Source organism: Streptomyces sp. NPDC091272, assembly GCF_044757485.1.
Lineage (GTDB): Bacteria > Actinomycetota > Actinomycetes > Streptomycetales > Streptomycetaceae > Streptomyces.
Genome location: NZ_JBIVVC010000006.1, coordinates 226,790 through 282,489, shown reverse-complemented (window position 1 = coordinate 282,489; position 55,700 = coordinate 226,790). Strand labels below are relative to the sequence as shown.

The 55,700-nt window shown below is 71.6% G+C and carries 51 protein-coding genes and 1 pseudogene (2 of these 52 running past the window's edge); 19 read left to right on the top strand and 33 right to left on the bottom strand.

What is annotated here, in order from left to right; translation table 11 throughout:
• Positions 1–745: the 3' portion of a YihY/virulence factor BrkB family protein gene (locus ACIQM4_RS19325; protein ID WP_401592840.1), read on the top strand. It extends 395 nt beyond the left edge of the window; only the last 745 of its 1,140 coding nucleotides appear in the window; the start codon falls outside the window, past its left edge; it ends in the stop codon at positions 743–745.
• A gap of 69 nt (positions 746–814) precedes the next feature.
• Here the strand turns inward: ACIQM4_RS19325 and ACIQM4_RS19320 are convergent, their stop codons facing one another.
• The 5 genes from ACIQM4_RS19320 to ACIQM4_RS19300 all read right to left on the bottom strand — a co-directional run bounded on the left by ACIQM4_RS19320 (position 815) and on the right by ACIQM4_RS19300 (position 8,980).
• Entirely contained in the window at positions 815–2,164 is a 1,350-nt protein-coding gene (locus tag ACIQM4_RS19320) for a nitrate/nitrite transporter (protein WP_401592838.1), read from the bottom strand.
• A gap of 12 nt (positions 2,165–2,176) precedes the next feature.
• A complete protein-coding gene (gene nirD / locus ACIQM4_RS19315) occupies positions 2,177–2,524 on the bottom strand; it encodes a nitrite reductase small subunit NirD (protein WP_401593185.1) in 348 nt (115 codons plus the stop codon).
• A 173-nt stretch (positions 2,525–2,697) separates the two neighbouring features.
• Entirely contained in the window at positions 2,698–5,295 is a 2,598-nt protein-coding gene (gene nirB, locus ACIQM4_RS19310) for a nitrite reductase large subunit NirB (RefSeq protein ID WP_401592836.1), read from the bottom strand.
• Entirely contained in the window at positions 5,292–6,608 is a 1,317-nt protein-coding gene (locus ACIQM4_RS19305) for an NAD(P)/FAD-dependent oxidoreductase (protein ID WP_401592834.1), read from the bottom strand. Before ACIQM4_RS19305 ends, nirB begins: the two co-directional genes overlap by 4 nt.
• A gap of 26 nt (positions 6,609–6,634) precedes the next feature.
• Positions 6,635–8,980 (bottom strand): molybdopterin oxidoreductase family protein, encoded by a 2,346-nt coding sequence (locus ACIQM4_RS19300; protein ID WP_401592832.1) that lies wholly within the window; start codon positions 8,978–8,980, stop codon positions 6,635–6,637.
• 183 nt (positions 8,981–9,163) lie between these two features.
• On the opposite strand from ACIQM4_RS19300, the gene ACIQM4_RS19295 reads away from it, so the two are divergent.
• Both ACIQM4_RS19295 and ACIQM4_RS19290 read left to right on the top strand, forming a co-directional pair.
• Positions 9,164–10,324, top strand: coding sequence for a uroporphyrinogen-III synthase (locus tag ACIQM4_RS19295; protein WP_401592830.1), 1,161 nt, complete (start codon positions 9,164–9,166; stop codon positions 10,322–10,324).
• Between the two features lie 17 nt (positions 10,325–10,341).
• Positions 10,342–11,097, top strand: a complete 756-nt coding sequence (locus tag ACIQM4_RS19290) for a sirohydrochlorin chelatase (protein WP_401592828.1) — start codon at positions 10,342–10,344, stop codon at positions 11,095–11,097.
• Positions 11,098–11,104: 7 nt separating this feature from the next.
• Here the strand turns inward: ACIQM4_RS19290 and ACIQM4_RS19285 are convergent, their stop codons facing one another.
• A complete protein-coding gene (locus ACIQM4_RS19285; RefSeq protein ID WP_401592826.1) occupies positions 11,105–11,860 on the bottom strand; it encodes a metallophosphoesterase in 756 nt (251 codons plus the stop codon).
• Between the two features lie 181 nt (positions 11,861–12,041).
• Between ACIQM4_RS19285 and ACIQM4_RS19280 the strand changes: the two genes are divergently transcribed.
• Together ACIQM4_RS19280 and ACIQM4_RS19275 are read left to right on the top strand one after the other, a co-directional pair.
• A complete protein-coding gene (locus tag ACIQM4_RS19280; RefSeq protein ID WP_401592824.1) occupies positions 12,042–12,467 on the top strand; it encodes a helix-turn-helix transcriptional regulator in 426 nt (141 codons plus the stop codon).
• Positions 12,468–12,472: 5 nt separating this feature from the next.
• Positions 12,473–12,916 (top strand): VOC family protein, encoded by a 444-nt coding sequence (locus ACIQM4_RS19275; RefSeq protein ID WP_401592822.1) that lies wholly within the window; start codon positions 12,473–12,475, stop codon positions 12,914–12,916.
• Between the two features lie 94 nt (positions 12,917–13,010).
• Here ACIQM4_RS19275 and helR read toward each other — a convergent pair whose 3' ends face one another.
• A complete protein-coding gene (gene helR, locus ACIQM4_RS19270; RefSeq protein ID WP_401592820.1) occupies positions 13,011–15,272 on the bottom strand; it encodes an RNA polymerase recycling motor ATPase HelR in 2,262 nt (753 codons plus the stop codon).
• Between the two features lie 352 nt (positions 15,273–15,624).
• Between helR and ACIQM4_RS19265 the strand changes: the two genes are divergently transcribed.
• Positions 15,625–15,705 carry a tryptorubin family RiPP precursor gene (locus ACIQM4_RS19265; protein ID WP_401593183.1) on the top strand — a complete coding sequence of 27 codons (81 nt, stop codon included), beginning with the start codon at positions 15,625–15,627 and terminating at the stop codon, positions 15,703–15,705.
• 132 nt (positions 15,706–15,837) lie between these two features.
• A complete protein-coding gene (locus ACIQM4_RS19260; RefSeq protein WP_401592818.1) occupies positions 15,838–16,920 on the top strand; it encodes a cytochrome P450 in 1,083 nt (360 codons plus the stop codon).
• Positions 16,921–16,991: 71 nt separating this feature from the next.
• Here ACIQM4_RS19260 and ACIQM4_RS19255 read toward each other — a convergent pair whose 3' ends face one another.
• From ACIQM4_RS19255 to ACIQM4_RS19235, 5 genes are read right to left on the bottom strand one after another with little or no spacing between them, the layout of a single operon-like run.
• Complete coding sequence (locus ACIQM4_RS19255; protein ID WP_401592816.1) at positions 16,992–17,738, bottom strand: potassium-transporting ATPase subunit C; 747 nt, start codon at positions 17,736–17,738, stop codon at positions 16,992–16,994.
• 7 nt (positions 17,739–17,745) lie between these two features.
• The gene (gene kdpB, locus ACIQM4_RS19250) at positions 17,746–20,115 is read right to left on the bottom strand and encodes a potassium-transporting ATPase subunit KdpB (RefSeq protein ID WP_401592814.1); all 2,370 of its coding nucleotides are present in this window, start codon (positions 20,113–20,115) and stop codon (positions 17,746–17,748) included.
• Positions 20,112–21,776, bottom strand: coding sequence for a potassium-transporting ATPase subunit KdpA (kdpA, locus tag ACIQM4_RS19245; protein ID WP_401592812.1), 1,665 nt, complete (start codon positions 21,774–21,776; stop codon positions 20,112–20,114). The genes kdpB and kdpA overlap by 4 nt, the downstream gene beginning before the upstream one ends.
• Before the next feature lie 7 nt (positions 21,777–21,783).
• Positions 21,784–21,873, bottom strand: coding sequence for a K(+)-transporting ATPase subunit F (gene kdpF, locus ACIQM4_RS19240; protein ID WP_365409864.1), 90 nt, complete (start codon positions 21,871–21,873; stop codon positions 21,784–21,786).
• Entirely contained in the window at positions 21,870–22,010 is a 141-nt protein-coding gene (locus ACIQM4_RS19235) for a hypothetical protein (RefSeq protein WP_401592810.1), read from the bottom strand. Before ACIQM4_RS19235 ends, kdpF begins: the two co-directional genes overlap by 4 nt.
• 270 nt (positions 22,011–22,280) lie before the next feature.
• Here ACIQM4_RS19235 and ACIQM4_RS19230 point away from each other — a divergent pair, with 270 nt between their 5' ends.
• The 3 genes from ACIQM4_RS19230 (at position 22,281) to ACIQM4_RS19220 (ending at position 24,703) form a co-directional block, all read left to right on the top strand.
• On the top strand, positions 22,281–22,970 hold the full coding sequence (locus tag ACIQM4_RS19230; protein WP_401592808.1) for a LysE family translocator: 690 nt from the start codon (positions 22,281–22,283) through the stop codon (positions 22,968–22,970).
• A 455-nt stretch (positions 22,971–23,425) separates the two neighbouring features.
• Positions 23,426–24,136, top strand: a complete 711-nt coding sequence (locus ACIQM4_RS19225) for a GNAT family N-acetyltransferase (RefSeq protein WP_401592806.1) — start codon at positions 23,426–23,428, stop codon at positions 24,134–24,136.
• Between the two features lie 162 nt (positions 24,137–24,298).
• Positions 24,299–24,703 (top strand): hypothetical protein, encoded by a 405-nt coding sequence (locus ACIQM4_RS19220; RefSeq protein ID WP_401592804.1) that lies wholly within the window; start codon positions 24,299–24,301, stop codon positions 24,701–24,703.
• Here ACIQM4_RS19220 and ACIQM4_RS19215 read toward each other — a convergent pair.
• The 3 genes from ACIQM4_RS19215 to ACIQM4_RS19205 form a co-directional block, all read right to left on the bottom strand.
• Complete coding sequence (locus tag ACIQM4_RS19215; RefSeq protein ID WP_401593181.1) at positions 24,676–26,127, bottom strand: MFS transporter; 1,452 nt, start codon at positions 26,125–26,127, stop codon at positions 24,676–24,678. The genes ACIQM4_RS19220 and ACIQM4_RS19215 overlap by 28 nt on opposite strands.
• A 241-nt stretch (positions 26,128–26,368) precedes the next feature.
• Positions 26,369–27,094 (bottom strand): 4'-phosphopantetheinyl transferase family protein, encoded by a 726-nt coding sequence (locus ACIQM4_RS19210; RefSeq protein ID WP_401592802.1) that lies wholly within the window; start codon positions 27,092–27,094, stop codon positions 26,369–26,371.
• Positions 27,095–27,184: 90 nt separating this feature from the next.
• The gene (locus tag ACIQM4_RS19205) at positions 27,185–28,663 is read right to left on the bottom strand and encodes a CoA transferase (RefSeq protein WP_401592800.1); all 1,479 of its coding nucleotides are present in this window, start codon (positions 28,661–28,663) and stop codon (positions 27,185–27,187) included.
• A gap of 112 nt (positions 28,664–28,775) precedes the next feature.
• Here ACIQM4_RS19205 and ACIQM4_RS19200 point away from each other — a divergent pair, with 112 nt between their 5' ends.
• Complete coding sequence (locus ACIQM4_RS19200; RefSeq protein ID WP_401592798.1) at positions 28,776–29,723, top strand: aminoglycoside phosphotransferase family protein; 948 nt, start codon at positions 28,776–28,778, stop codon at positions 29,721–29,723.
• 49 nt (positions 29,724–29,772) lie between these two features.
• Here ACIQM4_RS19200 and ACIQM4_RS19195 read toward each other — a convergent pair whose 3' ends face one another.
• From ACIQM4_RS19195 to ACIQM4_RS19140, 12 genes are all read right to left on the bottom strand, one after another.
• Positions 29,773–30,516, bottom strand: coding sequence for an alpha/beta hydrolase (locus ACIQM4_RS19195; RefSeq protein ID WP_401592796.1), 744 nt, complete (start codon positions 30,514–30,516; stop codon positions 29,773–29,775).
• A 22-nt stretch (positions 30,517–30,538) separates the two neighbouring features.
• Entirely contained in the window at positions 30,539–31,582 is a 1,044-nt protein-coding gene (locus ACIQM4_RS19190) for a DUF4344 domain-containing metallopeptidase (RefSeq protein WP_401592794.1), read from the bottom strand.
• A gap of 87 nt (positions 31,583–31,669) precedes the next feature.
• Entirely contained in the window at positions 31,670–33,745 is a 2,076-nt protein-coding gene (locus tag ACIQM4_RS19185; RefSeq protein WP_401592792.1) for an ABC transporter permease, read from the bottom strand.
• A gap of 250 nt (positions 33,746–33,995) precedes the next feature.
• The gene (gene modA / locus ACIQM4_RS19180; RefSeq protein WP_401592790.1) at positions 33,996–34,808 is read right to left on the bottom strand and encodes a molybdate ABC transporter substrate-binding protein; all 813 of its coding nucleotides are present in this window, start codon (positions 34,806–34,808) and stop codon (positions 33,996–33,998) included.
• 165 nt (positions 34,809–34,973) lie between these two features.
• The gene (locus ACIQM4_RS19175; protein ID WP_401592788.1) at positions 34,974–35,369 is read right to left on the bottom strand and encodes a molybdopterin-binding protein; all 396 of its coding nucleotides are present in this window, start codon (positions 35,367–35,369) and stop codon (positions 34,974–34,976) included.
• Positions 35,370–35,694: 325 nt separating this feature from the next.
• A complete protein-coding gene (locus ACIQM4_RS19170; RefSeq protein WP_401592786.1) occupies positions 35,695–37,029 on the bottom strand; it encodes a phospholipase D-like domain-containing protein in 1,335 nt (444 codons plus the stop codon).
• 246 nt (positions 37,030–37,275) lie between these two features.
• Positions 37,276–38,208 carry an FG-GAP repeat domain-containing protein gene (locus ACIQM4_RS19165; RefSeq protein WP_401592784.1) on the bottom strand — a complete coding sequence of 311 codons (933 nt, stop codon included), beginning with the start codon at positions 38,206–38,208 and terminating at the stop codon, positions 37,276–37,278.
• A gap of 156 nt (positions 38,209–38,364) precedes the next feature.
• Positions 38,365–38,850, bottom strand: coding sequence for a carboxymuconolactone decarboxylase family protein (locus ACIQM4_RS19160; RefSeq protein ID WP_401592782.1), 486 nt, complete (start codon positions 38,848–38,850; stop codon positions 38,365–38,367).
• Positions 38,847–39,926 (bottom strand): dihydrodipicolinate reductase, encoded by a 1,080-nt coding sequence (locus ACIQM4_RS19155; protein WP_401592780.1) that lies wholly within the window; start codon positions 39,924–39,926, stop codon positions 38,847–38,849. The genes ACIQM4_RS19160 and ACIQM4_RS19155 overlap by 4 nt, the downstream gene beginning before the upstream one ends.
• 209 nt (positions 39,927–40,135) lie before the next feature.
• The gene (locus ACIQM4_RS19150; RefSeq protein ID WP_401593179.1) at positions 40,136–40,948 is read right to left on the bottom strand and encodes a class I SAM-dependent methyltransferase; all 813 of its coding nucleotides are present in this window, start codon (positions 40,946–40,948) and stop codon (positions 40,136–40,138) included.
• A 104-nt stretch (positions 40,949–41,052) separates the two neighbouring features.
• Positions 41,053–41,370 (bottom strand): hypothetical protein, encoded by a 318-nt coding sequence (locus tag ACIQM4_RS19145; RefSeq protein WP_401592778.1) that lies wholly within the window; start codon positions 41,368–41,370, stop codon positions 41,053–41,055.
• Between the two features lie 94 nt (positions 41,371–41,464).
• On the bottom strand, positions 41,465–41,929 hold the full coding sequence (locus ACIQM4_RS19140) for a MarR family winged helix-turn-helix transcriptional regulator (RefSeq protein WP_401592776.1): 465 nt from the start codon (positions 41,927–41,929) through the stop codon (positions 41,465–41,467).
• A 235-nt stretch (positions 41,930–42,164) separates the two neighbouring features.
• On the opposite strand from ACIQM4_RS19140, the gene ACIQM4_RS19135 reads away from it, so the two are divergent.
• The 3 genes from ACIQM4_RS19135 (at position 42,165) to ACIQM4_RS19125 (ending at position 45,033) form a co-directional block, all read left to right on the top strand.
• A complete protein-coding gene (locus ACIQM4_RS19135; protein WP_401592774.1) occupies positions 42,165–42,722 on the top strand; it encodes a quercetin 2,3-dioxygenase in 558 nt (185 codons plus the stop codon).
• Between the two features lie 174 nt (positions 42,723–42,896).
• Positions 42,897–44,108, top strand: coding sequence for a beta-ketoacyl-[acyl-carrier-protein] synthase family protein (locus tag ACIQM4_RS19130; protein WP_401592772.1), 1,212 nt, complete (start codon positions 42,897–42,899; stop codon positions 44,106–44,108).
• 451 nt (positions 44,109–44,559) lie between these two features.
• Positions 44,560–45,033 (top strand): pyridoxamine 5'-phosphate oxidase family protein, encoded by a 474-nt coding sequence (locus ACIQM4_RS19125; RefSeq protein WP_401592770.1) that lies wholly within the window; start codon positions 44,560–44,562, stop codon positions 45,031–45,033.
• A gap of 295 nt (positions 45,034–45,328) precedes the next feature.
• Here ACIQM4_RS19125 and ACIQM4_RS19120 read toward each other — a convergent pair whose 3' ends face one another.
• A complete protein-coding gene (locus tag ACIQM4_RS19120) occupies positions 45,329–45,991 on the bottom strand; it encodes an ABC transporter ATP-binding protein (protein WP_401593177.1) in 663 nt (220 codons plus the stop codon).
• Positions 45,992–46,058: 67 nt separating this feature from the next.
• Positions 46,059–47,498: an ABC transporter permease gene (locus ACIQM4_RS19115; RefSeq protein ID WP_401592768.1), complete on the bottom strand. Its 1,440-nt coding sequence runs from the start codon at positions 47,496–47,498 to the stop codon at positions 46,059–46,061.
• Between the two features lie 177 nt (positions 47,499–47,675).
• On the opposite strand from ACIQM4_RS19115, the gene ACIQM4_RS19110 reads away from it, so the two are divergent.
• Positions 47,676–48,338 carry a response regulator transcription factor gene (locus tag ACIQM4_RS19110; protein WP_401592766.1) on the top strand — a complete coding sequence of 221 codons (663 nt, stop codon included), beginning with the start codon at positions 47,676–47,678 and terminating at the stop codon, positions 48,336–48,338.
• 41 nt (positions 48,339–48,379) lie between these two features.
• Positions 48,380–49,639 (top strand): sensor histidine kinase, encoded by a 1,260-nt coding sequence (locus ACIQM4_RS19105; protein ID WP_401592764.1) that lies wholly within the window; start codon positions 48,380–48,382, stop codon positions 49,637–49,639.
• Here the strand turns inward: ACIQM4_RS19105 and ACIQM4_RS19100 are convergent.
• Positions 49,621–50,489, bottom strand: a pseudogene (locus ACIQM4_RS19100) (helix-turn-helix transcriptional regulator). The gene ACIQM4_RS19105 and the pseudogene ACIQM4_RS19100 overlap by 19 nt on opposite strands.
• 373 nt (positions 50,490–50,862) lie before the next feature.
• Here ACIQM4_RS19100 and ACIQM4_RS19095 point away from each other — a divergent pair.
• Positions 50,863–51,903: an alpha/beta hydrolase family esterase gene (locus ACIQM4_RS19095; RefSeq protein WP_401592762.1), complete on the top strand. Its 1,041-nt coding sequence runs from the start codon at positions 50,863–50,865 to the stop codon at positions 51,901–51,903.
• On the opposite strand, the gene ACIQM4_RS19090 is transcribed toward ACIQM4_RS19095, so the two are convergent.
• Positions 51,897–52,805, bottom strand: coding sequence for a DUF6597 domain-containing transcriptional factor (locus tag ACIQM4_RS19090; protein WP_401593175.1), 909 nt, complete (start codon positions 52,803–52,805; stop codon positions 51,897–51,899). The two genes, ACIQM4_RS19095 and ACIQM4_RS19090, sit on opposite strands and share 7 nt — an antisense overlap.
• Before the next feature lie 70 nt (positions 52,806–52,875).
• On the opposite strand from ACIQM4_RS19090, the gene ACIQM4_RS19085 reads away from it, so the two are divergent.
• Entirely contained in the window at positions 52,876–53,448 is a 573-nt protein-coding gene (locus ACIQM4_RS19085; RefSeq protein ID WP_401592760.1) for a TIGR03086 family metal-binding protein, read from the top strand.
• Positions 53,449–53,609: 161 nt separating this feature from the next.
• On the opposite strand, the gene ACIQM4_RS19080 is transcribed toward ACIQM4_RS19085, so the two are convergent.
• Positions 53,610–53,993, bottom strand: coding sequence for a DUF5997 family protein (locus ACIQM4_RS19080; RefSeq protein ID WP_401592758.1), 384 nt, complete (start codon positions 53,991–53,993; stop codon positions 53,610–53,612).
• A gap of 82 nt (positions 53,994–54,075) precedes the next feature.
• On the opposite strand from ACIQM4_RS19080, the gene ACIQM4_RS19075 reads away from it, so the two are divergent.
• Complete coding sequence (locus ACIQM4_RS19075) at positions 54,076–54,927, top strand: LysR substrate-binding domain-containing protein (protein WP_401592756.1); 852 nt, start codon at positions 54,076–54,078, stop codon at positions 54,925–54,927.
• Positions 54,928–55,026: 99 nt separating this feature from the next.
• On the opposite strand, the gene ACIQM4_RS19070 is transcribed toward ACIQM4_RS19075, so the two are convergent.
• Positions 55,027–55,700, bottom strand: the final stretch of a protein-coding gene (locus ACIQM4_RS19070) for a damage-control phosphatase ARMT1 family protein (protein WP_401592754.1). The gene runs 679 nt beyond the window's last position; the window shows 674 of its 1,353 coding nt (coding positions 680–1,353); the start codon falls outside the window, past its right edge; it ends in the stop codon at positions 55,027–55,029.

Genomic DNA, 55,700 nt, shown 5'->3' with positions numbered 1-55,700 from the left:
CGCGGTGAAGGACATCCTCACGCAGGCCGTGGGCCAGTTGCAGAACAGCGGCGGCACCAGCGGTGTCGTCGCGATCATCGGTCTGCTGGCGGCGGTGTGGTCGGCGTCCGGGTACGTGGGGGCCTTCATCCGGACCTCCAACGCGATCTACGACATGCCGGAGGGGCGTCCGGTGTGGAAGGTCACCCCGTTGCGGGTGGGCCTGACCGTACTGCTGATGGTGCTGCTGGCGCTGAGCGCCGTGATCGTGGTGCTCACCGGTTCGGTGGCCGCGTGGGTCGGCGAGGCCGTCGGGCTCGGCGAGGAGGCCGTGACCGTCTGGTCGATCGCGAAGTGGCCGGTGCTGCTGGTACTGGTGGTACTGATGATCGCCCTGCTGTTCTGGTCGGCGCCGAACGTGCGCGGACGCGGCTTCCGTTGGGTGAGCCCGGGAAGCGTACTGGCCGTGGTGCTGTGGCTGGCGGCCTCCGGTGGCTTCGCGCTCTACGTCGCCAACTTCGGCTCGTACAACAAGACGTACGGAGCGCTCGCCGGTGTGATCATCTTCCTGATGTGGCTGTGGCTGTCGAACCTGGCGATCCTGCTGGGTCTTGAGTTCGACGCGGAGCTGGCCAGGCAGCGGGCGATCAGCGGCGGTCTGCCGGCGAGCGAGGAGCCTTACGTGGAACCCCGCGACACCCGCAAGTGGCCGGACAAGCTGCGCAGGAGCCGTAAGCGCAAGCAGGCCGCGGAGAGCGGCGCGTGAAACGGCCCGCGCTCCGCCGGCGGTGCTGAGCTCCCCGGCTCCCCGGCTCCCCCGACGCCGCACGGCCACTCACCTGCGGCGCAGATAGACGCCCCAGGTCACCACCAGGCACAGCACGTAGTACGCGAGGAACGCCAGGTACGCCGCGTCGCCCGTCCCCTCCGTGAGGAAGGACTGCCGGAACGCGATGTTCACCAGCACCCCGCCCAGCGCGCCCACCGCGCCCGCGATGCCGATCACGGCACTCGCCCGGCGGCGGGAGCGGTTTCCGGCCTCGGCCGGGTCCGCCCCCGCCGCCTTCTCGCGTTCCGCCCGCGCGTGGAAGATGCCCGGGATCATCTTGTACGTGGACCCGTTGCCGACCCCGCTGAACAGGAACAGCGCGACGAACCCGGTCAGGAACAGCGGCAGCGACCCGGCCCGCGAGGCGAGCAGCACCAGCAACGCGCCCGCCGCCATCGCGACGAAGTTCCAGAACGTCACCCTGGCCCCGCCCCACCGGTCGGCCATCGCGCCGCCCACCGGCCGCACCAGTGAGCCGAGCAACGGTCCGAGGAAGGTCAGGTAAGCGGCGCTGACCGCCGTCGGGAAGTCGGCGTGGAACTGCACCAGCAGCACCTGTCCGAAGGCGAACCCGAAGCCGATGAACGACCCGAACGTACCGATGTAGAGCAGCGACATCACCCAGGTGTGCGGTGAGCGGGACGCCTCGCGCAGGGCGCCGCGGTCGTTGCGCAGCGCGGGCAGGTTGTCCATCCGCAGGGCGGCGGCCGTCGCCGCCAGCACGATCAGGGGGATGTACAGCAGCGGTACCAGGCGCGGGTGCTGGGCGCCCGCCGTGGCGAGCACCAGCAGGCCCAGGAGCTGCACCGCGGGTACGCCGAGGTTGCCGCCGCCGGCGTTGATGCCGAGCGCACGGCCCTTGAGGTGCTGGGGGTAGAAGGCGTTGATGTTGGCCATCGAGGACGCGAAGTTGCCGCCGCCGATGCCTGCCACGGCGGCCACCCAGAGCAGGGTCGTGTACGAGACTCCGGGTTCGAGGACGTACGCCGTGAGCAGGACCGGCAGCAGGAGCGCGAGCGCGGTGACGACCGTCCAGTTCCGTCCGCCGAAGACCGCAACGGCGAAGGTGTACGGGAGGCGGAGCGCGGCCCCGAGCAGGGTGGGGACCGCGGTGAGCACGAACTTGCCCGCGGGGTCGATGCCGTACTCGGGGCCGAGGAAGAGGACCAGGACCGACCACAGGCTCCACACGGAGAAGCCGATGTGTTCGGAGAGCACGGAGAAAATGAGGTTGCGGCGGGCGACCTTGGCGCCGGTGGCGGCCCAGAAGGCGGGATCCTCGGGCTCCCAGTGGTCGAGCGCGGGGCGGGATCCGCCGGCTGGGGAGTTCTGCGGGGGACGGACGGTGGTGGTCATGGCACAGGCCGCCTAACTGCCTTGTGGGACGAGGGAGGGAGTACGTACCGGCCAGACCGGCAGCGTCGCCGGTTCGCCGCCCGGGGTTTCGTCGTCGTCGAGACAGACACCGGTGCGCAGGTCGAAGGCCTGCTTGTACATCGGGGAGAGGACGACGGGCACACCGCCACGGCTGCCGAGCAGTCCGCGCGAGATGACGTGCGCTCCGCTGAACGGGTCGCGGTTGCCGACGGCGTGGACGGTGCCGGAGCGATCGCGGTACAGGGCGATCTGCTCGCCGCCGACGAGGGCGGCGACGCCCCGGCCGGGGGTGAGGGAGGCATAGTCGCAGACGCCGAACCACTCGCCCCCGACAGCCACTTCGACGGCACCCGAGCGCTCGACGCCGGCTGCGGGGACGCCCGATCGCTCGGCGCCGGCTGCGGGGACGGCCGATCGCTCGGCGCCGGCTGCGGGGACGGCCGATCGCTCGGCGTCAGCTGCGGAGGCGTCCCCCGCGGAGGCGCCCGAGGGCGGTGTTTGCGCGGTGGTGCTCATACGAGGGTCCTCACTTCCAGGGTCGGGCCCGCCACGAAGGTGTCGGCAGGGCCCGCGGGGCGGATCTGCTCGCGCTCCGGTACGAAGCGGATCGTGGGGTCCGGCGTGCCGGGCGCGTTGACGAAGGACACGAAGCGGGCCAGCCGGTCGGGGTCGTCGAGGGTGGCGCGCCACTCGTCCTCGTACGAGGTGACGTGCCGGGCCATCAGGTCGTCCAGCTCCGCGCTGATGCCCAGCGAGTCGTCGACGATGACGGCGCGGAGGTGGTCGAGTCCGCCCTCCATGCGCTCGACCCACGGCGCGGTGCGCTCCAGCCGGTCGGCGGTGCGGACGTAGAACATCAGGAAGCGGTCGATGGTGGTGAGGAGGGTGTCGTGATCCGCGTCGGTGAGCAGGAGGTCGGCGTGCCGGGGGGTCATGCCGCCGTTGCCGCCGACATAGAGGTTCCAGCCGGCGGAGGTGGCGATGACGCCGAAGTCCTTGCTCTGCGCCTCGGCGCACTCGCGGGCGCAGCCGCTGACCGCGGACTTGAGCTTGTGCGGGGCGCGCAGCCCCCGGTAGCGCAGTTCCAGCTCGATCGCGAGGGCGACGGAGTCCTGTACGCCGTACCGGCACCAGGTCTGGCCGACGCACGACTTCACGGTGCGCAGCGACTTTCCGTACGCGTGGCCCGACTCGAATCCGGCGTCCACCAACCGTCGCCAGATGAATGGCAGCTGGTCGACGGACGCGCCGAACATGTCGATCCGCTGACCGCCGGTGATCTTCGTGTAGAGACCGAAGTCGCGGGCGATCTCTCCGATGGTGATGAGCCCGGCCGGGGTGACCTCGCCGCCGGGGATGCGAGGCACGACGGAGTAGGACCCGTTGCGCTGGAGGTTGGCGAGGAAGTGGTCGTTGGTGTCCTGGAGGGCGGCCTGTTCGCCGTCCAGGATGTGTCCCGAGACGCCGTCGCCGAGTGCCGGGCCGAGCGAGGCGAGTACGGAGGCGACCACCGGCTTGCAGACCTCGCAGCCCTCGGGCCCCGCCTCCGCCGGCCGGCCGTGTTCGTCGATGAGCCGCGCGAAGGTGGTGATCCCCTTGACCCGGACGATCTCGTAGATCTCGGCCCGGGTGAGGTCGAAGTGCGCGCACAGACCGCGGCTCAGCTCCACTCCCCGCGCGGTGAGTTCGTCGGCGACGAGGGTGCCGAGGAGCTTGACGCAGGAGCCGCAGCCGGTGCCGGCCCGCGTGCACTTCTTCACCGCGGGCACGTCCGCGCAGCCGCCGTCGGCGACCGCCGAGCGGATCGCTCCCTTGGTGACGTTGTGGCAGGAGCAGACCACCGCCTCGTCCGGAAGGGCGACCGGCCCCGGCGCCGCGCCGATCGACGCGGGCAGCACGAGCTGCTCCGGCGGGGCGGTGAGGGGCGCGCCGGACAGGGCCAGCGGGCGCAGCAGGTCGTACGACTCGGTGTCGCCCACCAGGACACCACCGAGCAGTGCGCCGTCCGCGCCGATGACCAGCTTCTTGTACACGCCCTCGCGGCTGTTGGCGTACAGCACTTCGAGGGAGTCGGCGGTGGTGCCGTGGGCGTCCCCGAAGCTGGCGACGTCGACACCGAGGAGCTTGAGCTTGGTGGAGAGGTCCGCGCCGGTGAACTCTCCGGTACCCGCGGTGAGCCGGCCGGCGACGGCTTCCGCCATGGCGTACCCGGGGGCGACCAGCCCGTACACCCGCCCGTCCGAGGCGAGCGCGCACTCGCCGATCGCCCAGATGGCGGGGTCGGCGGTGCGGCAGCCGGCGTCGACGACGATGCCGCCGCGCTCCCCGACCGGCAGGCCGCAGTCGCGGGCGAGCTGGTCCCGGGGGCGCACGCCGGCCGAGAAGACGACGAGGTCGGTGTCGACGGTCGCACCGTTGGAGAGCACCATGCCGGTGACGGCGCCCCTGGCGTCGGTCTCGACCGTCTGGGTGCCGGCCCCCGTGTGCACGGTGACGCCCAGCTCCTGGATCTTGTCCCGGAGCACGGCGCCGCCTCCCTCGTCGACCTGGAGCGCCATCAGCCGCGGGGCGAACTCCACCACATGTGTGTCGAGTCCCATCGCGCGCAGTGCGCCCGCCGCTTCGAGGCCGAGCAGCCCACCGCCGACGACCGCGCCGGTGCGGGCGCTGTCCGCGGCCTCCCGGATGGCCTCCAGGTCCTCGATCGTGCGGTATACGAAGCAGCCGTCCGCGTCGTGCCCCGGTACCGGCGGCACGAACGGGTACGAGCCGGTGGCCAGGACCAGCGCGTCGTACGGGAAGACCTCGCCGGAGCGGGACGTGACGGTGCACGCCGCGCGGTCGATCATCTCGGCGGGGTCCCCCAGCCGCAGGTCGATGCCGTGCTCCGCGCCGAACCCGTCCTCCCACAGGGAGAGTTCTTCGGCGCTGGTGCCGGAGAACCACGAGGTGAGGTGGACGCGGTCGTACGCGGGGCGGGGCTCCTGCGCGAGTACGGTGATCCGCCACCCTGGCGCGTGGCCGCCGCGCTCCGCGAACGCTTCGAGGAAGCGCTGGCCGACCATGCCGTGGCCGACGAGGACCAGCCGCCGGGCGTTCGTTTCCGTCACTGGAGGGCTCCTTCGATGGGGGTGAGCAGGTCGAGGGGGCGCGACGGCAGCGGCTCGCCCCTCTCGTAGGTACGGGTGAGTTCGCCGATCGAGGCGAGGTCGCCGACGAGGATCGCGCCGACGAGCCGGTCGCCGCGCATCACGAGCTTCTTGTACGAGCCGTAGGTGCCCGAGGTCCCGTCGGCGAGCCGCAGCGCGTCCCCGTCGGTGTCCGCGACCTCGCCGAACGCGGCGATCTCAAGGGCGCCCGCGCTGAGCCGGGACATGCCGTGCGCGCCGGTGTAGACGGCGTCGGGGCGGCTGCCGGAGAGCCGGGCGGCCAGTACGTCGGCCTGCGCCCAGGCGGGCCCGGTCAGCCCGTGGACGGCGCCGCGGTGCTCGGTGCAGTCGCCGATCGCGTACACGCGCGGCAGCGAGGTGGCGAGGGTGTCGTCGACGACGACGCCACGCCTGACCTCGATGCCGGCGGCGCGGGCCAGACCGGTACGGGGGCGGACACCGCAGGCGAGGACGACGAGGTCGCAGTCGAGGACGTGACCGCCGGCGAGTTCGACGCCGGTGACGGTGGAGCCGCCGTGGACGGCTCGGGCGCGGTTGCCCGGGTAGACGGCGGCGCCCATGCCTTCGAGGGCGCGCCGGACGGTGGCCCCGGCCTCCTCGTCCAGGTGCCGCTCCATCACATACGGCCCCTGGTGCACGACTTCGACCGCGATGCCGACCGCGGCGAGCGCGCGGGCGGCGCTCACGCCCAGTACGCCGCCGCCGACGACGACGGCCCTCTTCGCGCTGCGGGCCGCCTCCGTGAGACGTACGCAGTCGGCGAGGGAACGGAAGGCGTGCACACCTTCCTTCAGCTCACGCCGGGGTGCGGATGCGGGTGCGGATGCGGGTGCGGGTGCGGATGCGGATGCGGGTGCGTGCCGCGGTACGGGGTGGTGGCCCGGTACCGAGTGCAGGCCCCTGATGGGCGGCAGGACCGGGTTCGCGCCCGTGGCCAGGACGAGGAGGTCGTAGGACGCCGTCCCGCCGGTGTCCGTACGCAGCACCCCGGCCGCCGGGTCGAGGGCGACGACCTCCGCACCCGTACGGACGTCGGCCCCGCCGGTGGGCAGGGTGAGAGCATCCGGGGTGTACCGGCCGTCGAGGACGCCGGCGAGCAGGGCGCGGTTGTAGGGGGCGTGCGGCTCGTTGCCGTAGAGGGTGACCTCCACGGCTCCGGCCGGGACCCGGGCCAGGGTCTGCTGGGCGAGGCGGGCGGCGGCCATTCCCGCGCCCACCACCGCGATGCGTACAGGTGCCGCGTGGGCCGTCATGACGCCATCTCCTCCCGCGTGGGCCGTCATGACGCCATCTCCGCCGTCGTCCTCGCCTCGGCCCTGACCGCCTTCTCGACCTTGACCGCGCACACCTTGAACTCCGGCATCCGCGACTGCGGGTCCAGTGCGGGGTTGGTGAGCGAGTTCGCGCGGCCCTCGCCCGGCCAGTGGAACGGCATGAACACCGTGTCCGGCCGGATCCCCGTGGTGATGCGCGCGGGCGCGCTCGCCCGTCCCCTCCTGCTGGTCACGTCGACCAGTTCCCCCTCCGCCACGCCCAGCCGGGCGGCCAGCCGGGGGTGCAGCTCGACGAAGGGGCCGGGCGCCGCGCTGTTCAGTGCGGGGGTACGGCGGGTCTGGGCGCCGCTCTGGTACTGGGCCAGGACGCGGCCCGTCGTCAGGTAAAGGGGATAGTGCGCGTCGGGCTCCTCCGCCGCGGGCCGGTGCGAGACGTCCGCGAAGCGGGCCAGGCCGTCGGGGGTGGCGAACCGGTCGAGGAAGAGCCGGGGAGTTCCGGGGTGCACGTCGCTCCCGTTGTCCGGGCCCTCCCCCGCTTCCGTGGCGGGGCACGGCCAGAAGACGCCGTCCTCCGCCCGTATCCGCACGTAGTCGATGCCGGAGTAGTCCGCCTGGCCGCCGGCGGACGCCGCGCGCAGTTCGGTGAAGGCCTCCTCCGCGTCGTGGGGGAACCCCTTCTCGTGGCCGAGCCTGGCGGCCAGGTCGTGCAGGATGCGCAGGTCGGTGCGGACCTGGCCGGGCGGGGGTACGGCGGCCTGCCGGAGGATGACGCGGCCCTCCAGGTTGGTCATGGTGCCCGTCTCCTCCGCCCACTGCGCGGAGGGGAGCACGACATCGGCGAGCGCGGCGGTCTCGGACAGCACGACGTCGCAGACCACGAGCGCGTCGAGGGCGCCGATCCGCTCGGTGACATGGCGGGCGTGGGGCGCGGAAACGACCGGGTTGGAGCCCATCAGGAACAGGGCGCGCACTCCCCCTTCGGTGCCCAGTGCGTCGAGGAGCTCGTAGGCGGAGACGCCGGGCCCCGGCAGGTCCGCCGGATCGACGCCCCACACCCCGGCCACATGGGCGCGGGCCGCAGGGTCGGTGAGGGAGCGGTAGCCCGGCAGTTGGTCGGCCTTCTGGCCGTGTTCGCGTCCGCCCTGGCCGTTGCCCTGCCCGGTGAGGCAGCCGTAGCCCGACAGGGGGCGGCCGGCCCGGCCGGTCGCCAGGCACAGGTTGATCCACGCACCGACCGTGTCCACGCCCTTGGACTGCTGCTCGGGGCCGCGCGCGGTGAGCACCATCCCGGTTTCGGCCGAGGTGAACATCTCCACGGTTCGCCGCAGTTGGGCCACCGGGACACCCGTGATCGCCTCCACCCGCTCGGGCCAGTGCGCCATCGCCGCCGCGCGGGCCGCCTCGTAACCGCTCGTACGGGAGGAGATGAACTCCTCGTCGGCGTGGCCGCCCGCGATGACCAGGTGCAGCAGTCCGAGGGCGAGCGCGAGGTCGGTGCCGGGGGCGGGGGCGAGGTGGAGGTCGGCGAGGCCGGCGGTGCGGGTACGGCGCGGATCGACGACGATCAGCTTGCCGCCCCGCTCCCGCATCTCCCGCAGATAACGGACGGCGGGCGGCATCGTGTCGGCGAGGTTGCTGCCGACGAGGAGGACGCAGCCGGTGCGGGCCACGTCTTCGAGCGGGAAGGGCAGCCCCCGGTCCAGGCCGAACGCGTTGCGGTGGGCGGCGGCGGCGGAGGACATGCAGAAGCGGCCGTTGTAGTCGATGTGCGCCGTGCGCAGGGCGACGCGGGCGAACTTGCCGAGCAGGTACGCCTTCTCGTTCGTCAGCCCGCCGCCGCCGAACACACCGACCGCGTCGCGTCCGTGCCGTACGCGCGCGGAGACGAAGGCCGCCGCCGCCCGGTCGAGGGCCTCCTCCCAGGAGGCCGCACGCAGCGGCGCCCCCTTGGCGTCCCGTACGAGAGGAGTGGTGAGCCGGACGCCGGGGGCGAGGACGGCGGCGGCACTGTGTCCCTTGCCGCACAGGGCGCCCTGGTTGACGGGGAATTCAGGACGCTCGACGATCTCGACCTCCACCGGCGGCTCCGGCGGCTGTGTCTGCTCGGGCCGATGCGTCTGCTCGAACCGTTCGGACCGTTCGGACCGCTCGGGCTGCTCGGACCGTTCGGACCGTTCGGACCGCTCGGGCTGCTCGGACCGTTCGGGCTGCTCCGCAGGCTCCGGCGGTCGCGTCCTCGCCAGGCCCGTCGCGGCGGGCCTGGTGCGCAGCCTCATCCCGCACTGCAACGAGCAGTACGGGCAGTGGGTGTCGACGAGTGCACCGGGGGTGGCCGTCGTGGTCGCGTTCATGGGCCCCAGCGTGTTCGCGCGCCGTTACGCGCCCGCATCCCACGCGTTGCGCGGACGGTACGGAGCGCTCACTCTCCCCAGGCAGGTGCGCGAGATCCGGGACACACGTCCGTAGCGCAGGGCTAACCCTCAGGAGACACCTCCGCAACAGGGGCTTAACAACTCCCGGGCACTGTCGGGCCCATGACTACCGCGACGCCCGCCGCCCCTGTTCCGCCGGAGGGCTCACTGGCCGGACTGACGGTCGGTGTGACCGCCGACCGCCGCCGGGACGAGCTGGAGGCCCTGTTGCGCCGGCGCGGCGCGAAGGTCGTCTCCGCGCCCGCGCTGCGGATCGTCCCGCTCGACGACGACTCGGTGGTACGGGAGGCCACCGAGGCATGCCTGTCGGCGCCGCTGGACTACGTGGTGGCCACCACCGGTGTCGGCTGGCGCGGCTGGATCAGCGCGGCGGAGGGCTGGGGCACGGGAACGCGCCTGGTGGACGCGTGCCGGAACGCGACGGTGATCAGCCGTGGGCCGAAGGCGACCGGCGCGATCCGGGCGTCAGGACTGCGGGAGAGTTACGCACCCGCGTCGGAGGCCGTCGACGAGATGCTGGCCTGGCTCCTCGACCGGGAGCTGTCCGGCAGGCGGATCGCGGTGCAGGAGCACGGGGCTCCGCTGCCCGAGTTCACGGCGGCGCTGCGGGTGCGCGGCGCGGAGGTGGTGGAGGTGCCGGTGTACCGGTGGGGTCCGGCCGCCGACCCCGACGCGGTGCGCAGGCTGGTGGAGTCGACGGTGCGCGGGGAGGTGCACGCGCTGCCGTTCACGAGCGCGCCGGCGATCGAGGCTCTGCTGAGCGCGGCGCAGGAGACGGGCCGCCGCGAACAGTTGCTCGCCGCGCTGCGCACGGACGTGCTGGCGGCCTGCATCGGCCCGGTGTGCGCCCGCCCGCTGCTGGCGGTGGACGTGCCGTGCGTCTGGCCGGAGCGGGGGCGGCTCGGCGCTCTGGTGCGTACGCTCGACCAGGAACTGCCGGCCCGCCACCGCCGCGAAGTCGCTTTCGAGGGTGCCCGTCTGACCCTCCAGGGCGCGTCGGTCTCCGGCCCTTCGGGCTCCGTGCTCCTCACCCCGCTGCCCGCCGCGATCCTGCACGCCCTGGCCGGACGCCCCGGCACGGTGCTGAGCCGGGCGGAACTCCTGCGCCGGGCCTGGACGGTGGAACCGGGCGCGCCGCGCCCCACGGACGAGCACGCGGTGGAGGCGGCGGTGGCACGCCTGCGCTCGGCCCTCGGCCCGTACGCCCGACTGGTCCGTACGGTGACCAAACGGGGATACCGACTGGCGGTGGACGCCGGGTGAGAGGGGTGCGTCCCTGGGTGGCTGCGCGGCCCGCGGTGCCTGCGTCCCCGCCCCTGCTCGCCGTCGCGCACGGTACCCGTGACCCGGCCGGCACGGCCGCCACCGAGGAACTCCTGTCCCGGGTACGGGAGCTGCGGCCGGGGCTGCCCGTGATCCTGGCGTACGTGGACGTGGCCCGGCCGCACCTCGCGGACGTGCTCGCCGGGCTCACCGGGGAGGTGGTCCTCGTGCCGCTGCTCCTGGGGGCGGGCTTCCACATCCGGGTCGACATCCCGGCCGCCCTGGCCGCTGCCCCGCGGGTGACCGCCCGGATCGCGCGGGCGCTCGGCCCGCACCCGCTGCTCGCCGCCGCGCTCGCGGACCGGCTGGCGCAGGCGCGGGCTCCCGGCCGTGGCCCCGTCGTCCTCGCGTCGGCGGGCTCCAGCGACCCGGTGTCCCGGGCCGCAACCGCCGCCATGGCCACGCTCCTGACCCGCCGCCTCGGCCGCCCGGCGATCCCGTCCTACCTCTGTGGCGGCGCCCCGACCCCGGCCGACGCGGTGGCCGCACTGCACGCGGAGGGGCACCGGGACGTGGCGGTGGCGAGTTACCTGATGACCCCTGGCTTCTTCGCCCGTAAGGCGGCGGCGAGCGCGGCAGCGGTGACGTCCGCACCACTGGGCGCGCACGACGCGGTCGCCCGGCTGATCCTGGACCGGTACGAGCAGTCGCTGAGGCGGTGGTGCTTGGTCACCCACCGCATGTCGGGCGTCCGGCCCACCCCTCCCCGGTGAAGGGTGCTCAGAGCACCACGCGGTAGTGGGTCGTCAACCGGTGCGCGTCGTCCAGGACATGGAACGCGAGCCCCGGCGGCTGCTCGCGGTCCGCCACCTGCGAACCCTCCCAGGGCATCCGCAGGGTCCACGTCACGGCGGGGCCGACGATCAGCGGCCGGTCGGCGAAGGTGGTGGCCGCCGCGGTGTGGGCGTGTCCGGTGAGGACGGCTGCGACTTGCGGGTAACTGGCGAGGAGGGCTGCCAGTTCGGCGGGGTTCTCCAGCCGGCCCGCGTCCGGCAGCGGGTGGTGCAACGTGACGGGCGGCTGGTGGAAGGCGAGGAGCGCGGGGATCTCTCGGGGCAGCGCGTCCAGTGTGGCGGCGATCCAGCGCAGCGTCCCGGAGGCGAGGCGGCCCTCGTCCCGGCCGGGGATGGTGGCGTCGCACATGAGGATCGCGGTGCCGTTGACGTGGTGCACCTCGTTGACGGGGGCGTCGGCGTCGGCGGAAGCGCCGTCGGCCACCGGCAGGACCTTGCGGTAGGCGGCCCGTACGTCGTGGTTGCCCGGACACAGGAGCACCGGGAACGGGGCGTCGAGGATCCGGGCCGCCTCCTCGTACTCCGCGATGTCACCGTGGTCGGCGATGTCGCCGGTGACCAGGACGGCGTCGACGGGTTGCGGCAGCGCGCGCAGGTAATCCATGACGCGGACGGCGCGCTCACTGGCGCGCGCGCTGCCGTCCAGGTGCAGGTCGCTGATCTGGGCGAGCAAGGTGCTCATCGTGCGGGTCCCCTCCCCGTGCGTGTACGGCGTACTTCCGGGCAACCGTGGACCCCGTGCCCGCGCGTACTTACGGCGCAACCGTAAACCCCGTGCCCGCGCGTACTTCCGGCAGGGCGTGGGGATTGGACGGTTGTACGACCGGTCACCGCGGACGGCGCCGCTGTGGGATCGTGACGGGGTGAACCTGGAGGATCTCGTCCGGTTGCGCCGGGCCCGTGACCGGATGGACCGCGACTACGCGCAGCCGCTGGACGTTCCCGCGCTCGCGCAGGAGGCGCTGATGTCGGCGGGGCACTTCTCCCGCAGCTTCCGGGCCGCCTTCGGGGAGAGCCCGTACAGCTATCTGATGACGCGCCGCATCGAACGGGCCAAGGCTCTGCTGCGCCGGGGGGACCTGTCGGTGACCGACGTCTGCTTCGCGGTCGGCTGTACGTCGCTGGGCTCGTTCAGCTCACGGTTCACGGAGCTGGTGGGGATGAGTCCGAGCGCGTACCGGGCCGGTGAGCACGAGGCCGGGGCCGCGGTTCCCGCCTGCATCGCCAAGATCCACACCCGACCGGTCAGGAACGGAGAAGCCAGGCCCGGCACTCCGCCCCTAGCGTGAAACCCATGGACATCAACGAGGCGGACAGCCGCCGGACAGACCTCAGCCTCTCGCAGTGCTTCATCGCCGTCGACGATCACGACAAGGCGCTCACCTTCTACCGCGACCTCCTCGGCCTTGAGGTGCGCAACGACGTCGGTTACGAGTCGATGCGCTGGGTGACCCTCGGTTCGCCCGCCCAGCCGGACGTCGACATCGTCCTTGAGCCGCCCCTCGCGGACCCGAACGCCTCGCAGGCCGACCGGCAGGCCGTGGCCGAGCTGATGGCGAAGGGCATGCTGCGCGGCGTCATCTTCGCGACCGAGGACTGTGACGCGACCTTCGAGCGGATCAGCAAGGGGGGTGGCGAGGTGCTCCAGGAACCGGTCGACCAGCCGTACGGTGTCCGGGACTGCGCGTTCCGCGATCCGGCCGGGAACATGGTGCGGTTCAGCCAGCCGCGCCGGTAGCGGTTCGGCCGGTCGCGCCGCTAGCGGTTCGCGCCGAACAGCGGTTCAGCCGGCCGCGCCCGTAGCGGTTCGGGTCACCCCTCCTCCTCCGGGCTCAGCTGCTCGTGAGGACGACGAGCTGCTGCGTCGCCCGGGTCATCGCGACGTAGCGGTCGACGGCTCCCTCGACGCCCTCGCCGAACGTCTGCGGATCGACGAGGACCACCAGGTCGAATTCGAGGCCCTTCGACAGCTCCGGGGTCAGCGACCGGACGCGGGGTGTGGCCCGGAAGGCCGGGTCGCCGATGACGCACGCGATGCCGTCGGCATGCGTTTCGAGCCAGTCGGCGAGGATCGTGTCCCGGTCCTGCACGTAACCGTGGACGACCGGGATGCCGCTGCTGCGGATCGACGTCGGCACGTTGGCGTCCGGGAGCGCGGCCCTGATGACCGGTGCGGCCTCCGTCATGACCTCTTCCGGGGTGCGGTAGTTGACGGTCAGGGAGGCCACCTCGACGCGGTCGAGGCCGACCCGCGCCAGCCGCTCCTGCCACGCCTCGGTGAACCCGTGCCTGGCCTGGGCGCGGTCACCGACGACGGTGAAGCTGCGGGACGGGCAGCGGACCAACAGCATCTGCCACTCGGCGTCGGTCAGCTCCTGCGCCTCGTCCACGACGACGTGCGCGAAGGGTCCGGCCAGCCGGTCGGGCTCGGCCGCGGGCAGGCCGGATTCGTCGATCAGGGTGTCCTGCAGATCCCGCCCGTGCAGCATCCCCAGTGCGCCTTCGCTCTCGTCGATCTCGACGTTCTGCAGCAGGCTCTCCGTGGCGTCGGCCCTGCGCACCCGCTCCTCCTCGACGGCGGCCGTCTGCCGCTGCCTGCGTGCGGACGCCTCCGGGTCGCCGAGCCGCTGGCGCGCCGCGTCCAGGAGCGGCAGGTCGGACACCGTCCAGGCGTGCGGGGCGTCCTTGCGCTGCAGCTTGCGCACGTCGTCGGCGTCCAGCCAGGGGGCACACCTGCGCAGGTAGGCGGGGACGGACCAGAGGTCGCCGACGAGCTCGGTCGGCTCCAGGATCGGCCAGGCGCGCCGGAGGGCGCCCATCAGCTCCCGGTTCTGGAGCAGCGACCTGCGCAGCAGCTGCGGCGGGACCTCGCCCGCGTCGTCGTCGCCACCGCCCTCGTACTCGTCCGCGTGCTTGTCGAGCAGGATCGTGAACAGTTCCTCGCGGATCTGGTCGCGGGCCTCGTTGTGCGGAGTGCCGGGTTCCACGGCGGCGAACGCGGCGGCCCAGTCGGCCGCGCTCAAATAGACGTCGGACCAGTGGGTGGAGACGGTCATTCCCTCGGTGGGCGGCTCCTCGTAGAGGCCGACGGCCGGTTCGATCGCCCTCACCATGTCCGCGGAGGACTTCAGCCGGGCCACCTCCGGATCGGCCTCGACCGCTGCCGTCGCCCCCTCGTCGACGAGGTCGCGCAGGATGCAGGTCTGCACGCCCTCCTCGCCGAGGCTGGGCAGGACGTCGGCGACGTAGTCCAGGTAGGGGCGGTGCGGTCCGACGAACAGCACGCCACCGCGCCGGTGGCCGAGGCGGGGGTCCGCGTACAGGAGGTAGGCGGAACGGTGCAGGGCGACAACGGTCTTGCCCGTACCGGGCCCGCCGTCGACGACGAGCGCGCCGCGGGACCCGGCGCGGATGACGGCGTCCTGGTCGGACTGGATGGTGGAGAGCACGTCCCGCATCCGCGCCGACCGGTTGCTGCCGAGGCTGGCGATGAACGCGGACTGGTCGTCGAGCGCGGCGTGCCCCTCCAGGGCGTCGGCGGTGAACACCTCGTCCCAGTAGTCGCTGATCCGGCCGCCGGTCCAGCGGTACCTGCGCCGGCTCGCGAGGCCCATCGGGTTGGCGTGGGTCGCCGCGAAGAAGGGCTCGGCCGCCGGGGAGCGCCAGTCGACGAGCAGCCGGTGGCCCGTGCTGTCGGTGAGCCCGAGCCGCCCGACGTACACGCGTCCGCTGCCGCCCTCGCCGCTGCCGCTGCCGCTGCCGTTCCCGCCCTGGCCGCTGCCGTTCCCCGTACCCCCCTTCGGGACGAAGTGCCCGAGGCACAGGTCCAGGCCGAAGCGGCGCAGGGTGCGCAGGCGGGCGGTCAGACGGTGGATCTCGGCGTCCCTGTCCATCGCCTCGCGGCCGATGCCGCCCGGTGCCTTGCGGAGTTCGTCGAGCCGGTCGGACAGTTCGGCGATCGACTCCCGCAGAGTCCTCGCGACGGCCGCGAAGTGCTTCTCGTCGTCGCCGATCAGCCTCGGCTCCGCCTTGGCGGCAAGACGGGCGGGGAGGTCGAACGCGCCGGTGGTCAGGGGGGTCGTGTCAGCAGCCACACGCACTTCGTAAGTCTCCCGTTTCCGCAGGTTCTGGCTTGGGCCAGTGATTCTGCGGTACGAGGGGGGCCTTGCCGCAAGGCCCCCCGTGCGCTATAAGTTGAAAGTGGCAAGAGGTGGGTACTCCCTCTGCCCCCTCCCCTCCCCCGGCTCAATTCTCATGAGGGCTCTATTCCCATGAAAAGGAAAAGAAGCCGGAGCGGGCCTTGATCGACGATCGTTACGGCCCTAGGTTCAGAAACCGTTCAGCGATTCGCGGAACTCATTGATCCGGCCATCGGCACACCACTCCCACAAGGGGTACCCGTGTGCCGTAATACCGCCCCCACAAAGGGGCCGGGAGGGAGCAGAAATGAAGATTCTGTTTGCCATTCGCAATGCCGCCGTCCGCCCGAAGAGCCTCAAGGCGAGCGCCTGGTACATCTGGTACTAGGCGCTCTCCGGCACCCGTTCCGCCCCGTCGTCCGGCGGTGCGGAACGGGCTGCTGCCCCCAGAGCCGGATTCGCCCGAGACCCGCCCCACGGCGCGCGAGGCCTCGGCCCTCCCGTCCCGGAGACCTCCCTGATGACGCAGCCTTCACTTCCGCAACTCCCGCCCCACTTGCACCCCTCAGCGTCGCGCAGCACCGTGTTCCACCCGCGGCTCGCCGCGCTGCTGCGGGACCACCGGGGCAAGGACGTCTTCCGGCTGGAGCCCGACACCATCGGCGTCGCCGGACACGAGAGCGCCGACCGGATCCTGTCCGTACGCAAGGCCACCGAGACCGAGAGGCCCACATTCAAGCCACTCCTCGGACGTTCGATCGCACCGGCCGAAGCGGCTTCGGTGATGCGCACGGTGGGGCGCGACGTACGTGAGGCATTGAAAAAACCGCTGCCGGAGAAGGTGGACCTCGCCGGCCCGTGGCCGATTACCGGCCATATTTTCCTGCGGGATCTGATTCTCGGCGGCGACCCTTATCGGCTGCGCATTCTGATGAGCCGGAACCTCGAATTGACGACGAAGCTCACCTGGTCGGTGATTGCCGCCGGGGCGGCCTTCCCCCTGCCGATGAAACCACGTCCGGGCGCCGAACTCACCGCCCTCGCCCGGCGGACCGCCGAGGCCACGAACTACCGCGACCGCCGCTACGCGATGGGCATGTACCGGCGCGCCGCGGCCCCGGTCTGCTTCACCGTCTCCACCCTGGTCGCCAACGCGATGTGGCTCGGCTCCCCGTTCGACCGGAGCACCCCCGACCGCAACATCCTGTACGAGTCGATGCGGCTGCTGCCCCCGTCCTGGAACCTGCTGCGCAACGCCTCCCCGGAGTACCCCGCGCTCGATCCGGCGATCGAGGCCTCCGACGACATCCTCGTACTCCCACTGCTCTCGCACCGCGATCCGGCCCTGTGGGACGCCCCCGACGAGTTCCGCCCCGAACGCTGGGACTCCCTCGACCCCGACACCGCACCCGGCTATCTGGCCTTCGGCCACGGCTCCGAACGCTGCTGGGGCCGGCACGCGGTGATGCCGCTCGCCGAACTCCTGCTGGGACTGCTACGCCGCGACAACCTGACGGTCGACCCTCGACAGACCTCCGCGAAGGTGCCACTGGCCGGGCTGCTCGGGGTGGACGAGGTGCGGCTGACGCGTTCCGGCCCGTGAGCGGGAAGGGGCTCGGGTGAGCCGCGTCCGGTGTCGCGCGACACCGGACGCGGCTCACCCCGCTCCGTAGGTCAGTTCCCCGCCTGCGCCAGTCCCTTCAGTCCCTTCAGCGCGATGTTCAGCTTGAGGACGTTCACCCTCGGCTCGCCCATGAATCCGAGCGTCCGCCCCTCCGTGTGCTCGGTGACGAGCCTTTCGACCGCCGTGACGTCGAGGTGGTTCCGCTCGGCGACCCGGTGGGTCTGGAGCTTGGCGTACGTGGGCGAGATGTGCGGGTCCAGGCCCGAGCCGGAGGACGTGACCGCGTCGGCGGGCACGTCACGGGCGCGCACCGCGAAGCCGGCCGTGGAGTTGTCCCGGATGACGGCCTCCCGTGCGGACAGCACCTGGTAGCAGAGCGTGGCCTGCTTGTCCTCCGTCGCGTAGTCGCCCAGCCGCGCCGGGCACCTGCCGTCGACCGCCCCGCTGTCGCCGGCCAGGTTCGTCGCACCGGAGAGGAGCAGCTCGTACTGCGCGTTGACGCTGTTGGTGCCCAGCCCGGCCGAGGGGCGCGGCTGGAACCACCTGAGGTCGGGCGCCGGCACCTCGTCCGGGTTCTTCGACGGGAGGCGGTAGGACTGCCCGATCAGCTCGGAACCGACCACCCTCCCCGTCGCCGGGTCCTCGATCTCCGAGCCGTTGGCCCGGCCGGAGAAGGCCACCTGGGCGACCCCGGTGACGGCGAGCGGGTAGAGCACCCCGCACAGCGCCGTCAGGACGATCAGGGCGCGCAGCCCCGCCCAGAGCAACCGGGCCGTGTTTCCTGCGGAGTTGTTCATGACGTGATCAGCCGATTCCGGGAATGAGGGAGAGGAGCAGGTCGATGATCTTGATGCCGAGGAACGGGGCCACCAGGCCGCCGAGCCCGTAGATCCCGAGGTTGCGGCGCAGCATCCGGTCGGCGCTCATCGGGCGGTACCTGACGCCCCTGAGGGCGAGCGGGACCAGCGCGATGATGATCAGCGCGTTGAAGACGACCGCCGAGAGGATCGCGGACTGCGGGGACGACAGGCCCATGATGTTGAGCTTGTCGAGACCCGGGTAGGCCACGGCGAACATCGCCGGGATGATGGCGAAGTACTTCGCGACGTCGTTGGCGATCGAGAAGGTCGTCAACGCGCCCCGGGTGATGAGCAGTTGTTTGCCGATCGCGACGATCTCGATGAGCTTGGTGGGGTTGGAGTCGAGGTCCACCATGTTCCCGGCCTCCTTGGCGGCCGAGGTGCCGGTGTTCATCGCGACGCCGACGTCCGCCTGGGCGAGGGCGGGCGCGTCGTTCGTACCGTCGCCGGTCATCGCGACGAGCTTGCCGCCCGCCTGCTCACGTTTGATGAGGGCCATCTTGTCCTCGGGCGTCGCCTCGGCGAGGAAGTCGTCGACGCCCGCCTCCTCGGCGATGGCCTTGGCGGTCAGCGGGTTGTCGCCCGTGATCATGACCGTTCTGATGCCCATCCGGCGGAGCTCGTCGAAGCGCTCGCGCATCCCGTCCTTGACGACGTCCTTGAGGTGGACCGCGCCGAGGACCCGTGCGCCGTCAGCGTCTTCCAGAGCCACCAGCAGCGGCGTGCCACCAGCCTGGGAAATCCGGTCGGTGAGCTCCTGCGCGTCCTGCGGAACACTGCCGCCCCGCTCCTTCACCCAGGCCGTCACCGAACCGGCCGCTCCCTTGCGGATCTTGCGCGCCGTACGGAGCTGAGCCTCGTCGGCCCCGCGGGCCCCGTGGATCTCGGCGACCTCGCCGATCTCGCGGGCCCCGCGGGCCCTGTGGACCCCGCCGACCTCGCCGCCCCCGCGGCCGGCCGCCCCCAGGCCCACGTCCACGCCGGACATCCGTGTCTGGGCCGTGAAGGCCACCCACCGTGCTCCGGCCAGCTCCCCCTGGTGCCGCTCGCGCAGTCCGTACTTCTCCTTGGCGAGCACGACGACGGAGCGGCCCTCGGGGGTCTCGTCGGAGAGAGAGGAAAGCTGGGCCGCGTCGGCGAGTTCGGCGGCCGTCACGCCCCGTACCGGAAGGAACTCCGCCGCCTGCCGGTTCCCCAGTGTGATCGTCCCCGTCTTGTCGAGCAGCAGGGTCGAGACGTCCCCCGCCGCCTCGACCGCCCTGCCGGACATGGCCAGCACGTTGCGCTGGACCAGCCGGTCCATGCCAGCGATGCCGATCGCGGAGAGCAGGGCGCCGATGGTGGTGGGGATCAGGCAGACGAGGAGCGCGACGAGCACGATCATTGACTGTTCGGCGCCGGCGTACGTGGCGAACGGCTGGAGGGTGACGACCGCCAGCAGGAACACGATCGTCAGCGAGGCCAGCAGGATGTTCAGCGCGATCTCGTTGGGCGTCCGCTGCCGGGCCGCGCCCTCGACCAGGTTGATCATCCGGTCGATGAAGGTCTCGCCCGGTTTCGTGGTGATCCTGATGACGACGCGGTCGGAGAGGACCTTCGTACCGCCGGTGACCGCGGACCGGTCACCGCCCGACTCCCGTATGACCGGTGCCGATTCACCCGTGATCGCGGACTCGTCGACCGAGGCGACACCCTCGACCACGTCGCCGTCACCCGGCACGACGTCCCCGGCCTCGCACACGACGAGGTCGCCGATACGGAGCTCGGTGCCGGACACGCGCTCCTCGTTCGGCCCGATGACCCTGCGGGCGACGGTGTCGGTCCTGGCCCTGCGCAGGGCGTCGGCCTGCGCCTTGCCGCGGCCCTCGGCGACGGCCTCGGCGAGGTTCGCGAAGACCGTGGTGAGCCACAGCCAGGCGGTGATCGCCCAGCCGAACCAGTCGCCCGGGTTCATGACGGCGAAGACGGTCGTCAGTACGGAACCGATCTCGACGACGAACATCACGGGCGACTTGATCATCACCCGGGGATCGAGCTTGCGCACCGCGTCGGGGAGGGAGCGCAGGAGCTGCCTGGGATCGAAGAGTCCCCCACCGACCCGGCCCCGACGGCCGGAGCCTCCGTCCTGGCCGTGACCGCCGCCGCCACGCCCGTGGCCGGCGCCGCCACCGCCTCCGCCGTGGCTGTCTCCACCGCCGTCCGGCTCGTTTCCGGCGGGTACGTCCGGGTGCGGGGCGCGCAGGCCGGCACCGTCGGTGGTCACAGCACCCTTGGTGGTCACAGCACCCTTGGTGGTCACGGTGAATGTGCTCATGATGCGAGCCCTTCGGCAAGCGGTCCCAGCGCGAGCGCGGGGAAGTAGGTGAGACCGGTGATGATCATGATCGTGCCGACCAACAGGCCCGTGAACAGCGGCTTCTGCGTGCGCAGCGTGCCCGCCGTCTCCGGTACGGGCGTCTGTTCGGCGAGCGAACCGGCCAGGGCGAGCACGAACACCATCGGCAGGAAGCGGCCCAGCAGCATCGCGATGACGAGGGTGCTGTTGAACCACTGGGTGTCGGCGCTGAGGCCCGCGAAGGCGGAGCCGTTGTTGTTGGCGCCCGAGGAGTAGGCGTAAAGAATCTCGGAGAAGCCGTGCGCCCCGGAGTTGGTCATCGAGTCGGCCGGGGTGGGCAGGGCCAGCGCGGCGGCGGTGAAGCACAGGACGAGGGCGGGGGTGACGAGGAGGTAGCAGGCGGCGAACTTGATCTGCCGGGTGCCGATCTTCTTGCCCAGGTACTCCGGCGTACGGCCGACCATCAGCCCTGCGACGAACACCGCGATGACCGCCATGACGAGCATCCCGTAGAGCCCGGACCCGACACCGCCCGGTGCGATCTCGCCGAGCTGCATGCCCAGGAGGTTGATGCCGCCACCGAGTCCGGTGCTGGAGGAGTGGAAGGAGTTCACCGCTCCGGTCGAGGTCAGCGTGGTGGCGACCGAGAAGATCGCCGAGCCGGCGATGCCGAAACGGTTCTCCTTGCCCTCCATGGCGCCACCGGCCAGGTCGAAGGCCGGCCCGTGGTGTGCGGTCTCGGTCCACATCATCAGCGCGGTGAAACCGAGCCAGATGACGGCCATCGTGGCGAGGATCGCGTAACCCTGCTTGAGCGAGCCGACCATCCGCCCGAACGTGCGGGTCAGCGCGAACGGGATGACCAGGATCAGGAAGACCTCGAAGAGGTTCGAGAGCGCGTTGGGGTTCTCGAAGGGGTGCGCGGAGTTGGCGTTGAAGTAGCCGCCGCCGTTGGTGCCGAGTTCCTTGATGACCTCCTGCGAGGCGACGGCGCCGCCGTTCCACTGCTGGGTGCCACCGGTGAACTGGCCGACCTCGTGGATGCCGGAGAAGTTCTGGACCGCGCCGCAGGCGACGAGCACGAGCGCGCCGACGACGGAGATCGGGAGCAGGATGCGTAAGGTGCCGCGCACCAGGTCGGCCCAGAAGTTGCCGAGTTCACCGGTGCGGGAGCGGGCGAAACCCCGTACCAGCGCTGCGGCCACGGCCATGCCGACGGCTGCCGACACGAAGTTCTGCACCGCGAGTCCACCGGTCTGTACGACGTGGCCCATGGCCTGCTCGCCGTAGTAGGACTGCCAGTTGGTGTTCGCGACGAAGGACGCGGCGGTGTTGAACGCCTGGTCAGGGTCGATCGAGGAGAAGCCGAGCGAGCCGGGCAGACTGCCCTGCACCCGCTGCATCAGATAGAGGAGGAGAACGCCGACCAGGGAGAAGCCGAGGACACCGCGCAGATAAGCGGGCCACCGCATCTGTGTGTCCGGATCGGCGCCTATCGCCTTGTAGATCCACTTCTCGGCCCTGAGGTGCCGGGACGAGGAGTAGACACCGGCCATGTGGTCGCCGAGAGGGCGGTACGCCAGCGCGAGCGCGGCGACGAGCGCGAGGAGCTGGAGCACTCCGGCGAGGACGGGAGACATGTCGGGCTCAGAACCTCTCCGGGTACACGAGGGCGAGGATCAGATATCCCAGCAGGGCGACGGCCACGACGAGGCCGACGATGTTTTCGGCGGTCACAGCTTCGTCACCCCCTTGGCGACGAGTGCCACCAGCGCGAACAGCGCGAGAGTGGTGACGACGAAGGCCAGATCGGCCATCGCGGGCTCCTGGATGCAGTGGGTTGGATGGAGGGTCGGCGGCGGACGGGGACACACCTTCTGGGTGGCCCGTCCGTACGTCCCGAGAAGAGAAAAGCCGCTCCCAGGCGCCTTGTGACCTGCGTTAACGCTCCTCTGACGGGCACGGCACCGCTCTTGACGGGTCCCCTACGCGAGCGTCACCGGCCCGAGATCCCGCACCTTGTGCGTGCCGCGGGGTCGGCCCCGGACCGAGGGTGGGTGCGGGTGTGGATGTGGGTGTGACGGGAGCCGAAAGAGGTACCCGGTATCTGACACAACCGTGCGGCGTGCTGAGGGAGTTGAAGAGTGTCGGTCAATCTCGCGGGCTTTCTCGGCGTGGTGATGCTCGCCTATCTGATCCCCGGCCCGGACTTCCTCGTCATCGTGCGGGCCGCCGCGCGCCGCCGCGCGCTCGGGGTGGCAGCGGCGCTCGGTGCGCAGAGCGGACTGTGCGTGCACATGGTCGCCGCCGCACTCGGGCTCTCGGTCATCGCCGCCCAGTCCGCCGCGGTCTTCACCGCGATCAAACTCGCCGGTGCGGTGTACCTCGTCTACCTCGGCGTACGCACACTCCTGGCGACGCGGCGGGGCGGGGAACGGACACAGGGGCCCGCATCGGCCCCGACATCGGCACCGGCACCGGCTCCATCTCCCGCCTCCCCTTCCTGGGGTGGAAGCTTCACCGAGGGGCTTCTGACGAACGTCCTCAACCCGAAGGCAGCGCTCTTCTTCCTCAGCGTCCTGCCACAGTTCATCGAGCACGGCGGTACGGACTCGGGTGCGGGTGCGGGCGCCGGCGGCGCGTCGGTGACGGCGCAGATCTTCCTGCTGGGCGCACTGGACGTGGTGATCGGCATCGCCTACTGGGCGATCCTGGTCACCGTCGCCACCAAACTGCGCGCACTGCTCAACCGGCCGGCCTTCAAGCGCCGGTGGGAGCGCGTCACCGGTTGCCTCTTCATCGGGATCGGGGTGGGGGTCGCCGCCGCGGACTGATCGGTGGGTGCGGGAGAGTGACCTCCCGGCCGCGGAAACCCATGTGCCCGATGGGCCGGCGGTGGGAGCGCTGGAATCCGGTCGACTCTCGGCGCCGCGTCACCGTTCGGGACGGCCGTACGGTCGAGATCTGGACCGAAGGGACTGAAGTGACCGAGTTTCGCAATGGTGCGGAGGCCCGCGACGTGAGGCGGTGGGCGCGGGTGACGGCGAGTTCGTCGTGGTCGCCTCCACCTGACCGCCACGCGCGATCGTCAGACTCCTCCGGGTGGTCGCGCCGAGCCTTCGGCCGGCCCTCTTCGGTCCATCGCCCCCGCGCACCTCCGCGCCGAGTGCCGAGCCCCGTCGTCCCGAGGCGCCTCTGCCGCGGGCGCCGAAACTCGTCGCCCCCCGAGCATCCCCCGCGCCGAAATTCGCTGGCGGCGAGCTCCGAACTCCCGCTAGAAAGAACCCCCATGAGCTCCTCGACATCCACCGGGCCCACTGCGGATTCCTCGCCCGGCGCCCCTGCCCCGCCCGTATCAGCGACCGCTCCTCCCGGTGCGACCGGAGCCTTCGTCCCCACCACGATCGCGCTCGGCTGCGCCGCTCGCCTGCGTCCGTGGGGCCTCAAGGACTGTGACTCGCCGACCCTGCTCGACGGATTGATGACCGTCGCGGCGGACCCGCAGTCAGCACTCTGGAACCCCGTTCGCGCGGCCGACCTCACGGCCGCCGCGAAGTGGGTCGAACTCCGCGCCGAGGACTGGTCAGCGGGCACCGCGGCCACCTTCGCCCTTCTCGACGGTGACGCGGATACCGCGGATACCGCGGATACCGCGGACCCGGTGGACACCGCGCCCACCCTGCTGGGGGCCCTCACCGTCCGCTGGACCGACCGCTCGGACGGACTGGCGATGATCGGTTACTGGCTTGTGCCTGCCGCTCGGGGCCGGGGCCTGGCGACCGAGGCGACGCTCGCCGCCACCGAGTGGGCCTTCCGCACCGTGGGCGTACGCCGCCTCGAACTCGCCCACGCCGTCCAGAACACGCCGTCCTGCCGGGTCGCCCAGCGTTGCGGCTTTCCCACCGAGGGCACACTGCGCGCCTCGTACCGCTTCGGCGACGGCCGGTATCACGACGAACACCTCCACGCCCGCCTGGCGACGGACGCTCCGGCGACCTGAGACCGCCGCGTTCAGTTCCGCGCGGGCGTCGGAGTCAGCGTCGGCGTCGGAGTCAGCGTCGGCGTCGGCTTCTGCTTCTGCTTCTGCTTCTGAGTACCTCGGGGCAACGGCCTGAGTACGAGCCCCGATTACCCACCAGTAGCGGGCTGCTGGAATACGGGCATGACCTCGACAACGCTCCCGGCCGCCCTGCCCCCCGTACCCGCCTCCCCCGCCGCGTTCCGCCCGCGCACCGGCCGCGTGACCGCCGCAGGTACCGCGCTCGCGGTGGCCGTGACCCCGCTGGTGGTCGGGGTTCTGGTCGCCAAGGGGCTCAGCGTCGACCCGCACGCCCCCGTCAACGCCCTGATCGCCGGCGGCGGCCGGCGCGCCGGGCTCCCGCGCGCCGAATGGAGCCGCCGCTGCCACACCACGGTGCGCAGGCTCAAGGCGGTCCGCCGCACTACCGCCCGCCGCTGCGCCCACGTGTACGGCCACCGCAGTGCCGGTGCCGGCAGTCAGGCCGAGCGGTGCGCCGCAGCGCGCATCTCCTCCCGCGCCTACGGACGGAGAGGTCCGGCCGCCTGACCCGCCGGGGCCTCGGCCGTCTGCGCCGGCGCTCCCTCCCTGCGCGGCAGCAGCAGCGGGGTGGCCAGAAGCAGGGCCCCGGCGGCGCCGATCGCGGTACGGGGGCCGACGACGGCGGCGAGCAGACCCCACAGGGCGGTCATGGCCGCGATGGCAATGCTGCTGCTCACCGACCAGGCGGCCAGCGTACGGGCGACCCGGTCAGGACCGGTGTGGTCGAGCCGGTAGGTCGCCAGCACCGGGCTGTACAGGGCGCAGCAGGTCACCAGCCCGAACTGGACGACGACAATGAGCACCATCCCCGGCACACCCGGCGTGACGAAGGCCAGCCCGACGGGCCAGATCACCCGCAGCACCCCAGCGGTCAGCAGCACCCTGTGCCGCCCGAACCGCACGACGAACCGGCCCGCGAGCCGCGCACCGACGAGGCCACCGACGCACGGAAGCGCGAACACGAGTCCGTACTGCCAGGGGGTGAACCCGAGGCGGCCCAGCAGGAGTACGGCGAGAACCGGCTCGGTCGCCATGATCAGGCCGTTGACCACGAGAGCGTTGAGGAACAGGGGGCGCAGGGTGGGGTGGGTGAGGATGTGCCGCCACCCTGCGAGCAGGTCACCGGCGCGCAGTCGGGGCCGACGACCGGGCCGCAGGGGGGCGGGTCCGTCCGGTCGTTGCGGGACGGGTCCGCCCGACCGTGGCGGGACCGGGCCGCCCGACCGTGGCGGGTGCGGGTCACCCGGCTGAGCCGCGTGCGACTCACCCGGCCGCCCCCGGACCGGTCCGTCCCGCTGTTCCGGGACCGGTCCGCCGGGCCGTTCCGGGGCCTGTTCCGTACCGCCGATGGCGCGGATGCCCAAGGCCGAGAGCAGATAGCTGACCGCGTCCACCAGCACCGTCGTCACCGGGCCGAAGATCCCGATCATCATTCCCCCGAGCGGGGGCCCGACCGTCGTCGCGGTCCACATCGTCGATTCGAACCTGCCGTTCGCCACGACGAGGTCCTCCCGCGGCACGAGCCCCTTCACGTACGCACCGCTCGCCGCGTTGAAGGCGATGTTGGCCGCAGCCGTCACCACGGACACGACCAGCAACTGCGCGAAGCTCAGCACGCCGAGCGCGAACGCGCCAGGCACGCTGAGCAGTGCGGCGAACCGGACCAGGTCCATCCCCACCATGACCGGCCGCTTGCGGCGGAACTCCACCCACGGCCCGAGCGGCACCGCGACCAGGGCCCCCACCGCCCGCCCGGTGGCCGCCAGCGCGGCCACCTGCGTGGGCCCCGAGTGCAGCACGAGAATCGCGATCATGGGGAACGCGCCGAACCCGAGCGAGGTGCCGTACGCGCTGACCGCGTACGCCGCCCACAGCCACCCGAACCGCCGCCCCAGCGACCGCGACCCGCTCGAACCCCATATCCCGCGCATCCCGCGCACCCGACGTCACCTTCCACCGACCCGGGCAGCCGCTCGCTGCCCTGCGGCATCAAAGCGAGCGACGAGCGGCGGGGTCAAACAACCGGCCGGCCCTGGAGGGACAACCATTCGTTGCACCGCGTTTCGCTCACTCAGGTGCAGTCCTCACTCAGGTGCTGTCCTCAGCCAGGTGCAGTCCTCACTCAGGTGCTGTCCTCAGCCAGGTGCAGTCCTCACTCAGGTGCTGTCCTCCTCAGGTGCTGTCCGCGTGCGCCATCGCGGCGGCGTACCCCTCCGGCATGGTCAGGTCCGTCAGCTGCCAGCCGTCGATGTCCCCCGGACGCGGGCCCGTGCCGACGTACGTACCGTCGATCGGAGCCGCGAGCCCCGTACCCGTTCCCTTGAAGTACGCCTCCTTCCTGCACCAGCAGCGGCCGAACGCAGCCCGCCTCCTGGTGTCGTCCGCGCCCAGGGCGGCCAGCTCGGCGCGCTCGCGGGGGTGCAGGGTGGTCGCGACCTCGTCCGTCTGCGCCACGCCGGGAACGAGCTCGACGTCGACCCCCACCGGAGTCGGGCCGAAGGCGAAAAGCACCAGGTCACCACTGTGCGAGAGCGAGAAGTGGAGGTGCGATCCCGGCACGCACGGACGCCCGTGGGGTTCCGGGCAGAGCGGGCAGTCCTCCCGTCCGAGAACGACGGCCGCCGGATCCTGATCGAGGTACGCGCCGAGCAATCTGCGCAGACCGACGTGCGCGGCGCCGTAGGACTCCTGGTCGGACTGCCGGCGGAACGCGGCAAAACGCTTGCGTTCGGCAGCGTCCAGTATCTCGCTCGCGGCGTCACCGCCGGCCTGCGCGTAGTACTCGGAGGTCCGCAACTGCCAGACGTCCGGCGCCCCTTGTGGGCGCGGCAACACCTCGCCCGCGAGGGCGCCGGGAAGCAGCGTGCGCGGAGCACGAAGTGGCGAAGGGTCAGGCATCAGGGCCTCGCAGGGGTGATCGGGGCGCGGATCGATGGGCGAGCGGCGTATGCGTGGACGCAGATCCGGTGGCGCCCCTGCCGCAGCATTTCATGCCGCCGGTCGTGGAGGCCCCGCGGGCTCCGAGCCGTCGCCCAGCCACTGCGGCCGATCCGTACCCCAAAGGCCGACCACTCGGGTCCAGTTGCTCGGCGCGCCCTCGTAGCTCACCGGAGGCAGCGCGTGTTCGAGCCTTCCGTACGGTGATTCGGCGACGCCCGTCCAGCGCCCGGGAGCGTACGCCCCGTCGCCCGCGAGGGGCTCGTCCACCGGTGCCCGCAGGCCCTCCTGCATCAGCCAGGAAGCCGTACCGGCGAGCGAGTACCCCAGGTGGCTCCCGCACCCGTCCGCCCGGCGCTTCGTCAGGGCGCGCAGTACGCCCACGGCGACGAGGTAGCCGGTGCTGTGGTCAAGTGCCTGCGCGGGCAGCGCACCAGGCTCGTACTTCCTCGCGGACTCGATCTCCGCGATGCCGGATCCCACTTGTACGAGGCTGTCGAAGCCGCGCCGGTCCGCCCACGGGCCGGTCCGTCCCCAGGCGCGGAGGTCGGCGACGATCAGGCCGGGAAAGCGCGCCGTCAGCCCGTACGGGTCCAGCCCGAGGGCGGCCAGGGCGCCGGGACGGTAGCCGGACAGGACGACGTCGGCCGTGGCCAGCAGGGTTTCGAAGGTCTGCCGGTCGGTGTCGTCGGCGAGGTCGAGCAGGGTCGAGCGCTTGCCCATTCCGGTGTCGGCGTACGTGTCGGCGTCCTCCGGCAGGTGCGGGGAGTCCACCCGCAGTACGTCTGCGCCGAGTAGCCCCAGGGTCCGCGCGGCCACCGGGCCTGCGAGGACCCTGGTCAGGTCCAGAACCCGTACGCCCTCGGCCGGAAGCGCCGCTTGCCCAAGCCGCTCGGGCGTACCGGCGCCGGTACGCCGGGTCTCGACCAGAGGAGCGTCCGGCGGTACGTCACCGGACGCCGCACCTGGCCGACCCGGCACCCACGCCACAGCGAGCCCACCGGCCCCGTAAACCGCTTCCTGCACCTGCTCCGCCGGACGCGTCGCCAGCTCGTCCGCCAGCACCGCGGCCAGCTCTCGGTCGTCGCGGGTGCCGTCGTCCGGGATCGACAGGGCGGCGAGCAGCCGTGCCCGGTGGTGAGGATAGTTGGCGTGCGTGCGCACCCACCCGTCGGCGGTGCGCCAGAAACCGGACAGCGGCGCGAAGTTGACCGGGGCGCGCCCGTCGATCCGCAGCACCCGCTCGCTGTGGAACGCGGTGGCGACAGCCCCTTCGGAGACCCGTACCGCGGGGACCTCCGCGGCGTTGCGCGCGGCAAGCAGTTCCGCGGCTGCCAGCGAACAGACGCCGACCGAGGCCCGCGCCCACTCCCGTACCGGCAGCCGGGCGGGCAGCACGTCCCCCGCGTCCCGCACGTACGACACCTTGCCGACGAGCTCGGCCGGCCCGCCGAGCGCCGACCAGACGCGGGCGGTCACGGCGTCAGCTGGAGAACCTGGAGGGCCGGGAACGGGGGCGGCAGTCGTCATTCCGCAAGGATGCAGCACGCCGCCGCTGCCGCGCCCAGCCGTGCGGCCCCTCCGCAGGGTCCCGCGCGGAAATTCGCGCGCGTCCGCCCGTCGGCGCGGGGATGATCGAGGCATGTGTGCTGCCGGCGACAAGATGCATTCCGACGAGGCCGACATCGACGTTCCTCTCGTACGGAGACTGATCGCGGCCCAGTTCCCGCAGTGGGCCACGCTCCCCGTGGAGGCGGTGGCGTCGTCGGGTACGGAGAACGCGATGTTCCGGCTCGGGACCGACCTCGCCGTGCGGTTGCCCCGCATCGCCAGGGCGGTGGCGGACGTGGAACGGGAGCAGCGCTGGTTGCCCGAGCTCGGGGCCCGGCTCCCGCTGCCGATTCCCGCGCCGGTGGGAACGGGCGTGGCCGGTGCGGGGTTCCCGTGGGCCTGGTCGGTCTACCGGTGGCTGGAGGGCAGCAACCCCGTGGTCGGGCACGTACCGCATCCCGTGCTGCTGGCCGCGGAGTTGGCGGAGTTCGTGACGGCGCTCCGGCGGATCGAGCCCGTTCCCGGTGCGCCCGTCAGCGGGCGCGGCGGGCCGCTCGCCTCGCCGGGCCGGGTCACGGCGACCCGTGACGCGATCGAGGAACTGCGCGGCCTGCCGGAAGAGGGTGTGGACGCGGACGCGGTGACGGCCGTGTGGGAGGCGGCGCTCGCGCTCCCCGGGAGTGCGACCGCCGGTACGGCGCACTGGGTGCACGGCGATCTCTCGCCGGGCAATGTGCTCCTGCGGGACGGCCGCCTCAGCGCCGTCATCGATTTCGGCACGGTGGGCGTCGGCGGCGACACCGTCGATCTGGCCCCGGCCTGGAACCTGCTCCCGGCCGAGGCGCGCCCGGCGTTCCGCGCCGGCCTCCGTGCGGACGACGCCGCCTGGGAGCTGGGGCGGGCATGGGCACTGTCCATCGCGCTCATCCAGCTTCCGTACTACCGGAAGACGAACCCGGCGCTCGCCGCCAACTCACGTCACGTCATCCGGGAGGTACTCACGGACGCGGCGCACGCGCTTTCACCCGCGAAGGGTTGATTGCGACAGGGGACAGTGTTTTCCCCCTCGGAGCAGTGCGTCGAGTACGTCACGGCACCGCCCCGAGCAGTGCGTCGAGGAAGTCGCCGCGCGAGGCGGGATCGTCCGCGAGGTGCAGGCTCAACCGGTGGTCGGCCGCCGGAAACACCAGCCTCGTGTACTGCGCGGCCGAGGCGCCCAGCGCGTCCTCGACGGCCTCGGTGACCGCGGGCGGGATCACCGCGTCGACCGCGGGGGTGGCGAGTACGGCGCGCAGCGTATCGGGAAGCCGGCGGAAGGCGGCCAGGGCCGGTGAGGCGCACCAGCTCTCCGGGGTACGGATGATTTCGGTGAAGCCGGCTCCGAACGGAACCTGCCAGGCCTCGGCCGCGTACACCGCCGGGGCACCGAGGCCGATGGCGTGGATGCGGGGCCCGTAGTGCGCGGCCAGGTCGGCGACGGTCTGCCCGCTCATGCTGAAGCCGATCAGCACCAGCCTCCTCCCGGCGGGGAGTTGGGAGTCGATCACGGTACGCGCCTGCTCGAAGCGGCGACGCAGACTGAGCTCGCCGAGCCGGCCCGAGCTGGCGCCGTGGCCGGAGAAGTCGAAGGCGAGAGCATGGTGACCGAGGGCGGCGAGATGGGCGGCGAGGACCGCGGGACTCTGCTTGTCGCCGTTGCCGGCGCCGTGCAGGACCACGGCGGCCAGGGGCTCCGGAGCCGGGGCGTCCGGGACCGCCTCCGCACAGCTGAGGGTCTCGCCGTCACAGTCGAGGGTGAAGTGCCTGACTCGTACGTCACTCATGTCGGTCATCTGCTGTCGCCCTCCGTGGCGATCATCCTCCCGTACCGGGCCCGTCGGTGGGGCCCCTGAGGGCGCCCGCTGCACGTAGGGCCTGCGTCCACCGCGTACGGGCCGTGTTCCACTCCTGCGCGCAACCGGCGGCCCTCACTGTGGGCAGGCCCGCCGTACCCAGAACGTCCCGATGCCGGCCGGGAGCCGCACCGTACAGGTAGCACAGCTGGTTGACGGCACGCGCCAGGTCAGGAGCGTGATCGTCCCCCGTCGCTTCCTCCCCCTCAGTCGCTTCCTCGTCCCCCGTCGCTTCCTCGTCCGCCACGTACAGTTCGGCGGACATCCGCCACGCCTCGGCCGTGATGCGCAACTGCCGCTCACCCGACGCCCCGTTGCGCAACAGCATCAACGCCGCGAACTGGTCCGCCAGATCCTCCTCGTTGCCCGCAAGGCCGAGCCCGAGGACGTCGATGAGGGCATGCGCGGACTCGTGGAAGAGCGTTTCGAGCTGGATCGAGCGGAGGTCCCCGTCCTCGGCCTGCCGTCGGGCCGCCTCCCGGAAGAGTTGGCGGGTCTCGGTGATCTCGTCGTAGCAGATCTCGATGCGACGGGCCTCGGGGTCGTACGAAGGCCCCTCCCCCGCACAGGACCTGACCACGAGCGGAACCGGCGCACGGTCTCCCCAGTCCAGAAATCCGGCCAGGTCGGCAGCTACTGCCTCCGCCGTCTGCTGTCCTCGCAGGAAGCCGGCGTCATCCCGGTCGGCCGGCGCCGGATCCTCGTACCGTACGGTGACGACCTGGCGTGGTACGGAGACGGCAGGACGCGAACCCGAAACGGTTGGGGCGGGTTTGGAGGCGGCCGGGCCCGGCGCCGGAACGGCCGGCCCCTGGCACGCGGCGCCGCCTGCCGCCGCCAGCGCGACCGCCGTCGCCACGGCTGCCCTGCGTGTACGTGTACGTATACGTGCGCGGGTGCGGGAGCGGGTGCGGGAGCTGGTAGCCGTACGCCGCCACGGTCCGCGCGCATCGCGGTCGCCGTCGCCGTCGCGGCCACCGTCGCCGAGGTCGCCATCCATCGTCATGCCATGATCTTCGCCGATCGGCGACGGTGGCCCTCCCCCGGACGGGTCAGTCGGCCTCAGCGGCCCGGCCCGGCGCGCGGGCGGGGACTACAGAGGGACGACGGTCGCTTCGGTCGCTTTGACGCTGGCCCAGACCGGGGACCCGTCGACGAGGCCGAGTTCGGCGGCCGCCTGCGGGGTGATCTCGGCGACGAGGTCCGGCGCCTGCGCGGAGGTGATGAGGACCCGCAGGCGGCTGCCGCTGGTGGTGATCTCCCGGACGGTACCGGGCCAGATGTTGCGCGGGCTGCCGCCGGGCCTGTCGCGGTGCACGGAGACCGCTTCGGGGGCGATGACCGCGAGCGCGGGTGTGCCGGAGGGCAGCGGGTCTGCGATGACGAGGTGCCCGCCGTCCTTGAGCCGCAGGCCTTCGGGGGTGGCGGTGCCAGGCCAGGCGTTACGGCCGAGCATGCGGGCGACCCAGGGGGACCGGGGGTGGCGGGTGACGTCGGCGGGGGCCGCGTCCTGGAGGGCACGGCCGTCTTCGAGGACGAGTACCCGGTCGGCGAGCGAGACCGCCTCGACCGGGTCATGCGTGACGATCAGGCAGACCCCACCGAAGTCGGCGAGGTGCGTGCGCAGGGTGTGGCGCACGTGTCCACGGGTGGTCTGGTCCAGCGCGGCCAGGGGCTCGTCGAGGAGGAGCAGCCGGGGGCGGGCGGCCAGGGCGCGGGCCAGGGCGACACGTTGGGCCTGGCCGCCGGAGAGCTGGGAGGGCTTGCGGGCGGCGAGATGGCCCACCCCGAGTCGGTCGAGCCAGTCCTGCGCGCTGCGACGGGACTCGGCCCGGGAGACGCGGTGGGAGCGCAGCCCGTAGGCCGTGTTGGCGAGGGCGCTGAGGTGAGGGAAGAGGGCACCGTCCTGCGGGACCCAGGCGACGCCTCGCCGGTGCGGCGGCAGGGCGCTGACGTCGGTGTCACCGAGACGGAGTTCGGCGTGGGCGCGGGGGGTGAGGCCAAGGAGGGCGCGCAGGAGGGTGGTCTTGCCCGCACCGTTGGGACCGACGACGGCGATGGTGGTGCCGGGCTCGGCGTCGAGGGTGAGCTGGTTGAAACCGGTCACCTCGGCGTGCAGCGGCCAGCGTTCGCGTACGGGGTCGCGGCCAGGCGCGGAGCCGGATGCGGGATCGGGGTCGGATGCGGAGTCCGGGTCGGATGCGGCAATCCGCGGGGCAGTGTCCCCCTCCTGGCCGGTCGTCTCCCGTACCGCTGCCTCACGGGCGGTGCTGTTCGGGGTGCCGGTCCAGCGTCCGCGCAACGCGATGAGCACGGTCATGGCGATGGCGAGCAGCAGCAGCGACACCGAGGTGGCGGCCTCCGGGCTCTCCTGGAGCAGCAGATAGACCTGGAGCGGCAGGGTCTGGGTGGTGCCGGGGAGGTTTCCCGCGAAGGTGATGGTCGCGCCGAACTCCCCCAGTGCCCGCGCCCAGGTGAGCGCGGCGCCCGCGGCGAGCCCCGGGGCGACCATCGGCAGGGTGACGGTGAAGAAGACCCGCAGCGGTGAGGCGCCCAGGGAGGCCGCGGTCTCCTCGTACCGGGGGCGCAGCCCGCCCAGCGCGCCCTCCAGGCTGATGATCAGGAACGGCATCGCCACGAAGGTCGCCGCCACCACTGCGCCGGCGGTGTGGAAGGGCAACGTGATGCCGAACGTGTCCTCCAGCCAGGGCCCGAGCAGTCCCCGGCGGCCGAACGCGAGGAGGAGCGCGACTCCGCCGACGGTGGGCGGCAGCACCATCGGCAGGAGCACGAGGGAGCGCACGAACGACTTGCCGGGAAAGTCGACGCGGGCCAGCAGCCAGGCCAGCGGCACACCGAGAACGACGGAGAGGCCGAGCGCCCAGGCAGAGACGATCAGCGAGAGCGTGAGTGCCTCGGTGGTCCCGGGGCTGGTGAGGTGCGCGCCCAGTTCGCCCCATGAGGTACGGGCGAGAATGCCGATCAGCGGCAGCAGCAGGAAGGCCACGGCCACGAGCGCGGGTACGGCGAGTGCGACCGGGGCACGGGTGCCGGCGGTACGGCGGGCCGGGGTGCGCGTGCGAGGGTCGCGGCCGGCCGAGGAGCGGCCAACCGAGGAGCGGTCGGCCGGAGTGCGCGTGCCGGGGGTGCGGCTGCGGAGGCGTCTCATCGAGGATCCCTGGAAGTGGGGGCTGGAAGTGCGGTACGGGCGGCCTCCGCACGACTGCGGGAGGCCACCGGTACCGGTGTTCACCGGTTACGCGTCCACCGGTACGTGTCTACCAGTCGCGCGCGTGCCGACTCCGCGCCTGCGGTCCCCGCACCCGGCCGGCCACCGGGACAGTCGACCCCGCACCCGGCCGGCCACCGGGACAGTCGACCCCGCACCCGGCCGGCCACCGGGACAGTCGACCCCGCGGTCACGGCCGCTGGAAGCCCGCGTCCTGGAGGATCTTCTGTGCCTCCGGCGAGGACAGCCACTTCACGAACTCCGCCGCCGCCTCGGTGTTCTTGGAGGTCTTGAGCGTGGCGGCCGGGTAGGAGGCGACCGCGTTCTGCGCGTCCGGGATGTCGATCGCTTCGACCTTGTCGGTGGCCGTCGCGGCGTCCGTCTTGTAGACGAGACCCGCGTCGGCCTCGCCCAGCTCGACCTTGCTGAGCACGGCGCGCACGCTCGGCTCCTGGGAGACCGGCTTCACGGCGATCTTCTGGGCGTCCAGGATCTTCTTGCTGTAGCGGCCGACCGGGACCTCGGGAGCCGCGAGGACCACCTTCAGCTTGCTGTCGGCAAGATCCTTGAGGCCCTCGACCTTCTCGGGGTTGCCCTTGCCCGTCGCGATGACGAGACGGTTCTTGGCGATGACCGCGGGGGCGCCGGTGTCGGACCTCAGCCCGTCCATCGTCTTCGTGTCGGCGGTGACCAGGGCGTCGGCGGGCGACCCCTGCTTGACCTGCGCCGCAAGCTCCTGCGAGCCGGCGAAGGAGAACTTCACCTTCGTACCCGGGTGCGCCTTCTCGTAAGCGGCGCCCGCGGTCTTGAAGACGTCGGTGAGGGACGCCGCCGCCAGTACCGTGAGGTCGGCCTTCGGGGCGCCGCCGGCGGAGGCCGTGGCCCGGTCGCCCGCGGCCTTCCCGTCGTTGCCGCCGCCGCAGGCGGCCAGCGGGACGAGAAGGGCAGCGGTGAAGATCGCAGCCGCGGTGCGGCGTCCGGTGAGGGTGAGGACGTGGGCCATGAAGGTGGGACTCCTTTTGACTTGCGGAACTCGGAGGCGACAGGTCGCACACGACGGACGGCGCAAGCGCGGTCCACGGACACTCAGTTCAGTGCAGTTCGGTTCACTGCAGTGCAGTGCAGTTCGGTTCAGTGCGGTTCGGTTCGGTGCAGGCGCAACGACGGCTCAGGCGCGGTCGATGTGCACGCTCGTCGACTTCACGCGGGCGGTGGCCTGCATGCCGACCTCCAGTCCCAGTTCCTCGACCGCCTCCCGGGTCAGGAGGGAGACGAGACGGTGCGGCCCGGCCTGGATGTCCACCTGGGCCGCCACGTCCCCGAGCTTGATCGCGGTGACGATGCCGGGAAACGCGTTACGGGCCGAGGTGTACGAGGTGTCCTCCTCGCCGATGCCCCCCTGGGCGACCTCGACGGAGAACGAGGCGAGGTCCCGGCCGTCGATGAGCCGACGACCGCCCTCGTCGCGGTGGGTGGCGACCCTCCCGGCATCCGCCCAACGGCGGGCCGTGTCGGGGCTGACGCCGAGCAGACGCGCGGCCTGACCGATGGTGTAGGACTGCATGTGCGGCAGAGTAAGGGCTACCGGCTCGTATTTACAAAGGTCTCAGCCGAGTCTCCATGGCACCTGCGGCACCTATTGGAGGAATGCACGGGGCCGCGCGTCCGCCGGAGGTCCCTGTGCGCGGACATGCGAATGCCCCACGGCCAGGGGGGGGTGGGCCGTGGGGCATTTAGGTGCCCGGCAGGCTGGGGGGATGTGCCTGCCAAGCTCGGGTCGACGTTCTTCTGCCCGGTGCCGGGGCGGGCATTCACCGCCCGCCCGACTTTTTTCGACCGCCTGCCCGACTCAATATCGGCGGCCGCCGCACCGCCGACAGCGGTTACTCCTACTTACAGGCCGCCACGTTGTCCGACGTACCGGGGTACGCAGCCGCCCGGGTGTCGTTGAAGTTGGTCACGAAGGCGTTATATGTCGTGTCCTCGTTGATGCGGACCATGGTCTCGTCGTTGTCGCGCAGGGCCGGCCCGCTCCAGTTGTGGCTGCCGGTGAAGACGAGCTTCTCGCGGGCGCCCGCGTACATTCCGTCGATCATCAGGTTCTTGGAGTGCACGATGCGGTTCGGGGTGGGGTCGGGGGTGCCGGCGTCCCCGTCGTTGTCGTGCTGGTAGCAGCGGGTGGTGAGACGGGTCTGGCCGTGCAGGGCGTTCCAGGTGCCGCTGTCCGTCTCGCTGTAGACGAGGTCCACGGTGCAGCCGGCGGCGGCCAGCGCGCGGAGCTTGTCGGCGACGCCCTGACGGGTGACCTTGAGCATGGCGGCGCGGATCGCTGTGCGGTGGGTGCCGGCCGAGTCGGTCCACGTACAGGCGACGTTGTCGAGGGTGTTGACGACGGTGTCGCTGTCGTCAGTCGTGCCCGCGCGCGGGAAGAAGTAGACCTTGTAGGCGCCCGCGTTGGCGTACGAGTACTTCCAGTTGGCGCGGTCCTGCTTGCCGAGCTTGACGAAGTAGTCGCTGTAGGCGGTGTAGAGGGCCGCGTTGTCCGCGACGCCCACCGCGCTGTTCCAGTAGCGGGCGTAGTTGGAGGGCGTGAGGTTGGAGGTCATCTGGAGGACGACCTGCTTGGCCGCACCGCCGCCGAGGCTGCTGAAGAGCAGGAACTTGTTGTGGTTGATGCCCGCCCCCGCGGTCGGGCCGAGACAGGAGCGGCCCTTGGCGCACAGCTTGACGTACGACGACTTCGCCATGTCCGTGCCGAGGGCCGTCTTGAGGGTGTCGTACGAGACGTCGTTGACGCCCTCGGTGCTGACCGTCGACTCGTCGAGGACGACCTGGACGTTGATGCCGCGGGAGGTGTGCGCGGCGGCCAGCTCCTGGGCGAAGGCCTTGTCCCAGAAGTGGTAGAGCGCCATCCGGATCGTCGAGCCGCTGTCGGCGGCGGCGATCATCGCGCGTGCCCGGTCGCGGATCGCGTTCTGCTGCGCGACGTCGCCGGTGGGCCGGTTGAAGACGGGTCCCATGGACGGAACCGCCGCGTCCGCCGCACCGGCCGCCTGGACGGGGCCGAGGACGATTCCGGCGGCCGCGACCGCGAGGGTGGTGGCGTAGGCGGCCAGGCGTCTGCGGACGCGGGTTTGGACGCGGGTTTGGACGCGGGTTTGGACGCGGGTGTGGGCGCGGGTGTGGGCGCGGGTACTGGTGCGAAGGTGGAGACGGGAGCGCATGGGTGTTTCTTCCCCCTGGAGGCCGGTTACCGGAGCGGCAGATGTGGACATGCCATTTTCGCTACGCGAGCTTAGTACCGGTCCGGCCGCCCCGGGGGGTCTGAACAGGCCATGCCCGTACGGCGGTTGGCAGCCGTACGGGCATGACGAAAGAGTTCGGCGCAACGGGGGGCGAGCATGGCGACCGGCGCGCACGGAAGGACGGGATCCTCCGGTACGCGGCGGAGGAGCCCGCCCCCAGCCGTACTACAGCAGGTTGTAGATGTTGAAGCCCCAGCCGATCTTCACCGGCTTGGCGAACGGGGCGCTCGCCGAGCCCGTGCCGGAGTAGCGGTAGAGGTCGCCCGATGCCGTACGGGCCACCAGGTCGGTCTTGCCGTCGACGTCGAGGTCACCGACGGAGAGCAGGCGGTCGTACGTGTTCCAGCCTGCACCGATCTTGGTGCGGCCCTCGAAGGGCGCCTTGTAGTTGCCGGTGCCCTTGTAGAGCCAGAGCACGCCCGACTTGTCACGCGCGACGACGTCGGCCTTGCCGTCACCGGACAGGTCGGCCTGGCCGGCTATCTCGGAGTACTGGTCCCAGCCGGCACCGATGCGCACACGCGCGTCGACCCGGCCGTCCGGGTAGGCCAGGTAGACCCACATCACACCGGCCTTGTCGACCGCCATGAGGTCGGCTTCCTGGGCGCCGCCGAGGTTGCCGGGCGACAGGACCTTGTTGTAGATCTGCCAGCCCCCGCCGATCTCCTTCGCCTCCTCCACCCCGGTCCACGTCATCAGACCGTCCTTGCCGATGTCCCAAGTCCCGTCGAAGTAGCCGTCCTTGTCGTTGTCGACGTCGATGGTGGCGGCGGCCCAGTCGTACGGCACCTCGACCGGGGTGACGGGGCCGAAGCCGCCCAGTCCGTCCGCGAAGAACAGGTCGAGCAGCCCGGTGCTCTTGTTCACGGCGCTCATGGCGAAGGTGGGCGTCTCCACCAGGCCCGGCGCTGCTGCGCGCGCCTTCGCCCGCGCATCCGCGGGAGCCTTCTTGTGCGCGGCCACGGCCTTGGCGCGCGCCTCGCTCGCGCCGGCCGGGTCCCCCGCGGCGAAGGCGGTACCGGCCGTGGCGGCCATCGCCGCGACGAGCGCGGTGGCGGTGAGCGCCTTGCGCATACGGCCGTGGTTGATGAAAGTCATGAAAGGTCCCCCCTGCTGGGTCACTCATGGCGCCGCGACTGCGGTCGCACCATAGATCACCGGGATACTTTCACAGGTGCTTCACAGGGGCTACCGCGGGGTAGTGATCTACGCCCGCACAGCGGGGAGTTGCCGCCCCGGGCGCGGCCGGCCCGCTCAGTGTCCCGGCAGGACGCACATCGCATCCAGGCCCAGTACCCTGTTGAGACGGCCGAAGGCGAGCCAGGAACCGAGGCTCATCGTCAGCTCGACGACCTCGGTCTGGCTGTAGTGCGCGGACATCCGGGCCCAGAACTCCTCGTCCCTTTCGAGACCGTGGTGGTCCAGGGCGTACCGCTCGGCGTACTCGGCTGCCAGTCTCGTACGGTCGTCGAAGGCCTCGGCGGTGCGCCAGTCGGCCACCGCCCCGGCGAACTCATCCTCGACCTTCTCGCCGTCCCGGTCCGTCCGCCAGTCCAGGCAGAACAGGCACCCGTTGATCTGCGCGATCCGCAGCCGCGCCGCCTCGAACTCGCGCAGGCCGAGGGTGGTGTGGGCGTAGACGGCGAGCGAGAAGTTCGCGGCGGCGGGGCCGATGCCGGGGACCATGTCGCCCCAGACGTACTCGATGGGGTTCTTGCCTTCGGGGATGTCCAGGTTCACGGCGTGCTCCTTCCGAGCCTGCCCGCCGCCGGGCGCAGCGGGACGTCAAGTGCGTCGTAGATGCCGGGTTCCGCCGCCACCAGCCAGTCGATGGCGTTGACGAGACGGCCGACCGCGGTGGCGTTGCCGCCCGCCGAACGGTTCTCGTCCTCGTCGCTCGCCTCCACGGTGACCTCGATACGGGGCCGGCCCTCGACGATCACCCGGTGCGCACCGGAGCCGTCGGGCGGAGCGGGCCAGTCCGGGGCCGCGGACGGGTGGATACGGGTGATGTGCTCGATGACGAGCCGCGGCACACCGCCGACGATGCCCTGCACCTCGAAGCGGACCGCGCCCTGGGTGCCCGCCTCGAACTTGCCCATGGTGCGGGTGGTGACCGTCTCGTCGAGCGGCCGGCGTTCCAGCGTCTCGCGGATGTCGTCGAGGGTGACGTCGAGCGCGCGGGCGAGCAGCCTGAGCTGACCGCCCCACACCATCGTCGGCACGGTCGCCATCAGCATCGGCGGCTCGTACTCCATGGGGTGGCCCATGCCGATCAGGTCACGGACGGAGTCCGGCTGGTCGTACGTCGAGTAGTCGAAGATCTCCTGGCAGCGGATGGTGTCGATGGTGCTGCCGAGCCCGCTGACGAGAAGCGGCAGGACGTCGTTGCCCCACCCGGGGTCGACACCGGAGACGAACAGCGCACCACCGCCGTCCGCGACGGCCGCGAGCAGGGGTTCGCGGAGCTCGGGCGGGGCGCTCGGCGGATCGTAGAGCGCGTAGAGGGAGGGCGTGACGACCACCGCGCCGGCCCTGAGCGCACGCGCGACGTCCGCGTGGGCCTCGTCGGGGCGGATGTCGCCGGAGGCGGCGTACACGACGGCGCGGGGGCGGGCGGCCAGGACGGCTTCGATGCTGTCGGTGGCGGCCACCCCCAGTTCGGTGTCGAGACCGGCGAGTTGACCGGCGTCACGGCCGACCTTCCGCGGGTCGTGGACGAGTACGGCGGCGAGCTTCAGCGCCGGGTGGGCCGCTACGGCACGGATGGCCGCGCGACCGACGTTCCCGGTTCCCCAGACGACCGTGGAAATCATGCGGCGGAGGGTAGCGCGCAGGACCCGCGGTTCCCATAGCCGTGCACGGGCCGGTTTACGGGGCCGCGGCGCGAGCCACGCGGCCCACCCGGGCACCTACCCGTCGGCCGCTGCTTCTGCGCTGCGTCAGCACTGCTTCGGTGCTACTCCGCCGCTCCTTCTGCGCTCCTTCTGCGCTCCTTCTGCGCTCCTTCTGCGCTCCTTCTGGGCTACTTCTGGGCGAGCAGCGAGTACAGCAGTGGGATGCGCGGGGCGGTGTCCGGCAGCCGCCACCAGCCGGCCGGGGTGCGGACCATGTCCGGCCAACGGGGCCAGGGAAGTTCGTCGCTCTCGCGCAGACGGACGAGGCGCAGTCCGGCACCGGCCAGTGCGTTGACGACCTCCCCCAGGCCGTGCATCCACTCGTAGCAGTCGGTCGCGCCCTGCACGGCGGGGCCGTCGGTGTAGGTGTGGGTGGCGTCCCGCAGGACGGCGCCGCGTCCGGCCAGGTAGTCGTGGCGCAGCAGCAGTTCGTCGCCTTCCCCGGGGGCGGGGGAAGGGCCGAGGGAGTTGAGGAGGGGGTGGAACTCGGCGAGGTAGAGACGCCCGCCGGGACGCAGCAGAGCGGCCACGGTGTGCGCCCAGCGGTCGAGGTCGGGAAGGTAGCAGAGCGCTCCCTTTCCGGTGTAGACGACGTCGAACCGGCGTCTGCCGAGGGCCTGCTGGGCGTCGTAGACGTTGGCCTGGACATAGGTCACCGGCAGCCCGGCGTCGGCCGCCAGCCGTCTCGCGGCGGCGACCGACTCGCCGGACAGGTCGAGGCCGACCGTGCGGGCGCCCTTGGTGGCGAACGCCATGGTCTCCGTACCGAGGTGGCACTGCAGATGCAGTACGTCGCGCCCGGCGAGCTCGCCGAGGTCCGCCCACTCGTAGTCGGCGAACCAGCGTTCGGGGCGGGCGTCGGCCGAGCCCACGCCGTAGAAGCGGCTGGCGAGGTGGACGGGGGTGCGGGCATCCCAATTGGCCTGGTTGGCCCGCATCATGTCGCGCACGGAGAGCCCGGGACTGCTGCCGGCCCCCTGCTCGGGAACCCGCACGGAGGGGTCGGAGCCGGAGCTTCCGGCCCCCTCCCCCGGGCGGCCGCCCCTCACTCGGTGTCGATTCCGGAGATCGCGGCGGGACCGATCGGCGCGTCGTCCTCGCTCAGCCCTGCCGAACGCAGCGCGGCGGTGGCGATCCGACGGGCTTCCGTCTCGGCCTCCTTGATGGTGGCGGCCTGCACTTCGAGGCGGATCACGAAGGTCGAGTTCTCGTCGTCGAGCGTGAGCCGGTTCAGGTCCTCGGCCGCACCGAGGGCGGTGTGCCGAGGGTCGGCCGGGCTGAGCTCACGCAGCAGTTCCGCGTGCGCGGCGGTGTCGAGCTTGCCGAGCAGGGTGCCGGGGAGGGTCACGAGGTAGGTGGTCATCCTCGGACGGTACCCGGGCAGGGCAGGAAAAATCGGCCCGCGAGGCCGGTGGCCGCGCGCAGCACCGCGCGGGCGGACGCGGCCCCCCCGTCCGCTAACTCCGGTGACCCCGGCCCGGGTCAACGCCCGGCGGCCTCCCCCAGGGTGCCGTCAAGCCACCTCGCAACGCCGCGACCGCGTCCTGGCCGATCCGTTCGGCGAGCCGGTCCTCCAACCCGGCGAGGACGGCCTCGGCCAGGCGGTGAATGCGTTCGCCCTCGTCCGTGCGTCTCACCAGACGCTGTCTGGCGGACGCGGGGTCGGGGAGCTGTTCCAGCAGATTCGCGGCGATCAGCCCGTGCACCGCCTGGTGGGCGGTCTGCCTGGTCACCCCCATCCGCCGGGCCAGCTCCGAAACGGTCGTCCCGCTCTCGTCGAGCACGGCGAAAAGCTGGACCTGGGTCGGGGAAACGGTAGCCACACCGGCCTCTTCCAGCGCGGCCAACAACCCCTCCTCGAACCAGCGCCTGGCATCACCGAGCAGCTGGGGAAACGAGCGAGGGGCGGAATGCGGGTACATGGCAGCCTCTGGAGAACGGGAAGCGCGGGGAAGACGACGAGTGACGGGTGACGGGTGACGGGTGACGAGTGACGGGTGACGAGTGACGGGTCCGGAATCGTACCGAGGACTGGGTCCCGCGTCCGAAATCCGGGGCCCCGACCAAGGAGCGCTTGCTCAGCCCCGCACCCTTATGTCAGGCTGCCTGACATTCCCGGCCCATACTGGCCACGCACCCCACAGAGAGAGCACACCGGTGACCATCGAATACGCGACCCGCTACCGCACCGCCTCGCGCATACCCGCCGACCCGACAAAGCCGTACTTCATCGAGAGGGGCGAGGGTGACCGCGCGCACCTCTTCGGCGACCTGATCACCATCTACGCGGGCGGTGAGCAGACCGAGAACACCTTCAACTTCTTCACGGTCGAGGGCCCGAAGGGCGACATCATCCCGGCCCACGTGCACGCCGACACGCACGAGGTCTTCTACGTCACCCAGGGCGCGGTCCGGCTCTTCGTCGAGGTCCCGGCGGGCGAGCAGCAGGAGAAGCTCCTCACTCCGGGAGACTTCGGCTTCGTACCGAAGAACTGCCGGCACGCCTACCGCATGGAGCGCCACCACAGCCAGGTCGTCGGTGTCGCCGCCGGGCCCGGCGGAACCTTCGAGCGGTTCTTCGAGAATTTCGGCGCCCCGGCGGAGCAGCTCGGCCTGCCGCCAGAGCCGGTGGTACCCGAGCCGCACAAGTTCTCCTCCGTGCCGGAGCAGTTCGACGTGCGCTTCCTCCCCGACCACCGGTGGCACACCCGATGACATGCCGACCCCTGTCCGCCCCTGCTGAGAGCTCTTGTCGGATTCACACAAAACAGACGGAGGTGAATCGACAGAGCTGACCCATGCTTCCACGGGAAAACCTTGCCAAGATCGCTGGAAACACTGTGAAAACCACACAGCCAGTCTTGTGCGGTGCGAACGAGGGAGCGCGGAATGAACAGCCAGGTGTGGGTGACCGGGATCGGCGCGATGACCCCGCTGGGCGCGGACGCCGGGTCGACCTGGACGAGCATGCTGGCCGGCCGGTCGGGAGTCCGGGCGCTCGACGAGGAGTGGGCTGCCGACCTCCCGGTACGGATCGCCGCCGGGCTGCCCGAGGATCCCGCCGCGCTGCTGCCCCGCCCGCAGGCCCGGAAGCTGGACCGGGGCGAACAGATGGCGCTGCTCGCCGCGCGGGAGGCGTGGCAGGACGCGGGCGCCCCCGAGGTAGAGCCGGAGCGGCTGGCGGTCGTCATCGGTACGGGGACCGGCGGGGTGCTCACCACTCTCGGGCAGGACGACCTGTTCGAGGAGTCCGGGGCCCGGCGGCTCTCCCCGTTCGCGGTGCCGATGCTGATGCCCAACGGGCCGGCCGCCTGGGTCAGCATGGACCTGGGCGCGAAGGGCGGCGCCAGGACACCGGTCAGCGCGTGCGCCTCGGGCGCGGAGGCGCTGTCGATGGGGCTCGACCTGATCCGGGCGGGCCGGGCGGATGTGGTGGTCGCGGGCGGCACGGAGGCATGTCTGCATCCGTTCACGCTGGCCGCCTTCGCGCAGATGAAGGCGTTGTCGACGCGCGGCGACGATCCCGAGGCGGTGTCCCGGCCGTTCGACGTGGACCGCAGCGGGTTCGTGATGGGCGAGGGGGCGGGGCTCGTGGTGCTGGAGCGCGCCGATTTCGCGCGGGCGCGCCGTAACCCCCGTACGTACGGAACCCTCGCCGGCGGCGCCGTCACGTCCAGCGCCGCACACATCACCGCGTCGGACGCGGACGGCCAGGTCCAGGCGATCGAGGCGGCGTTGCGTGACGCGCAGGTGACGGCGTCGGACATCGGGCACATCCACGCGCACGCCACGTCCACCGAGTCGGGCGACCTGGCGGAGGCGGAGGCGATCCGCCGAGCGGTCGGCACGCACGCGTCGGTCACCGCGACCAAGTCCATGACGGGCCACATGCTGGGCGCTTCCGGCGCGGTGGGCGCGATGGCCGCACTCCTGGCCCTGCGGGACGGGGTCGCACCCGCGGTCCGCAACCTCGAAGAGCTCGACCCGAGGGTGGAACTGGACGTGGTCCAGGGCGAGAACAGAAAGGGCAGCTGGAACGCCGCGCTGGCCAACTCCTTCGGCTTCGGCGGTCACAACGTGGCTCTGGTCCTCACCAGGTGAGGGGACGACCGCCCGACGCAAGGCGGGACCGTGGCGCGGTGATACCGGATTCGGTCACTCCGGGGCATGAACCGGTCTGATTGCGTGGGAACCTCCGCATGCGGCGCGTCTTGCCCCAACCATGGGGTTCGTCCGCCGTACCGAGGCCGTGGGAGGACCCATGGGCAAGCAGGTCAAGTGCAAGTCGACCAGGACCACGTCCGGAAAGCCGTGTCAGAACCCCGCCATGATCGGGTACTCCCGGTGCCAGCTGCACCGTGGCGACTGGACCCCTCCCCAGCGGAGGAAGACCAAGAAGCGCTGACCTCCGGTGATGGCGGCCCGCCCGAATTCCCGGTCGGCGGGCTGCGGTTCGGGCGGTGGCCTCGGTCGGGGGGAGTAGGACTCGGGGGCAAGGCATCGGGTCCTGGGGCCGAGGTGTGGGGGCGCGCGCGCCGGTAGCGTCCGCGGTATGGAGATCGGCAACTCACCCCGGACCGCGGGGCAGCGCAAGCAGGACGTTCTGGCGCGGCTGAAGAAGGAGTCGGACATCTGGGTCGCCACGGCGGACGCGGACGGGCTTCCGTACCTCGTGCCGCTGTGGTTCCGGTGGGACGGCGAGGCCATCTGGCTCGTGACCCGGATCACCAACCCCACCGGCCGCAACCTGAGCCGGCTCGGACGGGCCCGGCTCTCGTTCGGGGACACCGACGACGTGGTCATCTTCGATGCGGCGGTGCAGACCTTCGACGCGGACGAGGTACCCGGGACTGCCGCGGACGCCTACGCGGCGCGGTGGGGGTGGGACCCGCGCCGTGACGTCGGCACCGCGCGCCCGTACGCGTACTTCAGGGCGGTCCCCCGGTCCGTGCAGGCCTGGCACGGACAGCATGAACTGCGGGGGCGGAACGTGATGAGCGAGGGGCGGTGGGCGGGGGCCGTGTGAGCAGGAGTCACAAAAGGCGGAGCGTGCGGGCAGCGCGCGGGCTGTCCGGCCGAGGGCCGGGACGAGGCCCGTCGGAGGCTGCGGTCCGTCGGGGTGACGATCCCGGGACGGAGTAGAAATACACCGTCTTCACCGGGGGCCCGGTCCGACGGGCGGGCCGATGCGGGCGGCGCTTCTCGCGACATTCCGCCACCCGCATCGGCGGCCCGTGCCTGGCCCGTCCGGGCCGTCCGGGCCGTCCGGGCCGTCCGGGCCGTCCGGGCCGTCCGGGCCGTAGCAACGTACGTCCCGTTGGTTACTCCGTCACCAGCCTGCCCCGCTTGAGGCGGATCACCTCGTCCGACGCGTTCGCGACCTCGCGCGAGTGGGTCACGAGGATCACGCACTTGCCCTCGTCGTGCGCCAGTTTGCGGAACACCTCGATGATTCCGTCGGCGGTGTCCTGGTCGAGGCTGCCCGTGGGTTCGTCGGCGAAGAGGATGTCCACCTCGCAGGCGAGGGCGCGCGCGATGGCGACGCGCTGCTGCTGGCCGCCGGAGAGCTCCAGCGTCCTGCGGTGCCGGTCCTCCTCGTCCACGCCGAGCAGACCGAGGAGTTCCACCGCACGCTGCTTCCTGCGGACGCCCTTCACTCCGGTGATCTCCATCGCGGAGGTGATGTTCTGGACTGCCGTCATGTAGGTGAGCAGGTTCAACGACTGGAAGACCGTGGCGACATGGCGGTTCCGGTAGCGGCCGAGGCCGATGTCGGCGACGTCGGTACCGCGGAAGCGGACATTGCCTCCGGTCGGCGAGTCGAGTCCGCTGGCGAGCGAGAGAAGGGTGGTCTTGCCGCTGCCCGAGGGGCCGATGACGGAGTACATCCGGCCCTCCTCGAAGGAGTGGTTGACGTCCTTGAGGACGGTGCGCCGGCCGCTGCCCGACTGGTAGGTGCGGCTGAGGCCGGTGAGCTGGAGGATCGGGGCGGTCGTTCCGGGAGCTGTCGGGGTGGTCACGTCGGTCGCCCATCGTTTCGGAGTGGTCACGTCAGTCGCCCTTCGTGAGGATGTCGCGCGGGTTGAGGCGGAGGATCCGGATGCCGGGGACGATCGTGGCCAGGGCGGCTATGCCGAGTCCCGTGAGGCCCACCTTGGTGATGTCCGCCGCGCCCAGCCGGACGTCCATCTCGTCGATCGGGGCGACCTCCGGGCCGTCCTGCTTGTTGGCGCCACCGGTGGGGTCGGAGGGGTCGGGCCGGCCGGCCTCGGCGGCGGCGGACTCCTTGGCTGAGGAAACCTCACCGGAGAGAAGCTGGTCGCCGATGGCCTGCGAGAGCAGCTGGCTTCCGGCGGCCGCGAAGCCGATGGCCAGGACCGCGCAGGCCACCACCTCGACCAGGTGCTGGCCCAGCAGCTTGGGCTTCTTCTCGCCGAGCGAGAGCAGAATGCCCAGCTCCTTGCGGCGTTCGCGCATGTTCGAGGCAATGATCAGGGCGAGGATGACGGTGCCTGCGACGGCGACCAGCCAGACCGTGACGGACGCGAAGTCGGCAGTCTTGCTGATCGGGCCGACCAGGGCCTGGTAATGCTTGTCGTTGACGCTCAACGGGAAGATCTTGAGGTCGACACCCGCCGCCTCGGCGTCCTTCTTGAGCCGGCCGAGGTCGGAGGGGTCGCGCAGCGTGAAGGTGGCTTCCTTGACGACACCGCCCCCCGCCTTCAGCTCCTTGCCGTCGAGACGGGTCGCGCCGTCCGGGGTGACGTAGATCTGGTTCGCCGGGGCCGCCATCGGCGGGACGTACGTACCGGTGTCGCCGATGTTGCTCCGGTAGATGCCGATGACGGTGAAGCCGGTCTCCTTGGTGCTCAGCCTGCCGTCGGGGTTCTGGACGTTGGCGTTCAGCTTGACCTTGTCGCCGACCTTCAGCTTGTTGTCCTTCGCCACCCGCTCCTCGATGACGACCATGTCGCTCTTGCTGTCCGGCTTGATCCCGGAGCCGGAGACGATCTTCGAGTCACCGTTGCGGAATGCCGAGACACCGTTCAGGTCGCGGATTCCGTCCGCCTTGAAGAAGTCCACACCGCCGCTGTCCTGGCCCGCGGGCGGCGGCACCGGCTGGTGCAGCTTGACCTGATCCGTCGGCGCCGCGACTCCGTCCTTCGTGTAATTGCACTTCGTCACGACGGACGATTCGCAGACCTTGTCGACCAGACTCCGGGACAGGTCTCCCTCGGCGCCGATCATGCCTCCCCGGGACCCGTCCGGCTGCTCCGTCCTGCCCGAGTTGATCAGCGCGTTCAGGTCTAGCTGCATCGTCGCCACGACGCCCACGCTGTGCTTGGCGGACTCGGCGGCACGGGCCGCCGCCGACTGGATCAGGAAGCCGGAGAGCACCAGGGTGCAGATGACGCAGAACAGCCCGACCAGCATCACTGTCTTGCCGAGATGGCCGCGCAACCGCCACCAGGCTCGTTTGAAGAGATTCATGAATGTCACGCTAGGAGGGCGGAGATTTGAGGGGTGTTCGGGAATGACGCCCGCAGCGGGCGTCTCATACACGGATCAAATGCGGCGTTTGATAAGACGGATCCGGTACGCGCCCGAAACAGCCGGCGGCGTACCGGAAATGCGCGGTGAATTAATGAAAAGAAAAGGTTGTCGGGCGTGCGTGTGCTGGTGGTCGAGGACGAGCAGTACATGGCGCGGGTCCTGGAGATCGGGCTCCGCCGGGAAGCCATCGCCGTCGACGTCGTGCACGACGGGGCGACGGCACTGGAGCGGGTCACGGTCCACGACTACGACGCGGTGATCCTGGACCGTGATCTTCCCGGCGTGCACGGGGACGAGGTGTGCCGGCGGATCGTGGCCATGGGTCTCGGCTGCCGCATCCTCATGCTGACCGCCGCGGGACGGCTCGGCGACAAGGTCGAGGGACTGGGGCTCGGCGCCGACGACTACCTCCCCAAGCCCTTCGACTTCCCCGAACTGGTCGCCAGGCTGCGCGCCCTGTACCGGCGCAGCCCCATGACCCACTCCCCCGTCCTCACCTTCGCCGACGTCACCTTCGACACGCACCGCCGCCGGGTCGACCGGGCGGGCGCCGAGGTCCGGCTCACACCGAAGGAACTCGCCGTCCTGGAGCTCCTGATGCGCGCCGACGGCGGGGTGCTGAGCGCCGAGTACCTCCTGGACAAGGCCTGGGACGCGCACACGGATCCCTTCACCAACGCGGTACGGCTCGTGGTGCACACCCTGCGCAAGAAACTCGGCGAACCCCGGCTGGTCCACACGGCGATCAGCGCCGGCTACTACCTGGGCACCGAGTGAGGCGGCGCGAGCCACGCAAATGTCCGCCGCGGCGACGGACGTTGAGCATTCACGGCCGTCTCTTCCTCGGGTTCGGCGCCGCTCTCGGCGGGTGCGCCGCGCTGATGGTCGCGATCATCTACGTCGGCATGCGCTTCCTGCCCACGTACGACTTCAGTACGACCCTGATCGCCCCGGAGGGCTCCTTCCGGCCGGGGTTCCCGGTTCCCTCGCCGACCGCTTCCGGGCAGTTTCCGCCCGACAGCGGCGCTGCGCGGACCGCGGACCCGCTGGTGCCGGGCGCGAGGGCCGAGCAGGTCGGCGGGATCTCCACCAAGGAGGACGTCTGGAACACGGTCCTGGCGGTGTCCGTCGGTGGCGTACTCCTGGTGATGGTCGTCGGCCTGGGCGCTGGCTGGCTGCTCTCCAAGCGCCTGCTCGCACCCCTGCACACCATCAGCGATGCCGCCGCCAAGGCCGCCGAGGGCAACCTGGGCGAACGCATCGAGGCCCAGGGGCCCGAGGACGAGCTCAAGCAGCTCGCCGACACCTTCGACACGATGCTCGCCCGGCTCGAAGAGTCCTTCGCCGCGCACCAGCGGTTCGCCGCGAACGCCTCGCACGAGCTGCTCACCCCGCTGGCCACCACCCGGGCCGTCCTTCAGGTCGCCGCCGCCGACCCCACAGGAGAGGAGTTCGCGGAACTCGCCCCGATGCTGCGGGAGGTCAACGAACGCAACATCAGCGTCGTACGGGCACTGCTCGATCTGGCGAGCGCGGAGCACGCGCCCTTCGACCCCGAACCGGTGGACCTCGCGGAGCTCGTACGGCGGGCGGTGGCCGAACGTACCGGGCAGGCGGCGGCGCAGGGCATCCGCCTCGTGTCCGACACCGAACCCGAATGCGACGTGGCCGGAAACGCCACGCTGCTGCGCCAGCTCGTCCTCAACCTCCTCGACAACGCCCTAGCCCACAACCTGCCCGAGGCGGGTTCGGTCCACCTCGCCGTCTTGCGGGAGGATGCGGTGGTCCTGGAGATCGAGAACACCGGACCGCACCTCGACGCGGGCGTGGCGAACCTTCTGTTCGAACCGTTCTACCGTGCACAGCCCCGGGTCGGCAGCGACCACTCGGGCCACGGCCTCGGTCTCGCCATCGTCCGGTCCATCGTCTCGGCCCACCACGGCACCGTCACGGCCGTCGCGAACGCGCGCGGTGGCGAGGGTGATCGGGCGGGTGGCGGCCTCACGGTCCGCGTCGAACTGCCCGTACCGCCCGAGGTCAAGTTCGACCGGCGCCCGCCTCAGGGCGAGTCCGTGTAGCGGACGGCGAACGCGGCGGCCCGGCTGCGCAGCGCGTGGCGCAACGACTCCGGCGCCAGGGCCTCCGCGTCCGTGCCGAGCTGCCACAACGCCCACTCGGCGTGCCGCGCGTCCTGGAAGGTCGCCTCAAGTCGCAACCAGCCGTCCGCGTCGGGCTCCGAGGCACGACGGCCAGCGCGGTGTTCAGCAGTTCCTCCCGCCGCGCCGGGTCCATCCGCAACCGCACGACGAGGTGGTCCCCACCGGCGAGGAACCGCGCGGAGCGTTCCCGCCAGATCCGGTCGAGGTCGACCCGGTTCGGCCGCTGCGCCGCTTCCGGGAGTTCCTCTGCCGCCAGCACCCGCGACAGCCGGTAGGTACGGTCCTCACCGGATCTCCTGGCCAGCAGGTAGGCCCGGTCGCGAACGGTGACCGGGCCGATCGGGTCCACGTCGGTGTCCGGCCGACGGGAGAGCAGGTCCGTCCCCGGGTCGACGAGGAACCGCTGGGCCGCGTCGCTGACGGTGGACCGGTGGCCTTCCGGCAACGCGTCGACGACCTTCCGCAGGGCCGAGGCGAGCGCAGGGCCGAGCCCGAACGCCTGCTCGCCGCGACCGGGCCCGGTGGCCAACAGGGCAAGGCCTCGTCGTGGTTCAGACCGGTGAGCTCGGTACGGAAACCGGACGCCAGCGCGAAACCGCCGTACCGGCCGTCGTTCGGCGTACACCGGGACGCCGGCGGCGGACAGCGCATCGATGTCGCGCAGCACGGTGCGGGTGGACACCTCCAGCTCCCTGGCCAGCGTGTCCGCGGTCAACCGACCGTGCTGACGAAGCAGCAGCACCAGCGAAACCAACCGGTCGACGCGCATGCCCGATCACCGCGTCGGCGTCGAAGGGAAGGAGGCCATCCGGTGCGGCCACACCTGGAGGCCGAGGAGGCGGCGCATCGCGGCCCCGTGCTCCGGGGCACTCCGGGTTCGTGACGGCAGCCGACTTCGGGAGGGCTGCCTTCGGGAGGGCCGCCTTCGGGACGGCCGCCTTCGGGACGGCCGCCTTCGGTACGGCCGGGCCCAGCTCGATCTCGGCGACGTCGCAGGGTGGTGAGTGAGCACGACGTCCAGGTCGTGCGAGGCGAGGCGAGGCGAGATGGGCGACCTCGGCGAGCTGCCGCGTGGTCGACATTTCGTGGAGATCGAGATCCACCTTGGACGTACGACTCAAGATGCTGATCTCCTCGTTCCCATGACCTTCCTCTCCCGAGCTCCGGGCAGGCGGTCGCCGGGCAAGTACCTGGCGACCGCACTGACCGCCTTCCTCGCCCTCGTCCTCGCCGGCTGTGGTGGCGCGTCCACGGAGCAGCAGCCCTCTCCCTCCGTCTCCGCCGTCACCTCGTCCACCGCCACCCCTCCTGCCTCCGCCTCCGCCTCCGCCTCCGACACCGCCTCCGACACCCGTGAGCACATCCGCGTCGGCGCGACCACCCGCTCGTACCTCCTGCACCGTCCCGGCGTAAACGAGCAGCGCCGCCCGCGCCCTCTCCTCATCGCCTTCCACGGCCGCGGTGAATCCGCCGAGGACATGCGCGAGCGCGCCCGCCTCGACGAGGCCGCCGGGGCACGCGGGATGCTCGTCGCGCACCCCGAGGCCGTACGCGAGATGTGGAGCGCGGACAACGTGCCCACCAGTCAACGCCCCGACACCGAAGTGGACATCCGCTTCACCGAGGCGATGATCTCCGCCCTCGTACGGAGCGGGGAGGCCGACCCGAAGCGGGTGTACACCGTCGGCTTCTCCAACGGCGGCTCGATGGCCTTGCGGCTCGCTGCACAGCGCCCTCGCACCGTGGCGGCCGCGACCTCCGTCTCGGGCCAACTGGCCACCGGGGTCGCGCGGACGGGACCGTCGGGCCCCGTACCCGTAATGATCGTTTACGGGGCCCAGGACCCGGTCCGCCCCATGGCGGGCATCCCGGACCCACCGCCTCCGGCGGCCGGGCAGGAACCCTTGACCGCGACCGTGTCGACCCGGGCCGGTGCCGAGGCCTTCGCGCGGGCAGCGGGCACGAAGCCACCCTTCACGGAACGACGGCCGGGCTACGACCGCACCCGCTGGGCACCGGGAACGCCGGGCGGCGCGCCCGTCGAACTCCTTGTCGTGCACGGCGCGGGCCACACCTGGCCGGGCTCGAGGGTTCCACCGCCACCCGGCTTCGGCCGTACCAGCACTGCGCTGAACGCGACGTCCGCCGTGCTGGACTTCCTCACCCGCAGTGCGGCTCACTGACAGCCACGAGTACGGCCTGTGGCAGCGGACCGCGGGGGTGACTGCGCGGGGCCTGTGGCAGCGGGCGGCGGGTGTGATTGCGCGTACGCCGTGGGCGGCACTCCCACCCGGGCGGTGAAGTCGCGGACGAGATGGGCCTGGTCGCTGTAGCCGAGTTCGGCAGCCAGAGCCGCCCAGTCCGTCGTGGCGTCGGTACCGGCGCGTTCCAGTGCCTCGTGGACGCGGTGGCGCAGAATGACCCACTTCGGGCTGACGCCCACGTACGCCGCGAACAGCCGCTGGAGCTGGCGCACCGATACGCCCGCCGCGTCCGCGACCTCGTCGACGCGTCGGATCGACCGGTCCCGCCGAATCCGTTCGGCCAGTGCCACGGCCCGCTCGGCCTGCGGGTCGGCGGCCGGCCCGATGGCGAGGAGGAAGCCGTCGAGCGCGGCCACCCGCTCGTCCTCCTCCTGCGGCCCCAGGACCGCGGTGGGTACGGCGGAAGTCCCGGAGAACACCTCGGGGAGGCCCACCCGCCTGCCGGTCAGCTCCGACACCGGCCGGCCCGGCAGAAACGGCCGGAAGCCGCCCGGCCGGAACTGAATCCCGCACACCCGCCCGTGCCCTTCGAGCTTCTGGGTGAAGAGTTCCAGCCCGACCCCGGCGACCTCTCCGAAGCCGTCGGCGTCGAGTTCTCCGGCACCGGAGCGCCCGTACCTCTGGAAGACGATGTTCACCGACGGATGCGGAACGACGTGGGACAGGAACGGTTCCGCCAGGTCCCAGTCGATCAGCCAGTAGTGCTCCACGTAGGGCCGCAGCGGCACGGCGGGCTCCCGGCGGCGGAAGTGGACACGCGCGAAAAGCTTCGCGGCGTCGACGATGCCCCGGGTGTCGCGACGCGGCCCCGACTCGGCCATGGGCATGGCCCCGATCCTATGTCGCGTTTCTTCAAGCCGCCGTGGCCCCGGCACTCCTACTCTCGGCGGCATGAGCGAAAAAATCAGTGACCTGCTCGCAGCCGCCGCCGTGCGCGCGGACCCCGTGGTGCGTGGCGTGGACGACGGGCAGCTCCCCGCGGGCACACCGTGCGCCGAGTACGACGTACGAGGGCTGCTCAACCATCTGTTCCATGTCGTGGTCGGCTTCCAGGCGCTCGCGGCCGACAAGGAAGCGGACTTCTCCACCACGCCGGACTACCTGGAAGGTAACTGGCGCGAGCGCTTCACCACGGAGACCGGGCTGCTCGTCCGGGCATGGGCGGCACCCGGGGTCGACGAGGGCACCAAGGGAAGCATGAGCCTGCCTGCCCGCACGGTCGGCGCGATGGCGCTCCTCGATTTGACCGTGCACATCTGGGATCTCGCCCGCGCGACCGGCCAGGACTTCACGCCCGACGCGGAGGGCATCCGTACCCTCGGCGAGCTGGTGACGCAGATGGGTCCGACCGCCAGGCAGATGAAGGTGTTCGGCGATCCGCGGCCGGCGCCGGAGGGGGCGACGCCGTTCGAGGAAGTGCTGGCGTCGACAGGCCGCGACCCGCGCTGGACGCCGGGCGACTGACCACTTTCGTAAGGGGTTGGGAGGCGCGCCCAGTCGGTGGGCGGCGCGGCCAGGCGTGGGAGGCGCGGGAGGCGCGCCCAGGTACCGCGAAGCCCTCGTGCACCGTGTGCGCCGAGGGCCTCGTACAAACAGCTGTCCGGCGCCGCCGGCACAGGTACTACCTACTTGTCCTTCTCCGCGTTCTTCTCCTTGATGCGCACCGTCTCCTTGCGCACCTCTGCCTGGACGGCACGCTCCTTCTGGAGCCACTCCGGGTTCTCGTCCTTGAGCGCGTCGATCTGCTCGGTGGTGAGTGCCTCGGTGACTCCGCCCCTGGCGAGGCCGGAGATGGAGACGCCGAGCTTGGAGGCGACGACCGGGCGGGGGTGCGGACCGTTGGCGCGCAGGTCCTGGAGCCACTGGGGCGGCTCGGTCTGGAGCTCGTTCAGCTCGGTGCGCGAGACGACACCCTCCTGGAACTCCGCGGGGGTGGCCTCAAGGTACACACCCAGCTTCTTCGCCGCGGTGGCGGGCTTCATGGTCTGGGTGCTCTGGTGCGACGTCATGGGCCCAAGGGTATCGAGCATGTGCACCACCGCTGACCACACCGGGTCCGCGCGGGAAGCCACGGCCGGTAACCTGGCCCGCGTGACAGGCTCGGAAGCACCCCCCTCCCCCACCTCCCCGGCGTCCTCCTCGCCCTCGTTCCGCCTCGCGTACGTCCCGGGCGTAACGCCCACCAAGTGGGTGCGGATCTGGCACGAGCGGCTGCCCTACATCCCGCTGACCCTGGTCGCTGCGTCCCCGGCGGAGGCGTTCGACGTGCTGCGGGCCGGTGGGGCCGACGCGGGATTCGTACGGCTGCCGGTGGACCGTACGGACCTCAGCGCGATCCCCCTCTACACCGAGACCACGGTCGTCGTGATCCCCAAGGACCACGTCATCGCCGCCGTCGAGGAGATCACGGTGGAGGACCTCTCCGACGAACTGGTGCTGCATCCCCTCGACGACACCCTCGACTGGGCCCAGCTCCCGGGCCGGGCCGCGAACGAGCGCCCCGAGACCACCGCCGACGCGATCGAACTCGTCGCGGCGGGGGTCGGCGTGCTCGTCGTGCCGCAGTCCCTGGCCCGCCTGCACCACCGCAAGGACCTCACGTACCGGACGGTCACGGGTGCCCCCGAGTCCCGCGTCGCGCTGTCGTGGGCGCAGACCGAGCCGGGCGATCCGCCCGAGCTGGCGGAGCACTTCATCGGGATCGTACGAGGCCGGACGGTCAACAGCACCCGCGGCCCGGCCCTGCCCCCGACCGGTCAGCCGAAGGACGCGAAGCGCACGGACAAGAAGCGCACGGACAAGTCCAAGACCGGAACGGGCGGCGGCAGGCCGGCAGCCAAGAGCGCGCGTGGCAACTCCGCCGGTGGCAAGAGCGGCACCAAGAACAACAAGGGTGGCGGTAGCAAGGGCGGCTCGGCCAAGCGCGGCAAGCCCCGCCGGTAGCAGCTCCTTAGGGTTTACGGCCGCACAGCCCTCCTCACAGCCCTCCGGCAACGCGCGCGCGAGGCGCCTCCGCAGGGAGGCAGGGCAGGGGCGCCCACCTCAGACCGGATCGGCGGGCCGCACGGCACCGGCGGATCGCACGGCACCGGCGGATCGCACGGCATCGGCGGATCGCACGGCATCGGCGGGCCGCACGGCATCGGCGGGCCGCATGGCCAACTGGATCAGCGCGTGGGTGCCCGCGGTTCGCCACCGCTCGCCTTGCTCCGCTGCGAGCTTCGGTTCGGCACCCTCCGCCAGCCCCACCAGTACGTCCGACTTCAGCGTGCGCAGTGCGGCCACCGGCCCGGGGAAGTACGCGGTGCGGTCCGCGAACGGGGTCGTCGCGGGCCACTGCCGGTCACCGACCAGGCGCCGGTAGTTCAGGTCCCCCTTCATGACCGTCAGCCTGGCTTCGGCGAAGTCCTGCCGCAGGTCGTCGGGCATGTCCTCATAGGGCAGCGGCGCGCAGGAGAACGGGTGCGCCCGCACCTCGACCTGGCCGCTCGCCATGTCGTCCCACAGCCGCCGCCCGGCCGCGCCCGCCGCCCCGCCGGCCTCCGTCAGATGCCGCAGACAGTCCACGACGTCGGTCGTCGTCGCGTCGGAGACGAAGTAGGGGTAGGACTTGACGTGCAGGACGACGCGGTCGGCGCGGCCGTGCCGCAGGAGGTGGTCGACGAGGAGGAGGTCGGGAAGCAGCTCGCGGCCGGCGTTGTCGGCGACGAGACACA

Excerpts from the sequence above, each read along its gene's own strand:
- ACIQM4_RS19255 (WP_401592816.1), bottom strand. The coding sequence starts at position 17,738 with ATGAACAACTCCGCAGGAAACACGGCCCGGTTGCTCTGGGCGGGGCTG.
- ACIQM4_RS19090 (WP_401593175.1), bottom strand. The coding sequence starts at position 52,805 with ATGGCCGAGTCGGGGCCGCGTCGCGACACCCGGGGCATCGTCGACGCC.
- ACIQM4_RS19285 (WP_401592826.1), bottom strand. The coding sequence starts at position 11,860 with ATGAGCACCTTGCTCGCCCAGATCAGCGACCTGCACCTGGACGGCAGC.
- kdpB (WP_401592814.1), bottom strand. The coding sequence starts at position 20,115 with ATGAGCACATTCACCGTGACCACCAAGGGTGCTGTGACCACCAAGGGT.
- ACIQM4_RS19140 (WP_401592776.1), bottom strand. The coding sequence starts at position 41,929 with ATGTACCCGCATTCCGCCCCTCGCTCGTTTCCCCAGCTGCTCGGTGAT.
- ACIQM4_RS19190 (WP_401592794.1), bottom strand. The coding sequence starts at position 31,582 with ATGACGATGGATGGCGACCTCGGCGACGGTGGCCGCGACGGCGACGGC.
- ACIQM4_RS19195 (WP_401592796.1), bottom strand. The coding sequence starts at position 30,516 with ATGACCGACATGAGTGACGTACGAGTCAGGCACTTCACCCTCGACTGT.
- ACIQM4_RS19305 (WP_401592834.1), bottom strand. The coding sequence starts at position 6,608 with ATGACGGCCCACGCGGCACCTGTACGCATCGCGGTGGTGGGCGCGGGA.
- ACIQM4_RS19200 (WP_401592798.1), top strand. The coding sequence starts at position 28,776 with ATGTGTGCTGCCGGCGACAAGATGCATTCCGACGAGGCCGACATCGAC.
- ACIQM4_RS19220 (WP_401592804.1), top strand. The coding sequence starts at position 24,299 with ATGACCTCGACAACGCTCCCGGCCGCCCTGCCCCCCGTACCCGCCTCC.
- ACIQM4_RS19205 (WP_401592800.1), bottom strand. The coding sequence starts at position 28,663 with ATGACGACTGCCGCCCCCGTTCCCGGCCCTCCAGGTTCTCCAGCTGAC.
- ACIQM4_RS19130 (WP_401592772.1), top strand. The coding sequence starts at position 42,897 with ATGAACAGCCAGGTGTGGGTGACCGGGATCGGCGCGATGACCCCGCTG.
- ACIQM4_RS19260 (WP_401592818.1), top strand. The coding sequence starts at position 15,838 with ATGACGCAGCCTTCACTTCCGCAACTCCCGCCCCACTTGCACCCCTCA.
- ACIQM4_RS19275 (WP_401592822.1), top strand. The coding sequence starts at position 12,473 with ATGGACATCAACGAGGCGGACAGCCGCCGGACAGACCTCAGCCTCTCG.
- ACIQM4_RS19210 (WP_401592802.1), bottom strand. The coding sequence starts at position 27,094 with ATGCCTGACCCTTCGCCACTTCGTGCTCCGCGCACGCTGCTTCCCGGC.
- ACIQM4_RS19265 (WP_401593183.1), top strand. The coding sequence starts at position 15,625 with ATGAAGATTCTGTTTGCCATTCGCAATGCCGCCGTCCGCCCGAAGAGC.
- kdpA (WP_401592812.1), bottom strand. The coding sequence starts at position 21,776 with ATGTCTCCCGTCCTCGCCGGAGTGCTCCAGCTCCTCGCGCTCGTCGCC.
- ACIQM4_RS19085 (WP_401592760.1), top strand. The coding sequence starts at position 52,876 with ATGAGCGAAAAAATCAGTGACCTGCTCGCAGCCGCCGCCGTGCGCGCG.
- ACIQM4_RS19295 (WP_401592830.1), top strand. The coding sequence starts at position 9,164 with ATGACTACCGCGACGCCCGCCGCCCCTGTTCCGCCGGAGGGCTCACTG.
- ACIQM4_RS19300 (WP_401592832.1), bottom strand. The coding sequence starts at position 8,980 with ATGAACGCGACCACGACGGCCACCCCCGGTGCACTCGTCGACACCCAC.
- ACIQM4_RS19150 (WP_401593179.1), bottom strand. The coding sequence starts at position 40,948 with ATGATGCGGGCCAACCAGGCCAATTGGGATGCCCGCACCCCCGTCCAC.
- ACIQM4_RS19125 (WP_401592770.1), top strand. The coding sequence starts at position 44,560 with ATGGAGATCGGCAACTCACCCCGGACCGCGGGGCAGCGCAAGCAGGAC.
- modA (WP_401592790.1), bottom strand. The coding sequence starts at position 34,808 with ATGGCCCACGTCCTCACCCTCACCGGACGCCGCACCGCGGCTGCGATC.
- ACIQM4_RS19170 (WP_401592786.1), bottom strand. The coding sequence starts at position 37,029 with ATGCGCTCCCGTCTCCACCTTCGCACCAGTACCCGCGCCCACACCCGC.
- ACIQM4_RS19115 (WP_401592768.1), bottom strand. The coding sequence starts at position 47,498 with ATGAATCTCTTCAAACGAGCCTGGTGGCGGTTGCGCGGCCATCTCGGC.
- ACIQM4_RS19185 (WP_401592792.1), bottom strand. The coding sequence starts at position 33,745 with ATGAGACGCCTCCGCAGCCGCACCCCCGGCACGCGCACTCCGGCCGAC.
- ACIQM4_RS19095 (WP_401592762.1), top strand. The coding sequence starts at position 50,863 with ATGACCTTCCTCTCCCGAGCTCCGGGCAGGCGGTCGCCGGGCAAGTAC.
- ACIQM4_RS19165 (WP_401592784.1), bottom strand. The coding sequence starts at position 38,208 with ATGACTTTCATCAACCACGGCCGTATGCGCAAGGCGCTCACCGCCACC.
- ACIQM4_RS19080 (WP_401592758.1), bottom strand. The coding sequence starts at position 53,993 with ATGACGTCGCACCAGAGCACCCAGACCATGAAGCCCGCCACCGCGGCG.
- ACIQM4_RS19145 (WP_401592778.1), bottom strand. The coding sequence starts at position 41,370 with ATGACCACCTACCTCGTGACCCTCCCCGGCACCCTGCTCGGCAAGCTC.
- ACIQM4_RS19320 (WP_401592838.1), bottom strand. The coding sequence starts at position 2,164 with ATGACCACCACCGTCCGTCCCCCGCAGAACTCCCCAGCCGGCGGATCC.
- ACIQM4_RS19155 (WP_401592780.1), bottom strand. The coding sequence starts at position 39,926 with ATGATTTCCACGGTCGTCTGGGGAACCGGGAACGTCGGTCGCGCGGCC.
- ACIQM4_RS19225 (WP_401592806.1), top strand. The coding sequence starts at position 23,426 with ATGAGCTCCTCGACATCCACCGGGCCCACTGCGGATTCCTCGCCCGGC.
- ACIQM4_RS19175 (WP_401592788.1), bottom strand. The coding sequence starts at position 35,369 with ATGCAGTCCTACACCATCGGTCAGGCCGCGCGTCTGCTCGGCGTCAGC.
- ACIQM4_RS19215 (WP_401593181.1), bottom strand. The coding sequence starts at position 26,127 with ATGCGCGGGATATGGGGTTCGAGCGGGTCGCGGTCGCTGGGGCGGCGG.